The sequence below is a fragment of the Bradyrhizobium sp. OAE829 genome, from assembly GCF_040546575.1.
In the GTDB taxonomy this organism is placed as follows: Bacteria; Pseudomonadota; Alphaproteobacteria; order Rhizobiales; family Xanthobacteraceae; genus Bradyrhizobium.
In genome coordinates this window covers 4,637,409-4,695,079 of sequence record NZ_JBEPOE010000001.1, presented here as the reverse complement: position 1 = coordinate 4,695,079, position 57,671 = coordinate 4,637,409, and the positions used below count along the sequence as shown (strand labels likewise).

The following is a 57,671-nucleotide window of genomic DNA, read 5'->3' as shown; positions in this document are numbered from 1 at the left end:
CGGGATGGTGCGTTAGCACCAGACCCGGAATCTCGAGATTCCGGGTTCACGCTTCGCGTGCCCCGGAATGACGACGACTCGATTTGATCATCCCACCATCCAATGGCAGAACTGCTCCCAAGCAATAACCAATGCAGCGGTCAGCTGCACCGGGAGGACATATGTCTATTTCACAGGCAGTGCCGGGCGTCGTCGGACCATTTGCAGGCCTCGACGTGCCGTGGCTGCTGCGGATGCGGGCCGAGAGCCGCCGCGACCATCCCTTTCTGATCTGGGCGCCGTTCGAGGCCCCGGCGCGGAGCTGGTCCTACAGCGAATTTCACGAACGCGTCGGCGCGCTGGCGGCGGGCCTGGTCAAGCGCGGCATCAAGCCCGGCGAGTACGTGCTTATCCATCTCGACAATTGCATCGAGGCGATGCTGGCGTGGTTCGCCTGCGTCGAACTCGGTGCCATCGCCGTCACCACCAACACCCGCTCGGCGGCCGCCGAAATGGAATATTTCGCCGGCCATTGCGGCGCGGTGGCTGCGATCACCCAGCCGGCCTATGCCGAATTGATTTCGGCCCATTGCCGCGACCTGCGCTGGATCGCCGTGATCTCGCATGACGCCGGCGCGGTGCCCGCGCAGGGCGCCGCACGCGGCGATAGTTTCGAATCGTTGTTCGCCGACAGCGCCGACCGGCCGCGCCGCGCCACCGACCCGCTCGCGCCCTGCAGCGTGCAATATACCTCCGGCACCACGTCGCGCCCGAAGGCGGTGCTGTGGACGCATGCCAACGCGCTGTGGGGCGGCAAGATCAACGCCGCCCATGAGGATCTGCATCAGGGCGACGTGCACCAGACCTATCTGCCGCTGTTCCACACCAACGCGCTGGCCTATTCGATGCTGGCTTCGCTGTGGGTCGGCGCAACCTGCGTGATCCAGCCGCGGTTTTCCGCAAGCCGGTTCTGGAACGTCGCGCTGGAACATGGCTGCACCTGGACCTCGACGATCCCGTTCTGCCTGAAGGCGCTGCTGGAGCACGAGATTCCGAAGCATCACAAATTCCGGCTCTGGGGCACGGCGGTGAACGATCCGCCGCCTTTCGCCGCCTTCGGCGTCAAGACCATCGGCTGGTGGGGCATGACCGAGACCATCACCCACGGCATCGTCGGCGAGGTCGATCAGCCCAACACGCCGATGTCGATCGGCCGTGCGGCGCCGGAGTACGAGATCCGCATTACCAATGACGACGGTTCACCAACGCAGGTCGGCGACACCGGCAATCTCCTGATCAAGGGCATTCCCGGCCTGTCGCTGTTCTCAGAATATCTGCACAACGACAAGGCCACCCGCGAGAGTTTTGACGAGCACGGCTATTTCATCACCGGCGACCGTGTCACGCTGCTGGAAGGCGGCTTCATCAAGTTCGGCGACCGCGCCAAGGACATGCTGAAGGTCGGCGGCGAGAACGTCGCGGCGTCCGAGATCGAACAGGTGGTCGCGCTAGTGCCCGGCGTGCGCGAGGCCGCGGTGGTGGCGAAAAAGCATCCGATGCTGGACGAGGTGCCGGTCGTGTTCATCATTCCGCTGGAGGGCGTCGCGGCCGCGCCGGCCGAACTGCTGCACGATGTGATGGCGGCCTGCCGCAATGCGCTGGCCGACTTCAAGGTGCCGCGCGAGGTCATCTTCGTCGACGAGATGCCGCGCTCGACGCTGGAGAAGGTGGCGAAGGCGGAATTGCGGAAGTTGCTGGAGTGACGTGCTCTCACCCGTACCCGAACGCGATCGGGCGGAAGGCCTGCAGCAGGTGCTGGTCGAGCTTGTCGCCCATCTCTTCCATCACCCCGAACGCCTTGACGTGGGTGAACTGCAGCCGGTAGGCGCGCTTCTCGACGAGTGCCGCGTAGATGTCCACGATCGTGGTCAGGCGCACGATGTCGCTGATCTCCTTGCCGGAGAGGCCGTCGGGATAGCCGGTGCCGTCGAGGAATTCATGGTGGTGTAGCACCACATCGAGCATTTCCGGCGGAAAACCGCCTTGCGCCGCCAGCGCCTCATAGCCGCGGCGCGGATGCTGGCGCATCTCGTGCATTTCCTCCGGCGTCAGCGGATCCGGCTTGTCGAGGATCGCGACCGGGATGAACGCCTTGCCGACGTCGTGCAGCAATGCAGCGCGGGCGAGACGGCGCTGGTCGTCCTCGCGCATGCCAAGGTGCTGCGCGAAGGCGACCGCAAAGCCGGTCACGAACAGGCAGTGCCGATAGCTGTCGGTGTGGTGGCAGCCGACCGTCGTCAGCCATTCACGCAGCGAGGTGTGCTTGATGGCTTTCAGTATCTTGTTTTCGGCCTGCACGATGTCGCTGTATTTCAGCGGCTCGCCGGCCCGCATGCCGTTGAAAATCCTGACCATGACGCCGTGCGCGGCTTCGACGCCGCGGTTCAGCGCCTTGCCGCGGTCGGTCTCGTTGTAGGAGCTGTCGTCGGGGAACGCGGCCCGGATGCGCTGCAGGATGCCCTGCGCGTCGAACGGGCGCGCGATGGTGTCGGTGGCGCCGAGCGCCCAGGCCTGCATCGATCCGTGATGCAGCGCGTCCGCCAGCACGAACAGCCGCGGCATTTCGCGATAGGCCTCGGTGCGCAGCTTGTTGCGCACCATCTGCACGCTCTCGGCCGAGCGCAAATTGATGTCGACCACGATGCCGGAGAGATCGCGCGCCGGCGCGTCGGGGATATCCGTGGTGGCGATCATGTCCACCTGGCCGACCGACTGCAGAATGCCGGCCAGTTCGCTGCTTTGATCGCTCCGATCCGACGCCAGCAGCAGCCGGCGCTTGGACGGAGTCTTGTTGGTTAATGCTGTCATAGGACCCCAGGGCCTTGCGGTGATGACCGTCCGCCAAGCTACCGGATAAGGAGTTCCCTGTGGCTTAAGACGTATCGTGAATGTTGATTGATCGGGATCGATAGAATTTTAGGGATCGTCGGACTCCGTCATCAGCGCGAGCGAGGCAAACCCTGATGATGCACGCTGGCTCGGCATCGGCAGTAAGTTCCCTCCCCCCTTGCGGGGGAGGGTTAGGGAGAGGGGTGGCGTCATCGGGACTGCCCGTGTGAACCCCTCTCCCCAGCCCTCCCCCGCAAGGGGGGAGGGAGCAGACCGTTCGTGTAGCGTGAGTGATGGCCCTCATAAGAAGCAAACACACCTTCGCATTCCCGCGGCAGGTTTCGCCCGGGTTGTTCAAATCTTCCCGCCCTCTCAATTCAGAGGGCGCAGGGAATGCCGGATGCGCGCTGCACCCGCGGTCTCGTGTGCGATTGTGCGAAGAAAGCTGCACACGAGCATACAGGGCAGCGGAGAACATCCGACATTCCCTGCGCAGTGGCTTTACGACTTATAGCGCGCTCTCCCCGGTGAGACGGCCTCTATTGCCACCGTCACCCCTCGGAAGCGTTAGCTTCTTCAGGGCTTGACGCCGTTACGGGCGCCAGGACCACACGCTTTCACCGTACGCCTCAGCCGCGACCGTCAATCGCAACATCAGCGTCCACCGCATCCCCGCCCCTCGTCGTGACGACGGCCGACGCCCCTCTGAGTGGGACGGGATGGCGATAGATACGCACTGATTTGGGCCCGACGACAACAGAATTATTTTTGATTTTCGGAAATTTTCTACTTGACGCAACTTCTGCAAAACGGAATTGATTTGCCCGTCGGGTTGATTTGTCGCAGGCGAAACCGCAAAATTGCGCCTACGTGCGATGCATCTCAATCGGGTTTTGCAATTCAGACAGAAGGAACTACGGTGGAGAATAATGCAATCAGCCGTGGTCGATTTGGATGAATGTTGTTGGTCGGGTCGAAAGTGTTTGGCGCTATCCTGTGAAGAGCATGCGCGGCGAAGTGCTGCCGGAAGCGTATGTCAGTTTCTCCGGAGTTTTGGGCGACCGCCTTTACGCGGTCCATAACTCGGCCGCTCCCACGGCATTTCCATATCTGACGGCACGGGCTCGCCCGGACATGCTGCGCTATCGTCCGTTTTTCCGCGAGCCGGCGCGTTCGGTGCTGCCGAGCAACCTTGCCGAGGCCGAGGCGCGCGGCCCTGGCATCACCCCGCTTTTTCCGGGCTTTGAGGATCTGGCTGTCGATGTCGAGACACCATCGGGAGAAGTTCTCGGGGTTGATGATGACAGGTTGCTCGGCGCGCTGGCCGACGAATCCTCGCCGGGCGAACTGACCATGCGACGATCGGATCGCGCCATCACGGATTGCCGACCGCTGTCGCTGCTTGCGACCCGGACGATCGACGGCATTGGCCGCGCGGTGGGCGTGAGGCTCGACAAGCGTCGCTTTCGCGAAAACCTCTATCTCGATCTCAACTCCGGTGAAAGCTTTGCCGAAGACGCCTTCGTCGGCCGGCGGCTGCGGATCGGTCCGAAACTGACAGTCCACATCCTGGAACGCGATATCCGTTGCCGCATGATCAACATCGACCCGGAGTCGCTCGAAGAGAATTCCGAGATCTTGCAGTATGTCGCCAAGAACCATGACAACAGAGCCGGCGTCTACGCCGCTGTGCTGGTGGAGGGACTGGTTCGCCCGGGTGACGAGATCGTTGTTGAGGATTAGTCACGGCGCCGGGCGGTTCTCTTTGGCCCGGAGATCCATACGAGATGGCGGATTAAAGCGAATCCGCCCTACGGCCCTCCGCTCGCGGCACAGAGCTTGGCTTCAACCCATATTCGTCTCAACCGCGAGAGCGGCGACGAAGCGGTCGAGTTCTTCCTCGGTCGTATAGAGCGCGGGGCTGACACGAATGCACTGCCCCCTGGCTACGCCATCGCGGCGCACGGTGAGAACCTTGTGCCTGTCGCGCAAGGCGACAACCAGCGCATTGTTGTCCTCGCGCGATCCCTTGTTCCTGACCCGGAATGAAGTGATCCCTGCGGCCAACCCCGGCTCGTCCGGCGTCAGCACCTCGATGTTCGGCAACGCCCGCGCCTTTGCCACCCAGCGGTCGCGCAGATAGCGCAGACGTGCGGCCTTGGCCGCCGTGCCGATGCTCTCGTGCAACGTCAACGCCAGCGGAAGCGTCAGGATGGTCGCAAAGTTCGCGGTTCCGGTATGGACGCGCGTGCGGATGTCGTTCGGATCGAAACTGCCATCGCCATAGTGCCGGTCGATCGCGTCCAGACGGCCTTTCCGAATATAGAGGAAGCCAATGCCGACCGGCGCCCCGATCCATTTGTGCAGATTGAAGCCGATGAAATCGACGCCGAGATCGGCGATCTGAAAATCGACCTGCCCCCATGAATGCGCGGCGTCGAGAATGACGTCGATGTTCTTCTCCCGCGCCATCGCGGCGATTTCCTTGACCGGGATAATCAATCCGGTGCGATGGCTCAGATGGGTAAGCAGGATCAGCTTCAGCTTCGGCGTTTCGCGGATGGCTTTGGCGTAGGCATCGAGAATGGCCTGCCTGGTGGCGGGTTCCGGCAGCGCGATCTTGAAAACGCCGACGCCGCGCCGCTCTTTCAGCCACTCCATTGCGAATTGCATCGAGTCGTAGTCGAGATCGGCGTAGAGAACTGAATCGCCGGCCTGGAGGCGGTTATAATTGACAATGAGATTCTGCAGCGCCTCGGTCGCCCCCCGGGTGATGGCGATCTCATCCTTGTCGACACCGGCCGTACGTGCGAGCGCGCTGACGACCGCGTCGGAATCCGCGCCGAATTTGGTGCGGGCGTAGGCGGTATTCTGTTGATTGATCCTCTCCGTCTGGCGAACGAATTCAGCAAGAACCGGCCTGGCCATGATGCCCCAATAGCCGTTCTCCAGATTGGCCATGCTGCGATCGACGTCATAGAGCGACGCGACTTGCTCCCAGAACGCCCGGTCCTGCGCGATGCTGTCGCCAGTCCGCGTGAACGACGGAAGTGACGATGCGCCATTTTGCGCGCTGGCGCTGCTGGCCGTGACGATGGCCGCCGCCGTGCCACCCAGCACGCCGCGCCTGGAAAACTGCGGGGTCCGGTTCATGATAGCCTCCCTCGGATCAGGGGCGCTTGATCTCAATTTGAGACGACAGCTTCATGACATGCACGTAGGGCGGGTTCGCTTTAACCCGCCGATCCATACGAGATTGCGGATTAAAGGGACGTCGCTCTACCAGCTTCAATTTAGCACAGTCAGCCGGCACGTGGTCTTGATTTCGGCGAAAGAGATGCCGAAGTTTCGCAGGCATCAACGTCAGGAATGAATCATATGGCCACCTTTATCCTCATCGCCGGAGGCTGGCAGGGCGGCTGGGTCTACCAACAGGTGGCCGAGATACTTGCCGCGCACGGGCACACAGCCTTGCCGATCACGCTTTCAGGGCTCGGCGATGCGCCCGCCCCGACGGCCAATCTTGAAACTCACATCGGTGAGGTGGTCAGTGCCGTGAAGTCGCAGCAGGGCGACGTGGTCCTTGTCGGACAATCCTACGGCGGAATGGTCGTGAGCGGCGCAGCGGATGCTGTGCCATCGCAAATCCGGGCGCTGGTCTATGTGGACGCCTATGTGCCTGATTCCGGCGACTCGGTCTGGTCGCTGACGACGCCGCGGTTTCGCGATATGTTCATCGCGGGCGCGAAGGCCGACGGACTAAACTGCGCGCCGCCTCCCACCCTTGACCCGCGATGCCGGCCGCATCCGATGGGGACGTTTCTGCAATCAATCAAGCTCAGCGGACGCTGGCGCGAGGTGCCGCGCAAGACCTTCGTCGGAGCGCATGGATGGCAAGGAAGTCCGTTCCTTGACCTCTATCAGCGCCTGAGCGGCGAGCCGGAGTGGACGACCTTTGCCTTCGATTGCGGGCACAATGTAGCACGGCTGCAGCCCGAGGCTTTGAGCGAGATACTGCTGGCTCAGGTCGCGTAGGGCGGGTTCGCTTTAACCCGCCGCTTTGTGCGAGATGGCGGATCAAAGGGAATCTGCCCCACGGCCCTCGGCTCGCTCGCGAAGGCGATCTATCCATTCGCCTTCGAAGCCAACCAATGCACGTTCAACCGGCCAACCCGGCGCTGTCTCGATCAGATGCAACAGGGTCCACGCAAGTCCGAAGCAACCGTCTGGACCGAAGAGTTTCACCAGCGCGCAAGCCTCTTCATCCGTGACAGGCGTTTGAACCTTCGACATCTGCTCCTCAAATGCTTGCATCGTTGGAACGGTAGCAACCGCAGAGCTCGGAAGCGGTCCAAGTACGAGAAGCGCGCTGATCGCTTGCTGCATTTTTCTCTCCGCTACCACCCATAGCTCGCGTAGGGCGGGCTCTCTTTAACATGCCATCTCGCAATCGTGCGGCGGATTAAAGAGAACCCGCCAACGGCGCTTCCCCCGTCATTGCGAGCGAAGCGAAGCAATCCACACTTGTTTTCTTGGCTGCTATGGATTGCTTCGCTACGCTCGCAATGACGGTTGCGGGAGCTTCGCGCCAACAATGCAAAAAAATCCGCCGGAGAAATCTCCGGCGGATCGTTGTTGTCGCGTAACCTGAGGCAGTCCTACGCCTTCATGTTCGCCTTTACCGCCTCCGCCGTGATCGGCAACGCGCGGATGCGGGCGCCGCAGGCGTTGAAGATGGCGTTGCCCAATGCAGGCGCGATCACCGTCACCGCCGGCTCGCCGACGCCGGTCGGCTTTTCGCCGTTGGCGATGACGTTGACGGCGACTTCCGGCACCTGGCTCATCCGCAAGGGCGTGTAGGTATCGAAGTTGGTCTGCTCGATACCGCCATCCTTCAGCGTCGCCTTTTCATACATCGCGAGCGAAAGGCCCCACAATGCTGCGCCCTCGACCTGGGCGCGTATGTTGTCGGGATGCACCTGCATGCCGACGTCGGTGGCCACGGTCAGTTTCTTGACCTTGACCTCGCCGCTCGGCGACACCGCGACATGGGCCACGCAGGCGGTCCAGCTGGCGGTGGCCCGTTCCTGCGACGACACGCAGGCCACGCCCATGCCTTCACCTTTCGGCAATTTGACAGTGCCGTAGCCGGCCATGCCCATCGCCGCGAGCAGGGTGCTGCGCAGACGCTGCGCCCCACCATCGTTCTTGCCTTTGCCGTCGAGCAGGGAGATCCGGTACTCGGCGGGATCCTTGCCGGCGGCGTGGGCGAGTTCGTCGATCATGCTTTCGACCGCCCAGAAGGTCCAGCCCGGTGCGACCGACCGCAGCTGTCCCGACGGGGTGGCGTTGTGCGCCATCTCGTTCTTGATGGCGCGCACATTGTGATTGGGCACGGAATAGAAGAAATCCGCGCCGTTCACGGTGAACGCATCCAGCGGCCCCTTCTTGTCGACCGAAGGCGACAGGAAATCCGGGATGCCCCAGCGCTGGGTCGGCCAGGCGCTGACCACGTCGTGATTGAGCGCGATCAGCTTGCCGTCGCCGTCGAGGCCCGCCTTGACCTTCTGGAAGGTCAGCGGCCGCGAATAGTCCATGGTCATGTCGTTTTCGCGGGAGTAGATCACCTTGACCGGCTTGCCGACGGCCTTCGCCGCCTGCACCGCGGGCACCATCATGTCGGCGTCGAGACGCCGGCCGAAGCCGCCGCCCAGCCACATCTGATGCATCACGACGTACTTTGGATCGATCCCGGCGGCGCCCGCCGCGATCGCGCCGGAGCGCGTCGCGAACTGGTTGCCGGAATAGATATTCAGGATGTCGCCCTTGAACTCCGCGGTGGCGTTCATCGGCTCGAGCGGCGCGTGGATGTTGATGCTGGTGGTGTACTCCGCCTCCAGCACCTTCGCCGCCGTGCCGAACGCGGCCGCGGTGTCGCCGTCCTTGACGAAGAACTGCCCGGAATCATCCAGTTTCTGCAGCCGCTTCGCCTCTTCGAGCAGCGACTCGCTCGACAATTTTGCGTTCGGACCACCGTCATAGGCGATCTTCAGCGCTCCCGCCGCTTTCTTCGCATTGGCATAGGTATTGGCTACCGCCACCACCCAGCCAGTCGTGCTGCCGGTCTTGTCGTCGAGCGTCACCGCCTTGATGAAGCCCGGCACTTTCTTGGCCGCGGAATCATCGACCGATTTCACCGTGGCGCCAAAGCGCACCGGCGGGGTCACCACAGCGCCGTAGACCATGCCCGGCACATTGACGTCGATGCCGTATTTGGCCGTGCCGTTGCTCTTCGGGGGAATGTCGAGCTGCGGCACGGAAACGCCGACCATGGTGTATTGATCCGGCGTCTTGAGCTTGATCGCCTTGAGCTCATCCGGCGTGAAGGTTTTTGTAATTTTGCCGCTCTTGACGATGTCGGCAAAACTCATCGACTTCTTCGACTTCGGATGCGACACGGTGGAATCGCGCACCACCAGTTCGCCGGCGGGAACGCCCATGATCGTGGCCGCCGCCTGCGTCAGCGCGATCCGCCCCGCGGCGCCCGCGCGGCTCATCGCATCGAAGTTCATCATCGTCGACCAGCTGCCGCCGGTGATCTGCGCGCCCAGGACGGGATCGTTGAACTTCGGATCGTTGGAGGCCAGCTGAACCCGCATGTCCTTCCAGGACGAGCCGAGCTCTTCGGAAACGATCTGCGCCATGGTCGAGGCGATGTGCTGGCCCATATCGGCCTTGCCGCACGTCACGGTGACCAGGCCATCCGGCCCGATCGAGTACCAGACGCTGGGATCGAATTTGGCCGGTGCCGCCAGCGCCTGATCGGCGCCGAGCAGGCCGGGAACGGCGGAGTAGCCGAGCGCAAGGCCTGCGGCGGCGGTGCCGACGAGGAAGGAGCGGCGGCTGAGGTCGGCGGGTTCGCCGGAGATCTTTTTCACGTGCGTATTCATGTGGGCCTCCGCTCGGTGCCGGCGTTGGACGCGGTGCGCATGTCGGCGGCGGCGCGCAGAATCGCCTTCTGGATGCGGGAATAGGTCATGCAGCGGCACAGATTGCCGTCCATATGCGCAACCACTTCTTCCTTGGTCGGATTGGAATTCTTGGACAGCAGCGAAGCCGCCTGCATGATCTGGCCGGACTGGCAGTAGCCGCATTGCGGTACCTGCTCGAGGATCCAGGCCTTCTGCAGCGGGTGATCGCTCTTGGGGCTGAGGCCTTCGATGGTGGTGATCTTCTTGCCGACGGCGTCGCTGACCAGGGTCTGGCAGGACCTGACGGCTTCGCCGTTGACGTGAATCGTGCAGGCGCCACACAGGCCGGCGCCGCATCCGAATTTCGTGCCGGTCATCTGCAATTGCTCGCGGATGACCCATAGCAGCGGCGTATCGCCCGCCGCTTCGACGGACATATTCCGCCCGTTGATATTCAGATTTGGCATTTGCGCTCCCCTTCCGGTGTTGGAAGCCGCTTACGGCGGCAACTCACTGTTGGGCCAACCCTTTGCTGGGCATTGGCTGACACCCACCGGGTCGATGTCAGTCGGCGCGCAGAATGATCCCGATCGGAATTAGAGGCAATGCAATTTGGAATCGTTCGAAGAGAATAAAATTTTGAAAAATCCGGTTGTGCGCTGCGGCAAGGTCTTGCGCGCGCCATTGATTTGGAATGCGCCGGCGTGGGCACGGTCCGCCATTTCCGCATTTCCCAACCGCTGACGGATCGCGCTAGGATGCCGAAATTACGCATGATTGTTTTGGGAAAATCGCAATGCCGAAGATCAACCGTGGCGACGTCAACATCTATTACGAGGTGCATGGCAGCGGCCCACCACTGCTGCTGACCCACGGTTATTCCTCGACATCCGGGATGTGGCAGGGCCAGATCGAGGCGCTGTCGAAACATCACAAACTTGTGTTGTGGGACATGCGCGGCCACGGCCAGTCGGATTATCCCGATGATCCGGCAGCCTATAGCGAAGCGTTGACGGTGGCCGACATGGCAGCATTGCTCGACGAGATCGGCGCGGACAAGGCCGTTGTCGGCGGGTTGTCGCTCGGCGGATACATGTCGCTGGCGTTCTATCGCAACCACCCCGAGCGCGTGCGGGCGCTCCTGATCATCGACACCGGACCCGGCTTCAAGAAGGACGATGCGCGCGAGGTCTGGAACAAGCGCGCCCATGGCACCGGCGACCGGTTCGAGCGCGAGGGACTGGACGTTCTGAAATCCGCCAGCCGCGAACGCTCCAGCGTCAGCCATCGCGACGCGTCGGGACTGGCGCGGGCCGCGCGCGGCATGCTGATCCAGCGCGACGCGCGCGTGATTGAATCGCTGCCCGACATCAAGGTGCCGTCGCTGGTGGTGGTCGGCGCCGACGACACGCCGTTCCTGGCCGCATCCGATTACATGGCCGCAAAAATTCCGGGTGCGAAGAAGGTGGTTGTTCCGGCCGCCGGCCACGCCGTCAACATCGATCAGCCGCAGGCTTTTATCGAAGCGGTGCTGCCGTTCCTCGATGGCCTCGATGCAAAGGCAAGCGCGAGGGCCGCGACATGAAGGCGATTGCCGCGGCTTCTCTGCTTCTCGTCGCCAGCGCCGCACCTGCGCTTGCGCAAAAGCTGCCGCCGTTCGGCGGCCCCTACCCGCCCCCGTTCACAGAAACCCTGTCGAACACCACGCCGCTCGCATTCGGCATGGATGCGATGGAAGCCGAACGCGCACTTGGAACGCCGCTCAATTACATCAAGGGACGGCCGGGCGATGAGGTGTTCCTCACGTTTCGCGATCTCGGCGGCAGTGGATTGTTTCCGAGCAAGCACCGGCTCTATCTGCAATTCCGCAAAGGCCGGCTGGCGGGCTGGAAGGGCGACTGGGGTCACAACTGGATGTGGCAGTAACCGCCGCCTTCCCTGCAACAGGCTCCGTGCAACCCTTCGACAAAAAGCAACTGTTCAACAAAAGCAACACCGCAACAAAAAGGATAACACGTGGGACAGGATATTACACTGACGGCTTCGGACGGTTTCAAGCTCGGCGGCTATCGCGCCGATCCGGCGGACGCGCCCAAGGCGGCCATCGTGGTGATCCAGGAGATCTTTGGCGTCAATCACCACATTCGTTCGGTGTGCGACCGGCTGGCGGGCGCCGGCTATGTCGCGATCGCGCCGTCGATCTTCGACCGCATCACCCCGAATTTCCAGAGCGGCTATTCGCCGGACGAAGTCGCGAACGCGCGCAAATTCGTCGCCAATCCGGATTGGGCGGCGATGCTGCTCGACACCCAGGCCGCGATCGATGCGGTCAAGAGCGTCGGTCCGGTCGGCATCATCGGCTTCTGCCTCGGCGGCAGTATCGCGTTCGCCGCCGCGACCAAACTGACTGATCTATCGGCCGCGGTCGGCTATTACGGCGGCGCCGTCGTCCGCTTCGCCGACGACAAGCCGAAAGTGCCGACGCAACTGCATTTCGGTGAAAAGGACGCCGGCATTCCCCTGACCGACGTCGAGACCATCAGGACCAAGCGACCCGACGTCGAAGTCCATGTCTATCCCGGCGCGCAGCACGGCTTTCACTGCGACGAGCGGGCCAGCTACGACAAGACCAGCGCCGACATCGCCTGGCCGCGCAGCCTCGATTTCTTTGCCAGGCATTTGAAGTGACGACGTAGTCGTCATTCACCGCCGTCGTCCCGGCCTTGGGCCGGGACGGCAATGACTACTCGCCCTTGACGCCGGTGGCTTTCACCACATCCGCCCAGCGCGCGGAGTCGCGGCGCAGGGTGGCTGCGAAGGTTTCCGCCGTGCCGCCGACCGGCATCAGGCTGACCGTCTCGAGCCCTGCTACGCCCTCGGGGGATGCGATGATGCGGGCCAGTTCCGCGGACAGTTTCGTGACGATGTCCTTGGGCGTTGCAGCGGGCACGAAGACACCGACCCAGCCTTCGGCCTCGAAGCCGGGGAAGCCGAGTTCGGCCATCGTCGGCACGTTCGGCAACTGGGTCCTGCGCTTTTCGCCGCCGACCGCCAGCGCCCGGACCTTGCCCGCCTGGATTTGCGGGCCGGCCGTGGTCAGATCGACGAAGCCTGCGGTCACCGTGTTGTTGAGCAGATCGTTCACCAGCGGCGCCGCGCCACGATAGGGAACATGGGTCATGTCGATGCCCGCGTTCTTCTTCAGGAGTTCGCCGTAGAGATGCGACGTCGTCGCGTTGCCGAACGAGCCGTACGGCACCTTGCCGGGGTTTGCCTTGGCGTGATCGATCAGTTCCTTGACCGTCTTGATCGGCTGCGCCTCGGGGACCGTCAGCACGATCGTCGACAGCCCGACCTGGGTCACCGGCGCGAGATCCTTGAAGACGTCGTAGGGCAGTTTCGCAATCAGGCTCGGCGCCTGGATGATCTGGGTGATGGCAACCAGCACGGTGTAGCCATCGGGCTGCGCCTTGGCGACGTAATCATTGCCGACCACACCGCCGCCGCCCGACTTGTTTTCGACGACGACGGGCTGCTTCCACGCTTCCGACAGTTTGTTGGCCAGGAGGCGTGCCGAAACGTCGGTGGCTCCGCCCGCGGGATAGGGCACCACGAAGGTTATTCGCCGCTCCGGATAGGACTGCGCCGCCGCCCGGTCGGCGGACACGCACACCGCCGTCATGGCGATGCCTGCGATCATTGCAGCTGAAATGGCGGTGCGCACGAGCTTGATTGGCAGCCGGATGCTCATCTTATCTCCAAGTGATTTTGATAGGTTGATTTCGCTGGATTGCTTTGACGGCGGCTTATGCCGCTGGCCTGTGAGAGGCAAGTTCCGATCCGGCGCTTCGCGCCGAATGCGCTGATTCACCACAGCCAGCCAATGACACTGATAACGGTAATGCCGCTGCACGGAATGATCGGACAGCGCCGCTAGAACCAGCGCTCGCCGACCAGCACCGTATCGCCCGGGCTGATCGAGGTACCGGGCGGAACGACGTAGCGCGCGGTTCCCGAACCATCGGTGTGCGTGACCGTGACCCGATCCCGCCGCGCGCGCGGCGAAAAACCGCCGGCGATCGCGACCGCGCTCTCGACGGTCATGTTGGGCACGTAAGGATATTGTCCGGGCGCCGCCACTTCGCCGAGGATGAAGAACGGCCGATAGGCTTCGATCTCGACCGCGACGGAGGGATCACGGATGAAGCCGGCGCGCAGTTTGGCTGCGATCTCGGCCGCGAGTCCGGCGGGCGTGCGGCCGCGCGCCGGCACCGAGCCGATCAGCGGTATCGTGATCGAGCCGCCGGCATCGATCGCGTAGGTATTGGTGAGGCCTTCCTGGCCGTAGACCACGACGCGCAGCCTGTCGCCGGCATCGAGATGATACGACGTGTCATATCGGACCGGTTCCGCATAGGCGACGGGCGCTGCGACAACGACGGGCGCGGGCGCGTAAACCTGACGCGGCGCTCTCGCAAAGGACGCGCGCATCGCGCTGATGGCGCCGCCGCCGCTATTGTCCACGACGGCAACCGGCGCCGCGCCATAGGTGATGGCGTCGAGATCGGCTTGCGGCGCGACCGCGACGGGTCCGGCCGTGCGCATGCACCCCGACAGAGCGAGCGCGGCCATCATCGCAGTGATCGAAAATCGAAACGCGCGCGCAACTCGCACCGGAGCATCCTCAAAGCGAGACAGCTCTAGTCTTGCACCGGTTATGGTTAACAAAGCGTTTTTTTGGGGTGCGGTGCCGTAACAGAACACAGCGAGCAGACCACCGTCATCGCCTGCGACAAACGCGAAGCGTTTGCGCAAGGGAGCGAAGCGACAAAGCAATCCATCCTATCCCGCACGGAGAGATGGATTGCTTCGCTTCGCTCGCAATGACGGCCTAGGCGGCGTTCACACCAACGCCGATCGGGCACGACACGCCGGTGCCGCCGAGCCCGCAATAGCCGGCCGGATTCTTGGCGAGATATTGCTGGTGATAGTCCTCGGCAAAATAGAATTCGCCTGACGGCGCGATCTCGGTGGTGATGGCGCCAAGACCCTTGGCTGCCAGCGCCTTCTGGTACATCGCCTTCGACAAGTCGGCGGCTTTGGCTTGCGCATCGCTGCGCGTGTAGACCGCGGAACGATATTGGGTGCCGACATCGTTGCCCTGGCGCATGCCCTGCGTCGGGTTGTGATTTTCCCAGAACGTCTTCAGCAGCGCCTCAAAGGAGATCTTCTTCGGATCGAACACGACCAGCACCACTTCGGTGTGACCGGTGCGGCCCGAGCAAACTTCTTCGTAGGTCGGATTGCGCGTGTGGCCGCCGGCGTAACCGACGGCGGTCGCAAAAATGCCCTCGCCGAGCTGCCAGAACTTGCGTTCGGCGCCCCAGAAACAGCCGAGCGCGAACACCGCCTGCTCGAGACCATCAGGATAAGGCGGCTGCAGCTTGCGGCCGTTGACGAGATGGGTTGACGCGGTCGGGATCGGCGTGGCGCGGCCCGGCAGCGCTTCGGCGGCACTCGGCAACGCGGTGGTCTTGCGCATGAACAACATGGATTGCCTCCAGGCGGAACATCGGCTGGCGCGCAAACGACGACAGCCGGCTGACTTCTATATAAGGCTTTACGCGGGTTACCGCAGCTCTGTTACGCAGGCCTCCATTACGCAAGCCTCCTACGCAAGCCTTTGCAACGCCGGCCTTTGCCGAACCAAAGCCTGTCAGTCCCGCGAATAGCCGATCAGCGGCTTGCGGGGCCGGAACAGGATCATCAAGAGAATGCCGAACACGCCCAGCACCGCGAAAACCGGCTGGTCCAGCAGGACCTTGATGACGCTATTCCAGAGCCAGGGCGCGGCCCCCTCGACCGACGTGCGAAACGCCAGCTGGCTGGACTGGTGGATGTCGTTCCAGAACTGCCCGAACCGGGTGAAACGCAGAGTCTGGTCGGCGACATACCGTGCGCCGTCATAGACCATGAAGATGAATCCGCCGGCCAGGAGCAGCAGGCCAATTAGCCGGAAGAAACCGCGGATCATGCGTCACCTTATACCTGTCGGGCCCGGAAGGCCGTCAGCCCAATACCGGGCTCCCCTAATAAATTCAACCTCGTCAGCACCTTATGCGCCATTTCCGGCCGCATTTTCCGATTTTTGGAGGGTCCAGAAAGCGTTGACGGTGCAGAACCAGCCCTCTATAAGACCCCCAATGGCGGCGGGCGCAATCCCGCCGCCGCTGTTCTTTGAGCCGCGCCGCGGTGGGAGCATTTTGGCTCCCGAGCATGGCGACCTCAAGGACACCCTGAAACACACCAGCGCAATTTGAACGGCCGGCGCGCTCAAGCCCGACCACCCGAGCGATGACAGCCGAAGGATAGTAGAGAACATGGCAAATACCACTTCCGCCAAAAAGGCGACCCGCAAGATTGCCCGCCGCACCATCATCAACAAGTCGCGCCGCACCCAGATGCGTGGTGCGGTTCGCACCGTCGAAGAAGCCATCAAGAGCGGCGACCGCGATGCAGCGTTGAAGGCGATGGCGCGCGCGGAACCGGAACTGATGCAAGCTGCGCAGCGCAACATCATTCACAAGAACAACGCGAGCCGGAAGGTGTCACGCCTGACGCACCAGATCGCCAAGCTCGCGAAATGAACTGACGAAAAAAAATATTCGTCAAAGAAGCCCGGCTTTGGCCGGGCTTTTTCTTTTTCTAGTTCGATTGTCCCGTTGCTGCACAGCAGAGCGCGTGTCATATTTCTTCGGCCCCGTAGTTTTACGCGGTGCAGTTTGTTGCAACGGCAATGCTGTGCGCAGACGCGAGATGCACAGCGAGTTTTGCTGCGCGAGATTCAAAAACACTCCCGCTGTTTGCTGAAAAAGCCACGCGAGAGTTACCCTAAAAAAGAATCGCGAAAAACTTCGTCTCGCTAATCACTTATCCACATAGCGACTTCAAGCGGTTTGAAAAATGGTCTGCGCAAGCGCGATTGTAACGGTTTCTTAAAATTTTTCTCGAGTGCGTCGAAAATTGTCACGATGAGCAAGCGCGCGCGAATCTGTTCACGAATCCAAAACGTTGCTTTCGAGTGTCACAATTGCAACCCGGCCACACAGCCGAGGACTCGGTCACACACGTCGATTCACGGATTGTCAGAATTTCCGCTTGGTGTACATCTAGTGTCGTTCGCGACGCCCGCGGCTCTCCAGACCAGCGCGGTTTGAGACCCAAGGGTGGACGTGCAAATCGGCGGCGGTGTGCGCGTTAGCGACGCTTTCCAAGCGATGCTAAGTAGGTAACTCATAGCAATATGAGAATGGTTGTTCTGTGTCTAAATTTCTCAGGCGTGGCGTGCATGTTCGCGTGTCGATGACTAGGGAGATAAGGCAAGTGTTGGCAACCGCATCGTTGGAACGCGTAGTGCGTGAACGTGTTGAAGACGACAGACTGAGGTTACGCGGCGGCGCAGCGCCGGGCATTCGATGTTCGGTAGCGGCAGACTGACTTTGAAAAACACTTTCGACATGACAACTCGCCGCGTTCTCGCGGCGAGAGGGGGAGGCACTATGCTTTACGGAATCGCGGCATTAGACGGACGCATTTCACAACAGACCGTATTGGTTGTTTCAGCCTTCTTTTCCAACCATTCCTCGGTGCGAACTCCGGACGGGCCGTCGAGTACGCGCTGACCTCACGGGAAACCTTCTTCTCCAACTGACAATCTGACCAGCGGCGGTTCGCGCCGAACGGTCGATCCATGTCCGGAGTTGAAGTCCCGTTTGAGGTCGCGCCTTGCAGCACCCCTGTTGGCAGGAACCCTGCAAGGCGATTCAGCAACGAACATTACTCTTTCAGAGAAGTTATCAGGCAATGACGAATATCGAACAGGATCGCTGGTCGCGGGTGAAGGGTCGGTTGCGGACGACGGTAGGCGAAGACGTCTATACGAGCTGGTTCGCGCGCATGGATCTGGAAGGCGTGCAGGACGAGAACGTCCATCTGTCGGTTCCGACCCGGTTCCTCAAGAGCTGGATCCAGGCGCATTACGCCGATCGCGTTCTCGCCTGCTGGCAGGCCGAGATGCCTGAAGTGCACCGGATCGACCTCACCGTGCGCACGGCGATGCGATGCGCCGCACCCGCAAAGGAAGCTCCCGCGCCGGCCGATCAGCGCCGCGTCGAGCATGCCAACGGTCGCCCCGCGCCCGAGTTGCGCGCCACCGCGACCGCGCCGGTGTCCGCGAGCCATGATGCGCTCGGCGGCTCGCCGCTCGATCCGCGTCTCACCTTTGCAAGCTTCGTGATCGGCCGCTCCAACACGCTGGCGCATGCGGCGGCACGCCAGGTCGCCGAAGGGCGCCGCGGCGATCCCGTGATGTTCAATCCTCTCTATATTCACGCCGGCGTCGGCCTCGGTAAAACCCATCTGCTGCAGGCCGTCACGTGGGCCGGCAATTCCGGCAACGAGCGCAAGGTGCTCTATCTCACCGCCGAGAAGTTCATGTACGGCTTCGTCGCGGCGCTGAAGACGCAGACGGCGCTGGCGTTCAAGGAAGCGCTGCGCGGCATCGATGTGCTCGTGATCGACGATCTGCAGTTCCTGCAGGGCAAGTCGACGCAGGCCGAGTTCTGCCATACGCTGAACGCGCTGATCGATGCCGGCCGACAGGTCGTGATCGCGGCCGACCGTCCGCCGTCCGATCTCGAAAGCCTCGATGATCGCGTGCGCTCGCGGCTGGCCGGCGGCCTCGTCGTGGAAATGGGTTCGCTCGGCGAAGAGCTTCGGCTCGGCATCCTCAAATCGCGCGTCGCCGCGGCCCGTGCCCATCATGCGAGCTTCGACGTGCCGGAACCGGTGCTGGACTATCTCGCGCGCACCATCACTCATAACGGCCGGGATCTCGAAGGCGCCATCAACCGGCTGCTCGCGCACTCCAAGCTCAACGCCCAGCCGGTGACGCTGGAAATGGCCGAGCGCGAGGTCCGCGACCTGATCCGTCCGCAGGAGCCGAAGCGGATCAAGATCGAGGACATCCAGCGCGTGGTGGCCCGGCAATATAATGTCAGCCGTTCGGACCTGTTGTCCTCCCGGCGTACCGCCAACGTGGTTCGCCCGCGCCAGGTCGCGATGTACCTGGCCAAGACGCTGACGCTGCGGTCGCTGCCCGAGATCGGCCGCCGGTTCGGCGGACGCGACCACACCACGGTGCTGCACGCCGTGCGCAAGATCGAGGCACTCGTGTCCCGGGATACCGCGCTGTCGGAAGAGGTGGAATCGCTGAAGCGCCAATTGCAGGAATGAATTCTTCTTCGCCCTGCCTCCTGAGGGGGCAGGGAGAAGGTTTTCCTACCGCAAAACGTGGGGAACGGCAGCGCGCTCCCTGCCACTTGCCCTTGCGCTTGGGCTCTATCCGCGCCACCTTGCGGTCCCCCCGAAGGTTTGATCAAGTCCCATCTTGATCCGGCTTTCGGGTTTCAATGGCCGCGGCGCGCCTTCAGGGCCGCCCGGCTTTTCCATCTAAGGGATCAGGCGGGTATTGCAATGAAGGTCACCGTCGAACGCGCGCAACTCCTGAAATCGCTGGGCCACGTCCATCGCGTGGTCGAGCGCCGCAACACCATCCCGATCCTCGGCAACGTGCTGATCCGTGCCGAAAACGCCAAGCTGTCGCTGAAGGCGACCGACCTCGACCTCGAGGTGACGGAAACCCTGGCGGCGGAAACCGGAACCGCCGGCTCGACCACCGTGCCGGCGCACATGTTCTACGACATCGTCCGCAAGCTGCCCGACGGCGCGCAGATCGTGCTGGAAGCCGACGGCGACCGTTCGGTGCTGGCGATCCGCGCCGGCCGCTCGCGCTTCACGCTGCAGACCCTCCCCGAAAGCGATTTCCCCGATCTGGCCGCCGGCGACATGACGCACTCGTTCTCGCTGGCCGCCGCCGACGTCAAGCGCCTGATCGACCGCACCCAATTTGCGATCTCGACCGAAGAGACCCGCTATTACCTCAACGGCATCTATCTGCACTCGGCCGGCAGCGCCAAGGCTGCGACCCTGCGCGGGGTAGCGACCGACGGACACCGGCTGGCGCAGATCGATCTGGTGCTCCCGAAGGGCGCTGTCGGCATGCCCGGCGTGATCGTGCCGCGCAAGACCGTCGGCGAGGTGCAGCGGCTGATCGAGGACAATGAAGCCGAAGTCTCGATCGAATTGTCGCAGGGCAAGATCCGCTTCACCCTCGGCAATGTGGTGCTGACCTCGAAACTGATCGACGGCACCTTCCCGGATTACGGCCGCGTCATTCCGCAGAACAACGACAAGGAACTGATCGTCGACAAAAAGGATTTCGAGGCCGCGGTCGACCGCGTCTCGACCATTTCGAGCGAGCGCGGCCGCGCGGTGAAACTGGCGTTGTCGGCCGGCAAGCTGGTGCTGTCGGTGACCAATCCGGATTCCGGCAGCGCCACCGAAGAACTCGAAGTCGAATACGCCTCCGACGCGCTCGATATCGGATTCAACTCGCGCTATCTGCTTGATATCGCCGCCCAGATCGAAGGCGAAGTCGCGGTGCTGCGGCTGGCCGATCCCGGCTCCCCCACGCTGGTGCAGGACAAGGACAACAAAGGCGCGCTCTACGTGCTGATGCCGATGCGGGTGTGAGGGATTACTGTCATTGCCGGGCTTGACCCGGCAATCCATCAACTTCGAAAATGACCTATTGGGTGTACATTCTCGCAAGTAAGCCCGGTGGAACGCTATATATTGGCGTGACAAACATCTGGTGCGGCGCGTTTACGAGCATCGAGAGGGCTTGGCAGATGGCTTCACCAAGAAGTACGGCATCAAGACACTGGTTTATTTTGGGCCGCACGATGCAATAGCCCCTGCGCTGCAACGAGAAAAGAACATCAAGCATTGGTCGCGAGAGTGGAAAATCGACCTGATTATCGCGAGCAACCCCGACTGGCGAGATTTATACGAAGAGATTGTCCGCTAGCGCGGACGATGGATTGCCGGGTCAAGCCCGGCAATGACAGGTCACCATGACGCCCTCCCGCATCCACAAGCTGACGCTGACGCACTTTCGCAATTATCGGGCGGGGAGCGTGCAGACGCGCGGCGACGTCGTGGTGCTGGTGGGGCCGAACGGCGCGGGCAAGACCAATTGCCTCGAGGCGATCTCGTTTTTGTCGCCGGGGCGCGGATTGCGGCGCGCGACGCTGGAAGATGTCGCCGACAATCAGGGCGACGGTTCCTGGGCGGTCTCCGCCGAAGTCGAGGGCGCGCTTGGGCTTGCGACGCTGGGCACCGGCATCGATGCGCCCGGAAATGAAAACAGTTCTACCGGCCGGCGCTGCCGGATCGACCGTGAGCCGGTCGGCTCGGCCACCGCGTTCGGCGATCATCTGCGCATGGTGTGGCTGACGCCGGCGATGGACGGGTTGTTTCTTGGCGCCGCCTCGGAACGGCGGCGCTTCTTCGACCGGCTGGTGCTGGCGATCGACAGCGATCATTCCAGCCGCGTGTCGGCGCTGGAGCGTTCGCTGCGCTCGCGCAACCGGCTGCTCGAAGTGCGCAATTACGACGACCATTGGTGCGACGCGATCGAGCGCGAAACCGCCGAGCTTGCGGTCGCCGTCGCCGCCACCCGCGGCCAGACCGTCACAAGACTCGCAGCGATGCTGCGCGAGCGCGGTGCGGCTTCCGCGTTTCCGTCGGCGCAGATCATGCTCGACGGCTGGATGGAGAATGCGTTGGTGAACGAGCCCGCGACGGCCGTGGAAGATCGTTACCGCGAGATCCTGCGCGCGAGCCGCCCCCGCGACGCCGCGGCCGGCCGTACGCTGGACGGTCCGCATTTGACTGACCTGCAAGTGGTCTACGCGCCGAAGAACATGCCGGCGCGCGATGCCTCCACAGGAGAACAGAAGGCGCTGCTGATCGGGCTGGTGCTGGCCCATGCCACGCTGGTCGCCGAGATGACCGGCATCGTGCCGCTGTTGCTGCTCGACGAGGTCATCGCACATCTCGATCCGGGCAGGCGCAAGGCGCTGTTCAATGAGCTGGAAAAACTCGGCGCGCAGGTCTGGATGACAGGCGCCGATCCGGCTGCATTCGCCGATATCGGCACGTCCGGCGAGGTTTTCGACGTGGATTCCGGCCAAGTCTCCCGTCGCGCCTGAGCCCGGTTGAACCTCAACGCCCACCCGCGCGACTAGACTCCAGCAATCGCGCCACGCCGCGCGGCCATCGCTGCTGCGCCTGTCAGGCATCGGCAATATCCGGAGATACCCATGTTTGGAACGACGCGCGGGACGCTGGTCCCGGCACGAAAACATCTGTTTGCTTTCACCCTCGCGGTGATCGCCTGCGTGCCGGTTGCCGCCAGCGCCGACCCCGACATGCTCGATGTCCGCACCCTGCCGCGGCTCGAGGGCGCAGTGGAACAAACGGCCAGCACCAAAAGCCATCAAATAACCTACGACGTTCCGACCGCCGCCGTGGTCACGACCGCAGCGGTGAAGCAATTGTTGGTTGCCGACGGCTGGAAGCAATTTGTGCGCCCACTCGAAAACAGCAAGTCCTCGTCGAACTTCAAGAAGGGACGGCTAGGACTGCAGGTGTGGGTCTCGGCCAAGCCCGATCAATCCACCATCGGTTACAGCGCCACCAGAGCCTATATGGACTTGCCGTTCCCGCCAGGTGCTGCCGACATCATGTTTGACGAGTGGCGACCCTATCTCGGCTGCATCGTCCCGACTTCGTTCGACGCAACGCTCGACTTCTTCCGCAAGGAGATGGAAGCGAGCGGCTGGAAGCCGCTCGAAGCTGCGGAGGCGGCCGCGCGCTGGCCGAACGCGCAGCTCAGCGCGACGATCGAGAATGGCGTGCGCGCCTATTACGCCCATGATGACCGCTACGACCGGCAGCTGCCGGTCATGCTGACATTACAGCGCCGCGACGACGGACGGACCGGCGTGGAGATACGGGTCGCGCCATTTGCGTTGCCCGACACGCTGGAAGCCTATTCCGAAATAGCGGGCCTGCCGAGGCCTAAATCAACCAACACCGAGCGGAGCTCCGGCGATTCCAATTCGGCCCGGCGCACGGTGGAGCTGGCGGTCATTGCCGAAATTCCCGCAACACTGGCCTTCTATCGTCGCGAACTCGCGGCACGAGGCTGGACCGAAGAAGCCAGCGGCGCTGTCGTCACGGCTGATAAAGTCACGTTGAATTTTTCCTCGGCCGAGCAAACCGCCACGCTGGAGCTCAGCCGCCGATATGATCTGACGATGATCAATATTGTCACTCAAATGAAGGAAGCGGTCCTCGCGGCGGCCAGGGCCAAGAAGGAAGCCGACGCGGCCCAGGCCGCCAAGCTGGCGGATGCGCCGCTGCGCGCCCTTGCCGACAATTCGAAGCCCGTGCCGCTGCCGGAGAATGCCGAAGAGGTGCAGTTCGAAGGCGCCAAAGGCCGGATCGATTTCTATTCCCCCTCGAGCGTGAGAGCGGTCGCGGCGTTTTATCGTGAGGCGCTGCAGGCCCAAGGCTGGAAGGAAAAGCCCTCGGTCATCAACGATCCCCGCATGGTCGTGATGGAGTTTTCCAAAAGCGGCAACGCGATGTCGTTCACCGTCATGCAAATGGGTCCGAGGGCGAAGATCATGGCCTCTGGATCGGGTCTGGTGACGGCCGATGCCAGGATGGCCGCCAAGCCCGTTGCGGCAGCACCCGCTCAGGCCTCTAACGCTGCCGGCGCCAAAGCGGCGGCGGTGCAGGTTCTCGAAGCCGACGCCGATCCCGACGCGCCCTTTCCGGTGCCAAAACAGCATAGCGCGATGAGCACGTCGGCGAGCGGAAATCTGCCTGGCAGCGACGCCCGGTTCCGCAGGCAACTTGACGCCAGCATTCCCGCAGAACTCGATGCCGTGCTCGCCTTCTATCGTCGCGAACTCGGCAAACGCCGCTGGAAGGAATCGGCCGAGCGCGCCGTCGTGCAGGCGGACCGCGTGCAACTGGCATTTACCTCTCCCGACGGCCCGGCGATGCTGAAGCTTGGCCGCAGCCAGGATGAGACGTCGGTCATCCTCTCGCAGAAATATCCTGATGTCGCCGCGAAAGCGGACCTCGTACCGAAACCGGGTCAGGCCAAGCTGATGTTCGGCAACATCGGTGGAAGCGAAGCGGCCGTCACCATCAACAAGCAGACGATCAAGGTCGCCGCTGGCGCAGGCGGGCTGCAATCGCCGAAGCCCCCGATTCTCGAATTGCCGCCGGGCAAGTACCGATATTCGGTGAAGGTCGCGGGCCGGCCCGCCCGAAACGATACAATCGAGGTGACCGCCGACGACGGCTGGAGTCTGATCATTCCCCCGAGCGGAGAGGCATTGTCGCTGCAGATGTATTGATACGAACGGAATGGAGCAATCCTCGCGCGGCTTGCTCCATTCCGGCCAAATCGCCCGACGCGCCTGAGCCGGCGGGCGTCCGGTTGAACCTCGACGTCCACCCGCGCGACTAGACTTCAGCAACCGCGCCATCGATGCGCGGCCATCACTGCTGCGCGTCAGGCGTCGGCAAATACCGGAGATACCCATGGTTGGAACGACGCGCGGGATGCTGGTCCCGGCACGGAAACATCTGTTTGCCGTCACCCTCGCGGTGATCGCCAGCGTACCGGTTGCCGCCAGGGCCGATTACACCGCTGACACCATGGTCGATGTCCGCACCCTGCCGCGGCCCGAAGGCGCCGTGGAAAAAACGGCCGAGACCAAAACCCATCACGACAAAACCTATCGATTGACCTACGACATTCCGGCTTCCGTCGCGGTCACGGCCGCGGCCGCGGCGACGAAGAAATCGCTGGCCGCCGACGGCTGGGTGGAATATGTGCGCCCGCTCGAAAACACCTCCTCGTCGGCCTTCAAGAGAGGACGGCAAGGACTGAATATGAGCGTCTGGCAGGGCAAGCAATCCACCCTGTCCTATAATAGCTACATCCCGATTTACGCGAACGTGCCGTTCCCGCCGGGTGCTGTCGACATCCTCTACGACGAGCGGCGGCCCTATCTTGGCTGCATCGCCCCGACCGGGTTCGACGCAACGCTCGACTTCTTCCGCAAGGAGATGGAAGCGATCGGCTGGAGGCCGCTCGAAGCCGCGGAGGCGGCCGCGCGCTGGCCGAACGCGCAGCTCAGCGAGACGGTCGAGAACGGCGTGCGCGCCTATTACAGCCATGATGCCAAGAATGGCCCTCATCAGCAGCGGCCGGTGATGCTGACGCTGCAGCGCCGCGACGACGGACGGACCGGCGTGGAGATCCGGGTTGCGCCATTTGCGATGCCGGAAAAGCTCGAAGCCGCTGACGACGTGTCCGGCCTGCCGATACCGAAGACAACCCAGAGCCTGCGCGGTTCCGGTGATTCCAATTCGGTCGACCGCAGCCTGGACATTGGCGTCGTTGCCGAGCTTCCCGCAACGCTGGCGTTTTATCGCCGCGCGTTTGCGGCGCGGAGCTGGACGGAAGAGACGCGCGGCGCCGTCGTCACCCCGGACAACGTCACGCTGAATTTTTCCTCGGCCGAGCAAACCGCCACGCTGAAGCTCAGCCGCCGATATGACATGACGATGGTCAATGTCGCGACTCACATGAAGGAAGCCGCCCTCGCCGCGCGCGCCAAGGCCAAGAAGGAAGCCGACGCGAAGTTTCTCAGCGATGCGGCGACAATGGCAAAGGAGATCATCGCGGCGGACGAAGTGCGGCGGGTGGCCCAGGCTGCCAAGCTGTCGGACGCGCCGCTGCGCGCCCTTGCGGACAATTCGAAACCCGTACCGCTGCCCGAGAACGCCGAAGAGGTGAAGTTCGAAGCTGCAGATGGCCGCCTCGATTTCTATTCCCCCTCGACCGTGAGAGCGGTCGCGGCGTTCTATAGCGGCGCGCTGAAGGCTCAGGGCTGGAAAGAGAAGCCCTCGCCCATCAACCATGCCGCTATGGCCGTGATGGAGTTCTCCAAAGGCGGCAAGTCGATGTCGTTCACTGTCATGCAGATGGGTCCGAGGGCGAAGATCAGCGGCTACGGGTCGGCGCTGGTGGTGGCCGACGCCAAGATGGCCGCCAAACCCGGTGCAGCAGACGCCGCTCAGGCGTCCAGCGGCGCCAAGGCGGCGGTGCAGGTTCTCGAAGTTGACCCCGAAACCGATGCCGACGCGCCGTTTCCGATGCCCAAGCAGCGTGGTTCGACTGTCTCCCGCGGAAGCGGAAAGCTGCCGGGCACCAACGTTCCATTCCGCAGGGAGCTCGAAATCAGCGTTCCCGCGGATCTCGCCTCCGTGCTCGCCTTCTATCGTACCGAGCTTGGCAAACGCGGCTGGAAGGAATCGGCGGAGCGCGCCGTCATGCAGGCAGACCGCGTGCAATTGGCATTTGCTTCGCCCGATGGGCCTGCACAGCTGAAACTCGGCCGAGCCAAGGACGAGACCACGGTCAGCCTCGCACAGAAATATACCGAAGTCGCCGCGAAGGCCGGCGTGATCCCGAAACCGGGTCAGGCCAGGCTGGTGTTCGGCAACATGGGCGGCGGTGAAGCCGCGGTCACGATCAACAAGCAGACCATCAAGCTCGCAGCCGGCGCCGGCGGGCCGCAATCGCAGAGGCCCCCGATGCTCGACCTGCCGCCGGGCAAATACGCCTATTCGGTGAAGGTCGCAGGCCGTCCGGCACGCAACGATACGGTGGAGGTCACTGCTGATGACGCCTGGGGCCTGATCATCGCCCCGAGCGGCGAGGCATTGTCGCTGCAGATGTATTGATACCTATCGCGGCGTGCTCGCGGGGGCTTGCACCCCGGCACGCCGCGGCAGGTCCGTTGCAACCTGCCATTTTCTGCCGCGACTACGTCTCAAAAACAGGCACTTCGAGGCCCGGAATCATCCTTCGAATCGTCCTTTTCGGAGGCCGCCGAATCGCCCTTCGAGCGCCTTGAAAGAGCGCCAAAAAACACTATTTATTCAATAGCTTGTTGATGGAGACTTTGCGCTAGGCGCATCGCCTCTTTCATGGCACAAATAGAGCAATCAGCGCCTCATATTGCGCAGCTGATTCGGGACACCTCGAAGGCCTTACATGACAGAACCTGCCCGGCAGACACCTGCCGACACTGAGCATCCCATTCCGATTGAATATGGCGCGGAATCGATCCGGGTGTTGAAGGGCCTCGACGCCGTGCGCAAGCGGCCAGGCATGTATATCGGCGACACCGATGACGGATCCGGCCTGCACCACATGGTGTACGAGGTCGTCGACAATGCGATCGACGAAGCGCTTGCCGGTCATGCCAGCGCGGTCGAAGTCGTGCTCAATGCCGACGGCTCGGTGACGGTGCGCGACGACGGCCGCGGCATTCCGGTCGACATCCACAAGGGCGAAGGCATTTCCGCGGCCGAGGTCATCATGACCCAGCTGCACGCCGGCGGAAAATTCGACCAGAACTCCTACAAGGTCTCCGGCGGCCTGCACGGCGTCGGCGTCTCCGTCGTCAACGCGCTGTCGAGCAAGCTGCAGCTTCGGGTCTGGCGCGACGGCAAGGAGCATTACATCGAATTCGCCCACGGCGATTCCGTTGCCCCGCTCAAGGTGGTGGGTGAAGCCAATGGCAAGCGCGGCACCGAGGTGACGTTCTTTGCGTCGTCCGAAACCTTCACCAATGTCGAGTATGATTTCGCGACGCTGGAGCATCGCCTGCGCGAGCTCGCGTTCCTGAATTCCGGCGTCAATATCGTGCTGTCCGACATGCGCCACGCGGTCGAAAAGCGCGAGGTGATGCAATATGCCGGCGGCGTCGAGGAATTCGTCAAATATCTCGACCGCAACAAGAAGGCGATCGTGCCCGCCGCGATCATGGTGCGCGCGGAATTGAACGACATCGGCGTCGAGGCCGCGCTGTGGTGGAACGACAGCTACCACGAGAACGTGCTGTGCTTCACCAACAACATCCCGCAGCGTGACGGCGGCACCCATCTGGCCGGCTTCCGCGGCGCGCTGACGCGCCAGGTCAACGGCTATGCCGAGGCCAACGCCAAAAAGGAAAAGATCGCGCTGACCGGCGACGATTGCCGCGAAGGCCTCACCGCGGTGCTTTCGGTGAAAGTGCCGGACCCGAAATTCTCGTCGCAGACCAAGGACAAGCTGGTCTCCTCGGAAGTGCGTCCGGTGGTCGAAAACGTCCTCAACGAAGCGCTGGCGGCGTGGTTCGAGGAACATCCGTCCGAGGCCAAGGTCATTGTCGGCAAGGTGATCCAGGCCGCCGCCGCGCGCGAAGCCGCCCGCAAGGCGCGCGAACTGACCCGGAAGAGTCCGCTTGGCGGCACCTCGCTGCCCGGCAAGCTTTCCGACTGCCAGGAAAAGGACCCCGCCAAGTCAGAACTGTTCATCGTCGAGGGTGACTCCGCAGGCGGCAGCGCCAAGATGGGCCGCAACCGCGAATTCCAGGCGGTGTTGCCGCTGCGGGGCAAGATTCTCAACGTCGAGCGCGTTCGCATGGACAAAATGCTGTCCAGCGAGCAGATCGGCATTCTGATCGCAGCACTCGGCACCGGTATCAGCGACGATTTCAGCGCCGACAAGCTGCGCTACCACAAGATCATCCTGATGACGGACGCCGACGTCGACGGCTCGCATATCCGTACGCTGCTGCTGACGTTCTTCTACCGGCAGATGCGCGAGGTGATCGACCGCGGCCACCTTTATATCGCGCAGCCGCCGCTCTACAAGGTGGCGCGCGGCAAGTCCGAGCAGTACCTGAAGGACGAGCGCGCGCTGGAGGATTACCTGATCGCAACCGGCCTCGACGATTGCGTCTTCAAGCCGGCCACCGGATCGGAGCGTGCCGGCCGCGACCTGCTGTCGCTGGTCGAGGACGCCCGCATCATCCGCGGCATCCTGCATAATCTGCACAGCCGCTATAACCGCATGGTGGTCGAGCAGGCCGCGATCGCCGGCGTCTTGAGCCCGAAGATCACCAGCGACATCGGCACCGCCAACGCCGCCGCCGATTACATCGCCAAGCGGCTCGATGCACTGACCGACGAAGTCGAGCGCGGCTGGATTGGACGCTTCACGGAGGGTGAAGGCTTCCTGTTCGAACGCACCGTCCGCGGCGTCAAGGATGCCGCCATCATCGACGACGCGCTGCTCGGCTCCGCCGACGCCCGCAAGCTCGACGATTATGCAGCGAAACTGCAGGAGGCTTATCCGAAGCCGGGCGTGTTGCGCCGCAAGGATGCCGAGATCGCCATCCACGGGCCGGTCAGCCTGTTCGAAGCGGTGACCGATGCCGGCCGCAAGGGCGTCACGCTGCAGCGCTACAAAGGCCTCGGCGAGATGAATCCGGAGCAGCTCTGGGAAACCACGCTCGATACCAACGAGCGCTCGCTGCTGCAGGTGAAGATCAAGGAGGTCGACGAGGCCGACGACATCTTCACCAAGCTGATGGGCGACGTGGTCGAGCCGCGCCGCGAATTCATCCAGGACAACTCGCTCAGCGCCAATGTCGACGTGTGATGCACGGAGTTCCAGTGGCGCCCATCCAATACATCGTTGAAGGCGGCCACCGGCTTGCGGGCACGATCGAGCCGTCGGGCAACAAAAATGCGGCGCTGCCGATCATCGCGGCGGCGCTGCTGACCGACCATCCGGTCACGCTGGAGAACGTTCCCCGGATTCGCGATACCGAGACGCTGGTCGAACTGATCCGCTCGGTCGGCGCCTCGGCCGAATGGGTACAGCGCAACACGCTGAAGATCCACGCCAAGGAAATTCGCGCCGCCGATCTCGATCCTGAACTGTGCGCGCGGATCCGCGCCTCGATCCTGCTGGCGGGCCCGCTGCTGGCCCGTTGCGGTGAGGTGGCGCTGCCGCCGCCCGGCGGCGACGTGATCGGCCGCCGCCGCCTCGATACGCATTTTCTGGCCTTCGAACAGCTTGGCGCCACCGTCACGGCGACGCACCGGCTGGAGTTTCGCGCCTCGCGGCTGAAGGGCGCCGACGTCTTCCTCGACGAGCCCAGCGTCACCGCCACCGAAAACGCGCTGGTCGCCGCGGTCGCCGCCCACGGCACCACGCACCTGCGCAACGCCGCCTCCGAGCCGCATGTGCAGGACCTCGCGAACTTCCTGGTCGCGCTCGGCGCCAAGATCGAGGGCATCGGCACCAACACCATCATCATCCACGGGCCGGCGACGCTGGGCGGAACCAGCTACGCGATCCAGCCCGACCATATCGAGGTGGGCTCGCTGATCGGCCTCGCCGCCGTGACGCGCTCACCGCTGCGCATCGCCCGCGCCGGCGTCGAGCATCTGCGCTCGGTCCGGATGGGCTTTGAGCGGCTCGGTATCGTCTGCGGCGTCGAAGGCGACGATCTCGTGGTGCCGTCCGGCCAGACCATGAAGATCCAGGACGATTTCGGCGGCCATGTGCCGAAGCTCGAAGATCAGCCATGGCCGGCGTTTCCCGCCGACCTGATGTCGATCGCCATCGTCACCGCGACGCAATGCGACGGCGTCATCCTGATGTTCGAGAAGATGTTCGAATCGCGGATGTTCTTCGTCGACAAGCTGATCTCGATGGGCGCCCGTATCGTGCTGTGCGACCCGCACCGGGCCATCGTGGCGGGCCCGAGCCGGCTGCGCGGGGCGTTGATGACGTCGCCCGATATCCGCGCCGGCATGGCGATGCTGCTGGCGGCGGTGGCCGCGGAAGGCACCTCGACCATCAACAATGCCGACCAGATCGAACGCGGCTATGAGCGGATCGAGGAACGGCTCAACGCACTCGGCGCCAGGATTACGCGGGTGCCGGCGCGAGATGGTGGATAGAGCGTTTTCAAGCGAAGTGGACGCCGGTTCGCATAGCAATCAAGTTTGCGCAGATTGCGTAGACTTATCTGCGTAGAGAACGCGTCAAAACCAAAATCTACCGCAGCCACCGTCACTTTTTCGACCCGCCGCCGTGTTAGTCCTGATCCATGACCTCGCTCGACAAAATCGACGCACACGCACTCGCGCCTGCCCCGGCGGCGCGGACGCGCGGCCGTGTCGCTGAGGAGTTCGCCGAAACACTGAAGCTTGCAGTGCCGCTGGCGCTGACGCAGCTTGGGCAGATCGCGATGATGACGACCGATCTGGCGTTCATCGGCCGGCTCGGCGGTGAAGCGGTCGCTGCGGCGGCCCTCGCGCATACGGTCTTCTTCGTGATCTTCACGTTCGGCCTTGGCTTGGTGTCCGCCGTGGCCCCGCTGGCGGCGCAGGCTTTCGGCGCGCGCGACCCGCGCATGGTGCGGCGCGCGCTGCGCGTCGGCCTGTGGGCGGCGGTGTTGATCTCGGTGCCGCTGATGATCCTGCCGTTCCGCGGCGAGGCGATCCTGATCGCGCTCGGCCAGGCGCCGGCTGCCGCAAAGCTCGCGCAACAATATCTGTTCGGCCTCGCCTGGGGCATTCTGCCGGCGCTGTGGTTCATCGCGATACGCGGCTTCATGAGCGCCGTGAACCGGCCCGAGCCGGTGCTGTGGATCACGCTGGCCGCGATCCCGGCCAATGCGCTGCTGGTCTATCCGCTGCTCTACGGCAAATGGGGCCTGCCTGAGCTTGGGCTGTTCGGCGCAGGCCTTGCGACCAGCATCGTCAATCTCGGAACGTTCCTCGCCGGGCTGTGGTTCACCGCGCGCCGCCGGCCGTTCCGCAAATATCACGTGCTCGGCCGCATCTGGCGGATCGACTGGCCGTTGATGGGCAAGCTCGTCGTCATCGGCGCACCGATCTCGATGGCGTTCATGCTCGAATACGGATTGTTCGGCGCGGCCGGCCTGCTGATGGGCCTGATCTCAACCACCGCGCTCGCGGCACACCAGATCGCCCTGCAGATCGCGGCCATCCTCTACATGGTGCCGTTCGGGATCAGCATGGCGGCGACGGTCCGGGTCGGGCATGCGGTCGGGCGCCGCGACCGCGACGCCGTCAGGCGCGCTGGCTATGTCGCGATCCTGCTCGGGACGGCGTTCATGGCGACGATGACGCTCGCCGTGATGCTGGGACGGTTCACGATCGCCGAACTTTTCCTCGGCGAAGCCGTCGACGCCACGGCGACGCTGACGGCAACGCTGCTGCTGGTCGGAACCACCTTTTTCATCACCGACGGTATTCAGACCGTCGCCAACGGCGCCCTGCGCGGGATGAACGACACGCGTATACCCCTGTTATTCGCAACCCTCAGCTATTGGGGGATCGGCTTTACCTGCGCCTGGGCGCTCGGATTTCGGACGTCGCTTGGCGCCGGTGGCGTCTGGGTCGGATTGTCTGTCGGCACCGTCGTGTTTGCTATTCTGCTGATCTTGCGCTTCCGCCTGCTGTCGAACAGATTGGCGCTGCAATGACCGTTCGTGAAGTCACACCCACCATCGACCCGAACACACTGCCCGGCGCACAGTTCGCGGATGCTTTCCGTATCGAAATCGGCGATCGCGCCCTCAATGCGCGACAGGCGGCCGAGCGCATGATGGCGCGGCAGCCGCGATGGGCCGAAGCGCTGCTGACCCTGCGCAACATTCTGGTGGCGCCGTTTGGCCTCAAGACGTCAGGCGCCAGTTCGACTCCCAGAGAAATGGTCGGAATATTCCCGATCGTGAGCGAGCGGCCTGACCGGCTGGTCGCCGGCTTCAACGACAAACACCTGGATTTCCGCATCGTCGTGGACGTCGCGACATCAGGCGCCGCCCGGCAGGTCACCGCGACCACGCTGGTGCTGACGCACAACTGGCTGGGGCGGACCTATCTGGCCGTCATCATGCCGTTTCACCGGCTGATCGTCCGGAGCCTGCTGCGTCAGGTTGCGGCCTGAAGCGGGCACATAAGCGGGCCTCACGGACCTGTTGTCCGGCGTGAACCTGTTGTTCCGAACCTGCGACTGAAACCGGGAGACCGCGGCTGACGGCCGTGGTCTCACGACCCTTTGCGTCGGCGGCAGCTTCTGCCTGCAGCCACTTGCGCCCCCGCGTTCGGAGACCCTCATGCGTCTGGCAAAGTTCTTTCACCGCCCGCCGGGCGATGATGATCGCGGTCTGGTGTTCCACCCCGGCGGCAAGCCCACAGTCGTCGGCAAGTATATGAACGAGGCGCCGGGCGCGCGGAAAAAAGACGAGTTCCTGCGCAAGGAATATTCCAAACCCAAGACCGCCGTCGCCACGTTCCGCCGGCAAGTCGCCGAACTCACCGCAGCCGGCTATATCGAAACCACCCACACGGATTACATGCTGCGCAATCTGCTGCCGGATCCGCAGCCCAAGCCCGACTGGCAAAGAGGCCTCGACGATCTGATGCTGGCCGCGCTGGGCGAACCGCTCGACGTGCAGGCCAAATATTTTGCCGCGCTTCAGGATACGCCGGCGGCAAGCCAGCCGCTCTATCTCTGGCTCGCCGCCCACCACGGCTATGCCGACGATCAGGACAACAACCAGATCATTGCGCTTGCCGAACGCGGCCGCGACACCATCGCCGCCCACCGCGCCGCCAGGACGCCGCACTATTTCTGGTCGATGGAGGATCGCGACCTCGAGGCCCGAATATTGGAGGTTCTGAGCTGGGCGCATCTGCGCGCCGATAATCCAAAGGCCGCGCTGGAGGCGATCGAAGAGGCCTGCCGGGTCGACGCAAGCCAGGACCGCGGCGTGCAGCTCGCGACCATTCTGGTCGAGCATTTTCCGGAGCGGCAGGACGAGGCTTTCGATGACGCCTACAAATATCACGAGTTTGGCGGCTACGAAGACATCATCGCGCTGCCGGCCTATGCCGACTATGTCGCACGGAGAAAACGCAAATCGAAATCCGACAAGGGTTGGCGTTGGCACACGAAGGAGCCGGCAAGCGAAAGCGACCTGTTGCAGGCCGAGCAAGCGCTCGGCGCCAGCCTGCCGAAGGACTATCGGGAGTTCCTCACGACATACGGCTCGACCGAATTGCAGGTCCGGCTGCCGGAAGAATCAGCCGAACTGTGCTTCTACCGGCCGACCGAACTGGCGACCCAGCGCGACAATCTGTTCAACTACATCACGCGCTTCGAGAAGGATCCGGAAAAGGTCGACGCGTACTTCCGCGAGCAGTACGGCGTGGCCGCGCGCGACCTGCTGCCGGTCGCCGCGCCCTCGCAGCACAGCCGCTGCCTGGTGATCAATCTTGGAGAGGGCGAACGCTTTGGCTGGTGTTTTGAGTGGGACCATGACGGCTCGTGGGAGCTGGAGCAGGCCGCACCCAGCTTTGATGTTGCGCTCAAAGCGCTGACCTCCGGCATCGAGAAGCGCGATGCCGCCATGCTCGCTTTTCTCGGCATCTATCTCGACTGACCATAGCGTTTTCCTACCAGCGGCGTTGCGCTCGCGCGTTCGGAGATTCCCATGTATCTGGCAAAATTCTTTCACCGCCCCCCGGGGGACGACGACAGGGAACTGCTGTTAATTCCCGGCGGCGATCCGATCATTCTGGGCATCCTCATGCGTGAGGACCTGGAACCCGGGGAAGACCAGTATTTGCGCGAGGAATTTTCCGACATGGAAACCGCCGTCGCGGCGTTCCGCCGGCTTGCCGCCGAACTCGTCGCGGCCGGCTACATGGAAATCACGCACACGGATTACACGCTGCGCAATCTGCTGCCGGACCCGCAAGCCAAGCCCGACTGGCAAAAGGGGCTCGACGACCTGATGCTGGCGGCGCTGGGCGAATCCCTCGAAGCGCAGGCGAAACATCTTGCCGCGCTTCGGGACACGCCGGCGGCAGATGAACCGCTCTATCTCCTGCTCGCCGCCAACCACGGTTACTTCGACGACCAGGACGATGAAGGGATCATCAAGCTTGCCGAACGTGGACGCGACACCATCGTGGCCCGCCGTGCGGCCAGGACTCCGTATTACGCCTGGTCCATCAGGGAAAGCGACCTCGAGGCCCGCACGCTGGAAGTCCAGAGCTGGGCGCATCTGAGCGCCGATGATCCAAAGGCCGCGCTGGAGGCAATCGAAGAGGCCTGCAGGGTCGATGCAAGCGTGGACCGCGGCGCGCAGCGCGCGATGATTCTGGTCGACCACTTTCCGGAACGGCAGGAGGAAGCTTTCGATTACGCCTATAAGTATCGCGGGTTTGGCGGTTACGAAGAGATTATCGAGCTGCCGGCCTATGCCGATTATGTCGCGCGGCGCAAGAGCATATCGGAATCCGACAAGGGCTGGCGCTGGCACAGCAAGAAGGCCGTGAGCGAAAGCGACCTGCTTCAGGCCGAAGAGGAACTCGGCGCCAGGCTGCCGAAAGAATACCGCGAATTCCTCGCGCAGCATGGCGAGAGCGAATTGCAGGTCCGGCTGCCGGACGCTTCGGCCGAATTGTGCTTCTACCGCCCGACGGAACTGGCGACCCAGCGCAGCAATCTGTTCAACTTCATCGCGCTCACCGAGGACGATCCGAAAAATATCGATGCCTACTTCCGCGAGGAGTACGGCGTGGCCGCGCGCGACCTGCTGCCGGTCGCCGAACCCGCCCATCACAGCCGCTGCCTGGTGATCAATCTCGGGCAGGGCGAGCGCTTCGGCTGGTGCTTCCTGTGGGACCATGACGGCGCCTTCGAACTGGAACAGGCGGCGCCCAGCTTCGACGCCGCATTGAAGGCGCTGACCGACGGCATCGCAAAGCGCGATGCCACCACGCTCAATTTTCTGGGCGTTTACTTGGACTGACCACGGGCGGCGGCTTTGCCGACCACTCCGCGACGCAGCGATCGAGATCGCCGATGTTCTGGCGCATCTGCTCCAGCGAAAATCCGAGCGCGAAGAAGCGCTCGGCGGCATCGCCCGGCAGGCCGCGGATCAGGCCATCGCGGCGGACAGAGGCTACCTCCTCCGCGTAGCCTTGCAGCGCGAATTGCACGGGGTCGATCACCGGCGGGCTGACGCCGCTGCGCAATGCGGCCGCCGACGCGCGCAGATGCGCGTCAATCGCCTCGCGCACGCCGGACAATGGCGTATCCAGCCGCGCCTGCACGTTCGCAGGCAATGCCACCAAACACTCCCGTCCGATCATCACGACGTCATGACGCAGCCGCAGGATGGTCCGCAGCAGCGGGCCGGTGTCCGGCCCCGAGGACAGGCGCGCCGCACGCTCGCGCTCGGCTTCCTGCCCCATCGCATGCAAGGCCGTCACCGCAGCACCGATGCCGTCCTGGATCCGGTGCGCCGCGTCGTTGTCGAGGCCATGCGTCAGGCCAACCAGCAGTTCAGAGAATGCGCCCGCGATCAGTTCGATCAGGCGCGCCGCATTGGCGCGGATCTGACGATGCGCCCGCGACGGCAATACCAAAAAGGAAGCGGCTAGCCCGGTGGACGCGCCGACGGTGACCTCGATCAGGCGATCGATCACGGAATCCAGCGGACTGGTGTGGTGCATCTCCGGAATCAGCAATACGATGACACCTGTCACCGTGGCCGCGGTCAGGCTGGGGTTGAGCGATCCGAGATAGGCCAGCGGAGCTACCGTGAGCACCAACAAGGCCAGCAGGGCCGCTTCGCTCGAATGCGGAATCAGCACCGCAAGCGCTCCGCCGTAGATCGCGCCGCCGATCGTCCCCAGCATGTAGTCCGTGGTCGCCTTCAGCGACCGCCCGACGCTCATCTGGGTGACGATGAGGGAGGTCAGAACAGCCCATAGCGGCAGCGTCAGATGCAGGGCGTTCGCGATGGTGTAGGCCACAACCGCCGCCACCGTCACCCGGATAGCCAGCGCCAGTTGCGTCCGCCGCGACCGAACGCGGGCCGCCACGCGCTTCAGAAAGCCAGCCATGCGCTCCATTCCGCAATCTGCAGGCGATCCTGCCTGTAAATGAGCTTTAGCATAGCTGGTGCCCGCGACCCGGAGACGGCTTGAAAGGTGGATTCAGCCCGCCTACCCTGCGGGCCAAAACGAGGAAACACGATGGCCAACGAAACCGCAACGCTCGCCTCCTATGTCGCCAATCTGAAATTCGAGGATATTCCGCCGGAGGTATTGGCGCGCGCCAAGGTGCTGACGCTCGATTTCCTCGGCAGCACGATCCGGGCGCGGCGCGACGCGGAATCCACCGCCTCGCTGCTGAAGATGCTGGAAGCCCTGGCGCTGGACGGCAAGGGCGAATCCACCGTGTTCGGCGACAGCAAAACCTGGACCCCTGCGGTTGCCGCCCTGCTCAACGGCGCACTCGGCCATTCGCTTGACTTCGACGATACCCATGCGGATTCCTCGCTGCATCCGAGCGCGCCCGTCGTGCCGGCAGCATTCGCGGTCGGCGAGATGGTCGGCGCGTCGGGCCGCGACGTGCTCACCGCCATCGTCGCCGGCTATGAAGTGTGCTGCCGGCTTGGCAACGCGCTCGACCCCACCTCGCATTATGCGCGTGGCTTCCATCCGACCGCGACCGCAGGAACCTATGGCGCGGCCGCTGCCGCCGGAAAGCTGTTCGGCCTGTCGAAGGACCAGATCGTCTCGGCGTTCGGTGTTTCCGGCAGCCAGGCCGCCGGCTCGCTGCAGTTCCTGGTGAACGGCGCCTGGAACAAGCGCTATCAGGTCGGCGCCGCCGCGATGAACGGCGTGATCGCGGCTACCCTGGCACGAAACGATTTCGTCGGTTCGAGCGAGTCGGTCGAAGGCAAACATGGCCTGCTCGTCGGCTACAGCGACAACGCGCATCCGGACAAGGCGACCGCCGGCCTCGGCAAGACCTATGAGACGCTTCGAATTGGCGTAAAGCCCTATCCGAGCTGCCGCTACACCCATGCCGCGCTGGATGCGCTGATCGCGATGCGCCGGGAGCACAATCTGACGCCGGACCAGATCAAGCGCGTCGAGATCGGCCTGCACCGCAACGGCATCACGCTGACCGGCGACGCCGCCACCAAGCGTCACCCGACCTCGATCGTCGGCGGGCAATTCTCGATGTTCTTCACCGGCGCGCTGGCGCTCGACCAGGGCCGCTTCGGCTGGGACGATTACGAGCGGCTCGGCGACGCCGCGGTCAATGCGCTCGCCGACAAGTTCGACGTGGTGCAGGACGATCGCCTCGAGATCGGCCGCACCCATCCCTTTGGCGCGCGCGTCTCCATCACCACCGACGATGCCGTACATGAGCGGCTCTATGCCGACCCCTCCGGCGAGCCGGATTCATTTCCAGACGCGCAGGCGATGCAGCAGAAGTTCCTCACGCTCGCCCGCCCGGTGCTGAACGGCCGCGCCGACCAGCTTGCGGATGCGATCCTCTCGCTCGAGCGATTCGATCGCGTCGCGAAGGCCACGCAGTTGGGAAGGCAGTAAGCAGAGCTAGCGCCATGTCCGCGGACTTCCCTCTCCCCTTGTGGGATCGAGACGAGCGAAGCTCGCTCTTGGGGTGGCTTCGCGAAGCGAAGACGGGTGAGGGGTTCTCTCCTCACCGCACAGCTCGCGTTGAGGATAGAGACCCCTCATCCGGCGCTTCGCGCCCACCTTCTCCCACAAGGGGAGAAGGAAGAATCTCGGCACCGCTCAATTCGTTCCTGCAAGCTTTCCCTTGTCGCCGGTCGCCGCGACGACGTCCGTCACCAGCCTGAACACACCATCCGCCTCCGGCGGCCCGTTCGGCGAACGACCGAGTCGCACGATGACGAGCTTTTCGCTGGGGATGATGATCACATATTGTCCCATCGTGCCCTTGGCGAAAAAGGCGTCGCGCGGCCAGCCGTGCCCGGTGCGATAGCTGGCGCCAAAGCTGTCGCCGAGATTGGTCCAGAAGCCGGCGCCGATGCCGACCCAGGCTTTCGGCGTCGGCGAGGCCGAATACTTCACCCATCCCTCGGGCAGGATGCGCTTGCCGCCAGCCACACCGTCATTGAGATAGAGCTGGCCGAAGCGTGCCCAGTCGCGCGCGGTCGCCAGCATCTGGCTCGATCCCTCCGCATTGCCTGCGGCATCGAACTCGATGGTCACGTTGCGCATGCCGAGTGGTGCGAACAATTCGGTCTGCGCGAACCGCAGCATGTCCGCCGCTTTCCCGCCCGCCGCGTCGCGGATCAAATGCGAGAGAATGACGGTATTGCCGTCATTGTAATTCCAATGGCTGCCGGGCAGCGTTTCGAGTTGAACGCTCTCGGCATATGCAGCCATGTCTGATTCCATGAACTTCATCCGGTTGACCGGCTCGAACACTGAGCTGAGCGAAGCCTGCAGCGAACTGCCGAGCGCCAGCCCCGCCGTGTGACGCAACAGATGATCCACCGTAATCGCACGCCTGGGATCGCCGGCGCCTTGCCATGCCGCAACCGGCGCGGACTGATCGAGCGTCATCGCGCCCTTGCGCACGAGAATGCCCGTCAGCGCCGATATCACCGACTTGGTCGCGGAGAAGCCGAGGATCGGCGTGTCGATGCCGTAACCTTCGGCATATCGCTCGGCGACGACGCGGCCATCCCTAAGCACCACAATCGCCTTGGTCGCACGCTTCGGCGGCTGCTCGGGCTCGGCAAAGGCGCGATCGAGCGCGGCGGCCAGTTGGGGATTGGCTGGCGTGACGACCGAAGGCCCCGCGATATCGGGCAACAGCGCCTGTGATGATTTGGCATCGATCGATGGCACAGCGATTTCGGCGACCGCACCGCCGTGATCGAGATAGCAGCCAAGACCTTCGCGGTAGACCGCGTGGCTGCGGCCGAGGCCGAGCAACGTCACGGTGGTTTCCTTCCGCGCCCGATCGACACGATAATCCATCGCCCAGGTGATCAGGCTGACGCCGGGCATCGCGGCGGTGGTTTCGCGAAGAATCCGGTCCGGCTGCTGGCCGGACACGAAGGTCTCCGTGCACAGTATGTTGGCGACAAAGCCGGTGGCAATTTTGGGAACATCGCGTGCCCTCGCCGCGGAGAGCGCCAGCGCGCCGAGCGCGGTGGTGGTCGCGAGGATGAGCAGCAGGTTTCGTCGGATCATATTGGCCTCCGGCATGACGCATGAGCGCGTGCCGGCGATGTTGACGAAGGGGCTGCTGGCTGCTCGCCGGATTTGAAAATCGGGCTGGCCGAAACTGACGGGCGTCTCGCCGATTTCGGAATTATGTAGAACTTACAACAATTTATGGATCAAGCCGCCGAAGCGTTCTGCCGCCTATACTCGGTCGGGGTCACGCCGGTGATGGCCTTGAAGGCGCGGTTAAACGGGCCGAGCGACTGGAAGCCGGCATCCATCGCAATGGTGATGACGGGGACTTCGGCCTGCGTCGGGTCTGACAGCGCTGCCTTGGCTTCCTCGATCCGATGGTTGTTGAGGAAGACATTGAAATTACGGTAGCCGAGCCGCTGGTTGATCAGCCGTCGCAATCTGTATTCGGGTATTCCAAGTTTGGTCGCGAGCGTGCCGATCGTGATGTTGTCGTGGCGGTAGATGCGCTCATCGGCCATCAAGCGCATCAGCGCATCGACCAGCTTTTGGTCGTGCGCATCCTCCGCCGCGACCGTCTGAACCGGTGCAATCGTTACCGGCGCGACTTGAGATGCCACGGGAAACAGCTCGGCACCATCCACGCGCATCATCGCGTAGCAGATCGCCGCCACCACGCCGGCCAGAACGGCTGAATTCACCGTGTTGACGACCTCACTACCGGGCATGAATATCTGCAGCACCGCGTTCATGCCGCCATACAGCGCGGATGCGCCGACGATGAAGCCGCGAACGCCACGCCGGCGCTCGACCAGATCCGCCGGCCATGAGGCGATCGTCTGCGCCACCGCCAGTGCGATGAATCCGAGCGCCACCAGATTGACCGCGACGATGGCAATCCGCGCGCTGAATGTCGGTCCGGTCCACATGCAATTGACAAAACTGAACGCGGTAACTCCAGCCCATATCAGCGCATGCCACCAGCGCAACCTGAACGCCTCGTCGAACAGCGCACGCGTGAACAGCCAGAACACCACGACATTGCCGGTCGACAATGCGATCAACGGCGCATACGGAAGGGAGACCGGCGACGACCAGCCAATCGAATAGCTCACGGCGTGCGCGGCCGATCCCAGGGCAAACGCCGCGGCCAGCCGCCCCGCGAGCACGGTGCCGAACCCGCGAAACAGCGATGCCGCGAGCACCAGCAGCAGCGCCACGATGGCGCCGCGCAAGGCGATGTCGATTGTAGAAAGCAGCATCGATCGGCCCAGAAGCGCGGTCAGCCGCGCAAGCTGCTTTTAATGCAGATCGGCGCACGATTCAATTTTTGCAAGAGTGTCGGCTTACCGCCGTTTCCTCGATGCGTTCAAGCCGGGACCGACGATAGTGTGTTTGGACGACGCGGGACAAGTGCTGCTATGATCGCCGCAAATGCAAAGGAGCTTCTCATGAGCTGGCAGCCTTCCAACGATCCCGTGCTCGGCGATCCCAAAACCTGCGACGCGCTTGACCTCATCATCGTGCCGCGCACCCGCGATCTCGGCGATGGATTCGTGGTGCGGCGCGCGCTGCCGCATGGCAAGCGGCAGATGGTCGGTCCCTTCATCTTCTTCGATCATTTCGGCCCGATGCAATTCATCGCCGGCAACGGCATGGACGTGCGGCCGCATCCGCATATCGGGCTCGCCACCGTCACCTATCTGTTCGACGGCAGCATCATGCACCGCGACAGCGAGGGCAACATCCAGGAGATCCAGCCCGGCGCGATGAATTTGATGACCGCCGGCCGCGGCATCGCACATTCCGAACGCACGCCCGACGTGCAGCGCCGCGACGGCCAGAAGATGCTGGGCCTGCAAAGCTGGATCGCGCTGCCGGCGGGCTCGGAGGAAATCGCGCCGTCGTTCCAGCACTACGCCGCCGACAGCCTGCCGACAGTCAAGGACGGCGGCTTCACCGCGCGCATCATCGCCGGCAGCGGCTTTGGCGTGAAATCGCCGGTCACGATGGTATCGCCGTGGTTCTATACCGAGGTGACGGCCACCGCCGGCACCAGCGTGCCGCTCGACCCCGACCACGAGGAGCGCGCGATCTATCTCGTCGACGGCGAAGTCGAGATCGCCAACGAGCGCTACGAGGCGCCGCGCTTGCTGATCTTCCGGCCCGGCGACCGCATCACGGTGAAGGCGATCAAGCCGACGCGGATGATGTTCCTCGGCGGCGACGCGCTGGAGGGCCCGCGCCATATCTGGTGGAATTTCGTTTCTTCCAGCAAGGAGCGGATCGAACAGGCCAAACAGGACTGGAAAACCGGCCGTTTTGCCCATGTTCCCCAGGAACACGAGTTCATTCCGCTGCCGGAGTGAGCTATCCCTCCGCTAACAACTCCACCGCCCGCGCCTTGCCCGCGCGGACGCTTTTGAAAGCATGACACCATGAACGCGATGCTCGCCAGCGATTTGCCCCTGCCACGGATCGGGCGCGGCAAGGTCCGCGATATCTATGCCGTCGGCGACGACCGCGTGCTGCTGCTGACCACCGACCGCATCAGCGCGTTCGACGTCGTGATGGCCGAAACCATCCCGATGAAGGGCGCGGTGCTGACCCAGATCAGCGCCTGGTGGTTCCGCCAGCTCGCAGACGTCGTGCCGCATCACATGATCAGCGCCGATGCCGACGAGATCATCGCACAGGTGCCGGCGTTGAAGGCGCACCGCGCCGACATCGCCGGACGCGCGATGCTCTGCCGGCGCACCACCGTGTTCCCGGTTGAGTGCGTGATCCGCGGCTACATCTCGGGATCTGCCTGGAAGGAATATGCCGCATCGGGCACGCTGGCCGGCGAGAAGCTCGCGGCGGGGCTGGTCGAGAGCGAGAAGCTGGAACCCTCGATCTTCAGTCCGGCGACCAAGGCCGAGACCGGGCATGACGAGAACATCACGGTCGCGCGCGTGCGCGAGATCCTGGGCGCCGACGTTGCGCAGACGCTGGAGGGCATGGCCCGCACCGTCTATGATTTCGGCGAGAAGGTCAGCCGCAAGCAGGGCATCATCATCGCCGACACCAAGTTCGAGTTCGGCCGCGACGGCGACGGCCGCATCATCCTGATCGACGAGGTGATGACTCCAGACAGTTCGCGGTTCTGGGCGGTCGATGTCTACAAACCCGGTCAGCCGCAACCGAGCTTCGACAAGCAGCCGCTGCGCGATTACCTCGACGCCGAGCGCCGCGCCGGCCGCTGGAACGGCGACGCGCCGCCTCCACCACTGCCCGCTAGCGTGGTCGATGCCACCAGCAAGCGCTATCTGGAAGCGTATCGGCGTGTGACGGGGGCGGAGCTGAAGATTTGAGGCCGCCGCACGGTGAGATTGCCACAGCACCGCGCCTCTCAAACGGTGTCGTCCCGGCGAACGCTCAGATGCGCAATTGCGCATCGGGGGACCCATAACCACAGGGCGTTGTTGTTTGACTCGCTGTGGCTCCAGCCAATGCAAAACCACGTCCTGTGGTTATGGGTCCCGGATCGCGCTCGCTTTGCTCGCTTGTCCGGGACGACGGTGGTGATGGCGTTGCTCACAGCCTCACGCTAGGCTCCTCCCAAAATCGACAATTGGGAGGCACGCATGTCCGAAGAAAATTCAGTCTTGGTCGAACGCGATGGACCGGCGACCATCGTTTCCATCAACCGTCCGCATTGCCGCAACGCCGTCGACGGCGCGACTGCGCGCAAGCTCTACGATGCGTTTCTGGCGTTTGACGCCGATGAAGCGGCATCGGTTGCGGTGTTCACCGGCACCGGCGGTTATTTCTGCGCCGGCGCCGACCTCAAGGCGGTGGCGGCGGGCGATCCCAACAAGAAGCGCGAGATCGGCGGCCATGACTCGATTGCGCCGATGGGGCCGAGCCGGTTGCGGCTGTCAAAACCCGTGATCGCCGCGGTCGAGGGATTTGCGGTCGCCGGCGGCATGGAACTCGCGCTGTGGGCGGACATGAGGGTCGTTGCCGAGGACGCCACCTTCGGCATCTTCTGCCGCAGGTTCGGCGTGCCGCTGATCGATCTCGGCACCATCCGCCTGCCGCGGCTGATCGGCCATTCCCAGGCCATCGACCTGATCCTGACCGGGCGCCCGGTCGGCGGGCCGGAGGCGTTGCGCATGGGCCTTGCCAATCGCCTGGTGCGAAGAGGCGAAGCCGTTGCACAGGCGATCGCGCTGGCCAGGGAAATCGCGGCCTTCCCGCAGACCTGCATGCGCGCCGACCGGCTCTCGGCGCTGCGGCAATGGGACCTCGCGGAGGAAGACGCCATCGCCAATGAAATGCGGGGCGGGCTGAAGGTGATCGCCTCGGGCGAGACACTCTCAGGCGCTGCACGATTTGCGTCCGGCGCCGGCCGGCATGGCGCGTTCGGCGGAGACGCAGCGAACGACTGACGGCGCCGTCACACGTCCCCTGTCACAAGAATAACGTTGTGATCTGTGTCTGCGGTCTCTACCACTGGCAGGGGTGCCGGGGGCAAGCGGGGCGTGGTCAGTCGATCTCTCAAAGGCGAGCCGGAGTTCATTCGGAAGGCCTTCAACGACATTCTCGGCGGCAGCGCCGCCAGTGTCCTCACGATTACATTTGGCCTGTCGTATTCGCTTCTGATTTTTACAGGCCCGCTGGCGCCATATCTGTCCTACGGACTTGCCGCGACCTTCATCTCCTCGGCGATTCTCGCCGCTGTCATCGCCTGGGGAAGCACCTTTCCGTTCGCGATTGCGGCTCCCGAGAGTTCCACCGCGGCGATGACCGGAATATTGGCGGCGTCGCTGGTCGAGCACGTTGTCGCCAGCGATCCCTCGGCATCGCTGCTGGCCCCGGCGCTGATGACGCTTGGGCTTTCGGCCATTGTCACCGGCATCGTGCTGTGCGGCTTCGGGGTGACGCGGATGGGCCGCGCGATCCGTTATGTGCCCTATCCCGTCGTGGGCGGGTTCCTCGGCGCCACCGCCTGCCTGATCATCCTGGGGGCGATCCGCGTCATCACCGGCCATCGCCTTCAGCTGACGACGCTCGATCAGTTCGCCAACATCCTGACCCTGTCCGAACTGGCGGCGGCCTGCGCCATGGCGCTGGCGTTGTATCTGACCTGGCATCGCACCCGCACATCGTTTGGCCTGCCGGCCATGCTGGTCGGGGGCGTGGTCGTTGGGCATATCGCCTTCTGGCTGGCGGGATTTACCTCGGCAGAAGCGCAGACCTCGGGATGGACATTTCAACCACCCCCGACCGTCAGCATCATGCTGCCGTGGAGCACGGCCGAAATGGCCCGCTATCCCTGGCATGCCGTGCCGGATCTGCTCGGCAATCTCGTCGCCGTCATTTTCGTCACGGCGTCGAGCACGCTGTTCAACACCGCGGGCATCGAAGTTGCGGCGCACCGTGAAGCCAACCTCGAGCGGGAATTGAACGTCACGGGCCTTGCCAACATCCTGTCGGGCGCATTCGGCGGCTACACCGGCTGTATCTCGGTCAGCCGCACCATCCTCAACTTCAGCAGCGGCGGGACCGGCCGGCTCGCCGGCCTGACGGTGGCCGCGATCTCGGTGCTGATGCTGGCGGTTGCTCCGGTTCTGCTCGGCTACATGCCGAAATTCGTGCTCGGCGGTCTGCTGATCTATCTGGGCGCCGATCAGCTGCACAAATGGATCATCGAATCGCGGCGGCGCCTGACCAAGACCGAGTATGTCTCGCTGCTCGCGATCATCGTCATCATCCTGCAGTGGGGCTTTGTCGCCGGCGTGCTGATCGGCGTCGTGATCGGCTGCGCGACATTCGCGTTCACGGCCGCGCGGATCGATCCGATCAAATTCAGTTTTGACGGCTCCGAATATCGCAGTTCGCTGGACCGTTCGCGCGACGATCAGACGGTTCTGACGGCCCATGGCGGACAAATCCAGGGCCTTAACCTGCAAAGCTATCTGTTCTTCGGTTCCGCCAACCGGCTCTACCAGCACGTCAAGGCGCTGCTCGGGCAACGTCCGGAATGCCGCTATCTGGTGTTCGACTTCAAGCTGGTTACAGGGTTCGATTCATCGGCGGCCTACAGCTTTGCCCAGATCAAGCGCAGCGCCGACGAGCGTCACATCGAACTGGTGCTGGTTCATTTGCCAAAACTCGCCGAGAAGGCGCTGCGGTCCAGCGGATTCATCGCCGGCCGGGTTCGTATCGTACCTGAGCTCGATCGTGCACTGGAGCAATGCGAGAACGAGATCATCGCGAAGCATCAAGGGCACGAGCAGGAGGAAGCCAATCTGCGTGACTGGTTCACGCAGATTCTCGGAACCCCGCGCGACGCCGTGGCGCTGATGCATCGCTGCGAGCGTGTCGAGATCGATGCCGGAGAGATCATTGTCAGCGCCGGCGACGCCGCCGATTCCATGCATTTCATTCTGGACGGCCGCGTTGGCGTCATGGTTCCGGTGAACGAAGGAACCACGCGGGTACGCAGCCTCGGCCGCTACACGACGATCGGCGAGATGGGCCTGGTGTCGCAGGCGCAACGCAGCGCGACGATTCAAGCCGAGGTCGCGAGTGTCCTGTACGTCCTCAGTGCGCATCAGTTTGAAGCGCTCAAGATCGACGATCCCTCGCTCAGCCAGAAGCTGCTGACCTATTTCGTATCTGTCATGGCCGAACGGCTTACTTTTGCCAATCGCACCATTGCAGTGTTACGGCGATAGAACGCTGCGTTTAAGCTTCCTCCACCCGGATTGGCGCATATGACGGCACTGGCTGACGCGAAGACCTTCTCCACCATCAACTATCGCCTGCAAAGTGGCACCGTGATGCCGGAGGTGACCATCGCCTATGCCACGCTCGGCACGCTGGCGCCCGATCGCAGCAATGCCGTGCTGGTCACACATGGCAACACCAGCGGCCCGCACATCATCGACCCCGGCGGCACGACGGGCGAAGGCAGCTGGAGTGAGATCGTCGGCCCCGGCAAGGCCGTCGATACCAACCGCTATTTTGCGATCTGCCCGAACATGCTGGGCTCCTCCTACGGATCGACCAATGCCGGGAGTATCGACCCCGCAACCGGCAAGCCTTACGGGCCGCGATTTCCTGACATCAATGTCAGCGACATCGTCGGCACGCAGCGGCTGCTGCTCGATCATCTCGGCATCGACAAAGTGGTTGCGATCGTCGGCCCGTCCTATGGCGGCTTCCAGGCGCTGCAATGGGCCGTCAACTATCCCGACGCGATGAAGGGAATCGCCGCCGTCGTCACCTCGCCACTGGTGCCGCGCGAGCGATCCGAGGGCAATGTCGCGCGCCTGCTCGGGGCGCTGTCGAAGGACCCGAACTGGAACGGCGGCGATTATTACGACCGCGGCGGCGTCGTGGAGACCATGACGCAGATCCGCATGGCGACGTTGAAGACCTATGGCATCGAGGCCCGCCTGAAAGCGACGATGTCCGATCCCGCGGAGATCGAGGCCGCGATCCGCGACGAGGCGGCGCGCTGGGCCGAGGGATTTGACGCCAATTCGCTGATCATCCTGGCCAAAGCGCTCCGCGGCTTCGACGTGACGGCGCAGTTCGCCCAGATCAAATCGAAGGTTCTGTTCGTGCTGTCGCGGACGGACAAATTGTTTCCGCCTGACATCGCGCCCGGCGTGATGCAGGGACTGAAGGCCGCCGGTGTCGATGCCGATTATTTCCTGCTCGACAGCGAACTCGGCCATTCGGCTTCAGGCCTCGACGCCCATAAATGGGCGCCGCGGCTGAAGCAGTTTATGGAGAGTCTGTAGCCCGGATGCAGCGAAGCGAAATCCGGGCTTACTCGCAAGCGAACCTAACTCTCCCGGATTGCGCTACGCTCCATCCGGGCTACGGACCCTAAATCCCCGCCATCATCACGTATTTGATCTCGACATATTCTTCCATGCCGTGATGCGAGCCTTCGCGGCCGAGGCCAGACTCCTTGACGCCGCCGAAGGGGGCGACTTCGGTGGTGATCAGTCCGGTGTTGACGCCGACCATGCCGGACTCCAGCGCTTCGGCGACGCGCCAGACCCGGCCGAGATCGCGCGAATAGAAGTATGAGGCGAGACCGAACGGTGAGGCATTGCACAACGCGATCACGTCTGCCTCGTCCTTGAAGCGGAACACCGGCGCCAGCGGCCCGAAGGTCTCTTCGTGCGCAACCAGCGCGTCGGGCTTGACGTTGGCGAGCACGGTCGGCTCGAAAAAGCTGCCGCCGAGCGCATGGCGCTTGCCGCCGGTGACGATTTTCGCGCCGCCCTTGACCGCGTCCGCGATGTGTTTCTCGACCTTGTCGACCGCTTCCATGTTGATCAGCGGGCCCTGCACCACGCCGGCTTCCGTGCCGTCGCCGATCTTCATCGCCGCGACCTTGGCCGAGAGCTTTTCGACGAACTGGTCGTAGATCTTGTCCTGGGCGTAGATGCGGTTGGCGCAGACGCAGGTCTGGCCCATGTTGCGGTACTTCGAGACGATGGCGCCTTCGACGGCGGCATCGATATCGGCGTCGTCGAACACCACGAACGGCGCGTTGCCGCCGAGTTCGAGGCCGAGCTTCTTCACGCCGACGGCGGCCTGCTGGTACAGGATCTTGCCGACTTCGGTCGAGCCGGTGAAGCCGACGAAGCGCACCGCCGGGTGCTCGCAGAGCACCTTGCCGATCGCCGAGGAATTGCCGGTCAGGATGTTGAACACGCCCTTCGGCACGCCGGCTTTTTCGGCGAGCGCCACCAGCGCCAGCGCCGTCAGCGGCGTTTCGTTGGCGGGCTTGAGCACCACCGTGCAGCCCGCGGCCAGCGCCGGCGAGACCTTGCGGGTGATCATCGAGCAGGGGAAATTCCACGGCGTGATCGCGCCGCAGACGCCGATCGGCTGCTTGATCGCAAGCAGCCGGGCATCCGCACGCTGGGTCGGGATGGTTTCGCCATAGACGCGGCGGGCTTCCTCGGCGAAAAATTCGACATAGGCGCCGCCGATATCGACTTCGCCGAGCGCCTCCGTCAGCGGCTTGCCCTGCTCCGAAGTCAGGATCAGCGCGATGTCTTCGCGGTTGGCGATGATCAGGTCGAACCATTTGCGCAGGATGTTGGAGCGTGCCTTGGCGGTCAGCTTGGCCCAGGCCGGGAACGCGCGCTCGGCGGCTTCGACGGCCTGCGTCGTCTCCGCAGTGCTCATGACCGGAATTTTTGCCAGTTCAACGCCGTTGACCGGATTAGTCACCGGCTTTGACGCCTTCCCGGTCCAGGCGCCGTCGATATAGCACTGCTCACGCAGCAGCGAGGGATCCTTCAGGCGGTCGCGCAGGGAGGGGGCGGATTGCGAAGCGCGTGCGGCGACGGGCGGGTTCATGGCGTAACTCCTCGGAGTTTTCTTGGGATTTTTTGGGGTACTGATCCGAGTATAGGCCTATTCAGCAGGCATTGCATCGGCCGCAAAGGCAGGGCTGATGCTCGTCATTCCGGGGCGCATCGAAGATGCGAACCCGGAATCTCGAGATTCCCCGAGGCGCAATTGCGCCCCTGAGGTCTGGTCCTTCGGACCATCCCGGAATGACGGTCTCAAATTCAGACCGCGCCCATATAGGTTTCGCGGCGGCCGATCATGCGTTCCGCGGCGGCCTTGGCGTCGGCGCGCGAGGACGTCGCACAGGTGCGGTATTCCAGATCGGGCAACTTGGCGGCGCGGCGCGAGAACCAGGATTTGGAACCGACCTGCAATTGCGCCAGAGCGACGGCGACATTGTCGACCGCCTCGAACGAGTGCAGCGCGCCGGTACCGGCAATACGGACCTCATAGATACCGGGGCTGATCGGGGCTTCGATGTTCTCAGCGCGTCCGGGGCGCGGATATCGTTTCCATTCACTCCAGGTCGAGATCATCGCGGCATCCTCGCAATGGGAAAAACTACAACCATTTTCATCAAATCATTCAGTTCGGGGGCAGCGTTTCCGCTGGAATCTGAATGTCTTACTGCAAAGAATCAGCACCGGGAATCATTATGGAATCAACTTATCGTTTGCGCCCGGACCGGTCACCGACATTGCCGCTGATCCACCGCGAATTGTGGCGGAGTGTTGCAGTTTTGTGCCGCTCTCCTCCCTCTCCCTGCGCAAGCCATCAACCCATCACGAGATCGCGACATCAACGGCAAGGCGCCGCGAGCGCTTGCGGGATTGCAACGCCGGGGGGAAGATCGCGGCACTCCATAACAACAAACGGGAGGTGACCCATGCAAAGCAAAGCTCAGATCGACCAGGTTCTGCGTCAGAAATCCGAGGCCAAGGAGATTCCCGGCGTGGTCGCCATGGCGGCGACCGGCAGCGAGGTGATCTATCAGGGCGCGTTCGGCAAACGCGACCTCTCCAAGGACGATCCGATGACCGCCGACAGCGTGTTCTGGATCGCCTCGATGACCAAGGCGATCACGTGCGCCGCCGGCATGCAGCTCGTCGAGCAGGGCAAGCTCTCGCTGGACGAGCCGATCGGCAAGCTGCTGCCTGATCTGGCCTCCCCGCAGGTGCTGGAAGGCTTTGACGCCAAGGGCGAGCCGAAACTGCGCGCGGCAAAAAAGCCGATCACGCTGCGCCATCTCATGACCCACACCGCCGGCTACTGCTACGACGTGTGGAACGGCGACATGGGGAAGTATCAGGAGAAGACCGGAACCCCGAATATCTTCAGCTGCCTGAATGCCGCGCTGAAGGGGCCGATCATGTCCGATCCCGGTACGCGCTGGGAATATGGCATCAACATCGATTTCGTCGGCAAGGCGGTGGAAGCCGCGAGCGGCAAGCGTCTCGACGCCTACCTGCGCGACCATATGTTCGCACCGCTCGGCATGAGCGACACCAGTTTCAAGATTACGGACTCCCAGCGCCAGCGCCTGGTCGGCATGCATGCGCGCGGCGAGGACGGCTCGCTGGCGCCGATCCCGTTCGAGCTCGAACAGAATCCGGAATTTCACATGGGCGGCGGCGGCCTCTACAGCACGGCGGCTGACTACATCAAGTTCACCCAGATGATTCTGGGCAAGGGCAAGGGCAACGGCAACCAGTTGCTGAAGCCGGAGACCGTCGCGTTGATGGGCCAGAACCACATCGGCGATCTCACCATAGGCAAGATGCCCACCATGGCGCCGATGTATACCAACGACGTCGATCTCTATCCGGACATGGTGAAGAAGTGGGGGCTGAGCTTCCTGATCAACACTGCCAAGACCGCGGAGGGCCGCAGCGCGGGCAGCCTCGCCTGGGCCGGCCTTGCCAACACTTATTTCTGGATCGATCCGGCGCGTAACGTCTCGGGCGTGATCCTGATGCAGTTGTTGCCGTTCGTGGACGCGAAGTGCCTGGAAGCCTTTGCGGGCTTCGAGCGCGGCATCTATGCCGGGCTCGATGCAGGGAGTGGCCAGAGGGCGGCTTGAACGCGAACTGTCGGGACGCAGTCCGACCCCGCCCCACCCACAAATCGTCATCCCCCGCCTTGTGCGCAATTGCGCACTGGAGCGGGGGAGCCAGTACGCCGCGGCCTCTCGGTGCTATAATTGACGCCTCTGGGATACTGGATCCCCCGCATGCGCGGGGGATGACAACCACGGGTGTGAAACGATGACCGAACCAACCGCCAGCTACGTTTGCGGCACCGCCGATGCGCCGTTGCTCGGCGACACCATCGGGCAAAGCCTCGATCATGCGGTGCGGCGCTGGGGCGACCGCGAGGCGCTGGTTTCGCCAAGCCACAATGTCCGCTGGACCTGGAAGGAATTCGCCGAACGCGTCGATGCGCTGGCGGCCGGCTTTCTCGCGCTCGGGCTCGAACGCGGCGCGCGGATCGGCGTCTGGTCGCTCAACCGGCCGGAATGGACGCTGACGCAATTTGCAGCCGCCAAGGCGGGCATCATCCTCGTCACCATCAACCCGGCCTATCGCCTGAGCGAACTCGAATTCGCCTTGGCGAAGGTCGGCTGCGCCGCGATCGTGACCGCGACCGCGTTCAAGACCTCGAACTACATGGAGATGCTGAACGCGCTGCTGCCCGAGCTTGCCAAGTCGACGCCCGGCGAGTTGCAGGCGGCGCGGCTGCCCAAGCTGCGCGCGGTGATCCAGATCGGCGGACCATCCGCGCCCGGCACGATCGCGTTCGAGGACGTGACGCGGATGGGCAGCGCGCGGCACCGCGAGACGCTGGCGGAGCTGGCCAAAACGCTGCAGTTCGATGATCCCGTCAATATCCAGTTCACCAGCGGCACCACAGGCTCGCCGAAGGGCGTCACGCTGACGCACCACAATATTCTCAACAACGGCTATTTCGTCGGCCGCGCCATGCGCCTGACCGAAGCGGACCGCATCTGCATTCCGGTGCCGCTGTATCATTGCTTCGGCATGGTGATGGGTAATCTCGCCGCGGTGACGCTCGGCGCCACCATGGTCTATCCCGGTGAGGGTTTTGATCCGCTGGCGACGTTGCAGACCATCGAGAAGGAGAGATGCACCGCGCTCTATGGCGTGCCGACCATGTTCATCGCCGAACTCGATCATCCCGAATTCTCGCGCTTCGATCTGAAATCGCTGCGCACCGGCATCATGGCCGGCGCGCCCTGCCCGGTCGAGGTGATGAAGCGCGTCAACAATGAGATGAACATGGGCGAGGTAACGATCGCCTATGGCATGACCGAAACCAGCCCTGTCTCGTTCCAGAGTTCGACGGATGAGCCGCTGGAACGCCGTGTCTCCACGGTCGGGCGGATTCATCCCCATGTCGAGGTCAAGGTCGTCGATCTCGAAGGCCGCATCGTGCCGCGCGGCCAACGCGGCGAACTCTGCACCCGCGGCTACAGCATCATGCTGGGTTACTGGGACGAGGCCGAGAAGACATCGGACGTGCTCGACGCCAATGGCTGGATGCACACCGGCGACATCGCGATCATCGACGCCGAGGGCTATTGCAACATCGTCGGCCGCATCAAGGACATGGTGATCCGCGGCGGCGAGAACCTTTATCCGCGCGAGATCGAGGAATTCCTCTATCGCCATCCCAAGATCCAGGACGTGCAGATTTTTGGCGTCGCCGACGAGCGCTATGGCGAGGAGCTCTGCGCCTGGGTTCGCGTCAGACCCGGCGAAACGCTGACGGCCGACGAGGTCCGCGCCTTCTGTCACGGCCAGATCGCACACAACAAGATCCCGCGCTATGTCGAGTTCGTCGATGAATTTCCGATGACGGTGACGGGGAAGATCCAGAAATTCCTGATGCGCGATGCGGTCGAGGCGCGGCTGGGATTGAAGGCGGCCAAGACGGCGTGAATTGGAGATCGCGTCGTCCCGGCGAAGGCCGGGAGGTGGATATAGCTTCACGTTCCCGCGGCGCCATGCGCCCGAGTTGTACATGTCGTTTCACGCCCTGGAAAATAGAGGGCGCAGGGAATGCCGGATGCGCGCTGCACCCGCGATCTCGTGTGCGAATTGTGCAAAAGAAGCTGCACACGAGCATACAGGGCAGCGGAGAACATCCGACATTCCCTGCGCAGTGGCTTTACGACTTATGACGCGCTCTCCCCGGTGAGACGGCCTCTATTGCCACCGTCGTCCCTCGGAAACGTTAGCTCCCGCAGGACTTGACGCCGTTACGGGCGCCAGGACCACACGCTTTCGCCGTACGCCTTTGCCGCGACCGTCAATCGCAACGTCAACGTCCACCGCATCCCCGTCCCTCGTTGTGACGATGGCCAACGCCCCTCTGAGTGGGACGGGATGCGGCGGATGTAACCGGTGATTTGGGGTTGGCGTCAAGGGGTATTTCCGAAAAACGGAAATTAATATCGGCGGCAGCGCAGTATGGACGTTCTCATCATTCGTCATGGCCGGGCTTGTCCCGGCCATCCACGAATTGCTTCATCGCCGCAAATAAAGACGTGGATGCCCGGGTCATCTAGCGCGAAGACGCGCTTCGCGCTTTAGCCCGGGCATGACGGGCTGAGAGGTCACGTCCCCCCAAGAAACTCTAAACCGGAAGCCCGTTCTTCTTCGCCAGTTCCTTCAACGACACCTGCGGCCGCGCCCCGATGTGCTGGATCACTTCGGCCGCCGCGAGCGCGCCGAGGCGGCCGGCGTTTTCATGGCCGGCGTTGCGGACGAGGCCGAACAGGAAGCCGGCGGCGAACAAATCGCCGGCGCCGGTCGTATCGACGAGTTTCGTGATCGGGAAGGCCGGCACGGCGACGACACCGTCGCTGGAGGCCACGACGCAGCCCTTCTCGCTGCGGGTTACGATGCCGAGTTTGGTGTCGGCGCGCAGCTGTTTTAGCGCGGCATCGAAATCCGGAGTTTCGTACAGGGATTGCAGCTCAGCCTCGTTGGCGAACACGAGATCGACGGTGCCCTTGCGCATCAGGTCGAGAAACTCGTCGCGGTAGCGGCCGACGCAGAACGAATCCGACAGGGTCAGCGCGACCTGGCGGCCGGCGCCGTGCGCGATGGTCGCCGCCTTGACGAAGGCGTCCTTGGCGTTTTTGGGATCCCAGAGATAGCCTTCGAGATAGATGATGCTGGAGGCTTCGATTTGCGCCGCGTCGATATCATCAGGCATCAATTCCTGCGCCGCGCCGAGATAGGTGTTCATGGTGCGCTCGCCGTCCGGCGTCACCAGGATGTAGGAGCAGCCGGTGGCGGGGCCGCCGCTTGCCGCTTTGGTTTCGAATGCGACGCCGGCGGCGCGGATGTCATGGGTGTAGAGGCCGCCGATCTGGTCGTTGCGCACCTTGCCGACATAGGCGGCGCGCGCGCCGAGATTGGCGATGCCGACGATGGTGTTGGCAGCGGAGCCTCCGGACATTTCGGTGGCCGGGCCCATATCGGCGTAGATCGCCGTGGCGCGCGCCTCGTCGATCAGCGCCATGCCGCCCTTGGTCATGCCATGGCGGCCGAGAAAGGCCTCGTCGGTCTGCACCAGCACGTCGAAAATCGCATTGCCGATCCCGAGAACGTCATATTTTGCGTCGGCCATCTCACCGTCCTGTTGCAGCCATCATGAAGGGCGGGGCCTATCACGGCCGGCGCAAGGCGTGAACCCATAAATGGCGTGAATCGATAGATTCAGATTGGCCGGCCGATGTCCGCCTCGCGCGCAGGACCGACACAGGCCGGGCATCGCGCCAGGTCCGCTTTGCCACCATAAGGGCGCTATCGCAGCGGCATGACAAAGGTGAAGCGGGTTTCCTCAGCCGTCGACGTCACCGTCAGCGAACCCTCGTGCGCCTTTGCGATCTGCGACGCGATGTGGAGCCCGAGGCCAAGCCCCTGCCGGCTGGCGCGAACCTCGCCGCGGAAGAACGGCTCAAACAGCTTCTCCATCGCGGCCTCGGGTATCGGCTCGCCGCCGTTGGCGACCGACAATTTGAACAGCCCGTCCTCCGTCACGGCGCGGACGCGCACAGGTTCGTTGGTCGCGCCGTGGCTGAGCGCGTTTCCGACCAGATTGGAAACCAGCTGTCCAATCCGGATTCGATCGCAATTCACGGGTGCGTCGATGGCATACTCGACTTCGATCTGGCGTCCCGGCGACGACAGCCGCAGTTCGTCGATCACCTGATGCAGCATCTGTTCCACAGGCGCGTTGGCATTGCGGTCCAGAATAATGCCGCCACCGAGCCGGCCTCGCGCAAAATCGAGCACGTTGTCGATCAGCCCGGCCATCCGCATCACGGTGGTCTCCAGCATCGCCAGGATCTGGTGCTGCTTTTCCGTCGTCGCGTCCCGTCCCAGAATGCGCGCGCCGGCGCTGATCGATGCCAGCGGGTTGCGCAGGTCATGTCCCAGCACCGCGATGAACTGCTCGCGCAATTCGGAATTCTCGCGCTCGCGCGCAAGGCCCATAGCGGCCGTGTCGCGCGCTTCCAGAAGTCCCCGCTCATATAGCCTTCGATCGACGGCCTTGATCAGGGCAATCCGCGTGAACAGAGTTTTTCCGCCGGCGTCCCGGCCATCGGTGGCGCTCGCAATCATCTGCAGATGCTCGCCGCTTGCTGTCACCATGTCGATGGCGAAGCCATCGAAGAAGCCCTGCATCCGCAACAGCGGCGCGATGTGGGTTTCGTAGTAGATGCGGCCCGCCATGTTGAGGAAGCCAGAGAACGGCTTGCCGATCATTTGATCTGATGTGTGGCCGGTCCAGCCGATGAGCGTCCGGTTCACACGCGCGATACGGCCGTTGGCCAGCAGCGTGACATAGCCGCAAGGGGCGTTGTCGAACATGTCCTCGAAATCGTCGATGCGGGGACTGTCCACCGCGCCGCTCAGACGAACGTCTTCATGGCGGCGATCACTTCATCGGGCGCGCTCAAATTGGGACAATGCCCGGTCGCCTCCAATATGATGAGTTCGCTGCCCGGAATTCCGCGGTGAACAAACTCTCCGACCTCCTTTGAGGCGATGATGTCCTCGCTGCATTGTAATATCAGCGTTGGAATATCGATTTTGGCCAGATCGGCGCGATTGTCCGATTTGAAGGTGACGCGGGCGAACGCCTTGGCGATTTCGGGATCGGTTCGGCAAAAGCTGTTGGTCAGCTCTTCGCCGAGTTCAGGGCGATCGGGATTGCCCATGATCGCCGGCGCCATCTGGGCCGACCATCCCATGTGGTTGGAATCAAGAAACTGGAGAAGCTCCTCGATCTGCTGTTCGCTGAATCCGCCAATGTAATTGTCGTCGTCGATGTACCGGGCGGAAGGCCCGACCATGACAAGCTTGCCAAACATGCCGGGCGCCTTCTGCACCGCCAGCGCGCCGATCATGCTGCTCACGGAATGCCCGACGAAAATGGCTTCCTTCAGGCCGAGTTCGCGGCCGATCTCGACGACGTCGTCGGCATAACCGGCAAGCGTGGCATATTTCGACTTGTCGTAGGCCGTGAGGTCGGAGCCGCCGGCGCCGACGTGATCGAACAGCACGGTCTTGAAGTCCCCGGCGAAGGCCGGTTCCACGAACCGCCACATGTTCTGGTCGCAGCCAAAACCGTGGGCGAAGACCATCGCCTTCTCACCCGTCCCGCGGACGCGGACGTTATTTCGCGCAACGACGCTCATATCCTGCACCGGTCTGAGCCATTTTCGCCGCGAGGCTATCACCATTGCTTCCGCGCGCGCCACTCACGCCGGCGGACAGCCATCGAATGAGTTAGCGCTGGATTGCATGGAACCCGAGACTCAAGGCGGTCTGTTGGACACCGGTGTCCGGATCGCTCATCAGGTCAGTCATCCAGTCGCGAACGATACAACTTCAGATGGGCCGACCGACGTCCGCCTTGGAGCGCCGAACGGACTCAAAGCCGGACCCCAGCGCCATCGCCGCCGGCTTTCTCATCCCGCCCTGACTTGCACATGCACACCCCATTTGGTCCAGTATAGCGAGCGCATCGAACCAGCGCAGGGAGCAATGAGTGGCGGCGCAGTTCAACATCGATGCCTATAGCGACGCGCTCGTCCTGCTGGGGACGGCCGGCATTGTCGTCCCCATGGTGCGGCGCTTTGGGCTTAGCCCCGTGCTCGGCTTTCTGGCCGCGGGCGCGCTGCTCGGCCCGCTCGGACTGGGCTCGCTGATCCACGCGTTCCCGTTCTTGTACTGGCTCACCGTCGTCGATGCCAAGAACGTGGCCGGCATCGCCGAACTCGGCGTTGTCTTCCTGCTCTTCCTCATTGGCCTCGAGCTGTCCTACGAACGCTTGAAGGCGCTGCGCCGCCTGGTGTTCGGCCTCGGCAGCCTGCAGTTCATCCTGACGACCGCCGTGCTCGCCGGAATCGCGGCCCTGTTCGGCAACCCGTCCGCCGTATCGATCATCCTCGGCGCCTGCCTTGCGTTATCC

At 63.3% G+C, this 57,671-nt stretch carries 44 protein-coding genes and 1 pseudogene (1 of these 45 only partly in view); 28 read left to right on the top strand and 17 right to left on the bottom strand.

Features of this window, described 5'->3' with window-relative positions; genetic code table 11:
- Positions 1 to 161 precede the first annotated feature (161 nt).
- Entirely contained in the window at positions 162 to 1,742 is a 1,581-nt protein-coding gene (locus ABIE49_RS22635; protein ID WP_192736331.1) for an AMP-binding protein, read from the top strand.
- A 7-nt stretch (positions 1,743 to 1,749) separates the two neighbouring features.
- On the opposite strand, the gene ABIE49_RS22630 is transcribed toward ABIE49_RS22635, so the two are convergent.
- Positions 1,750 to 2,847 carry an HD-GYP domain-containing protein gene (locus ABIE49_RS22630; protein WP_192736330.1) on the bottom strand — a complete coding sequence of 366 codons (1,098 nt, stop codon included), beginning with the start codon at positions 2,845 to 2,847 and terminating at the stop codon, positions 1,750 to 1,752.
- Between the two features lie 975 nt (positions 2,848 to 3,822).
- Here ABIE49_RS22630 and ABIE49_RS22625 point away from each other — a divergent pair.
- Complete coding sequence (locus ABIE49_RS22625) at positions 3,823 to 4,611, top strand: MOSC domain-containing protein (protein ID WP_192736329.1); 789 nt, start codon at positions 3,823 to 3,825, stop codon at positions 4,609 to 4,611.
- A 102-nt stretch (positions 4,612 to 4,713) separates the two neighbouring features.
- On the opposite strand, the gene ABIE49_RS22620 is transcribed toward ABIE49_RS22625, so the two are convergent.
- A complete protein-coding gene (locus tag ABIE49_RS22620; RefSeq protein WP_192736328.1) occupies positions 4,714 to 6,021 on the bottom strand; it encodes an aminotransferase class V-fold PLP-dependent enzyme in 1,308 nt (435 codons plus the stop codon).
- 225 nt (positions 6,022 to 6,246) lie between these two features.
- Here ABIE49_RS22620 and ABIE49_RS22615 point away from each other — a divergent pair, with 225 nt between their 5' ends.
- The gene (locus ABIE49_RS22615; protein WP_192736327.1) at positions 6,247 to 6,903 is read left to right on the top strand and encodes an alpha/beta fold hydrolase; all 657 of its coding nucleotides are present in this window, start codon (positions 6,247 to 6,249) and stop codon (positions 6,901 to 6,903) included.
- A gap of 42 nt (positions 6,904 to 6,945) precedes the next feature.
- Here ABIE49_RS22615 and ABIE49_RS22610 read toward each other — a convergent pair whose 3' ends face one another.
- The 3 genes from ABIE49_RS22610 to ABIE49_RS22600 form a co-directional block, all read right to left on the bottom strand.
- Positions 6,946 to 7,254: a hypothetical protein gene (locus ABIE49_RS22610; RefSeq protein WP_192736326.1), complete on the bottom strand. Its 309-nt coding sequence runs from the start codon at positions 7,252 to 7,254 to the stop codon at positions 6,946 to 6,948.
- Positions 7,255 to 7,526: 272 nt separating this feature from the next.
- On the bottom strand, positions 7,527 to 9,818 hold the full coding sequence (locus ABIE49_RS22605; RefSeq protein WP_192736325.1) for a xanthine dehydrogenase family protein molybdopterin-binding subunit: 2,292 nt from the start codon (positions 9,816 to 9,818) through the stop codon (positions 7,527 to 7,529).
- Positions 9,815 to 10,306, bottom strand: coding sequence for a (2Fe-2S)-binding protein (locus tag ABIE49_RS22600; protein ID WP_192736324.1), 492 nt, complete (start codon positions 10,304 to 10,306; stop codon positions 9,815 to 9,817). The genes ABIE49_RS22605 and ABIE49_RS22600 overlap by 4 nt, the downstream gene beginning before the upstream one ends.
- A gap of 329 nt (positions 10,307 to 10,635) precedes the next feature.
- Between ABIE49_RS22600 and ABIE49_RS22595 the strand changes: the two genes are divergently transcribed.
- From ABIE49_RS22595 to ABIE49_RS22585, 3 genes are all read left to right on the top strand, one after another.
- Entirely contained in the window at positions 10,636 to 11,424 is a 789-nt protein-coding gene (locus ABIE49_RS22595) for an alpha/beta fold hydrolase (RefSeq protein ID WP_192736323.1), read from the top strand.
- On the top strand, positions 11,421 to 11,765 hold the full coding sequence (locus ABIE49_RS22590) for a hypothetical protein (protein ID WP_192736322.1): 345 nt from the start codon (positions 11,421 to 11,423) through the stop codon (positions 11,763 to 11,765). The genes ABIE49_RS22595 and ABIE49_RS22590 overlap by 4 nt, the downstream gene beginning before the upstream one ends.
- A 90-nt stretch (positions 11,766 to 11,855) precedes the next feature.
- Complete coding sequence (locus ABIE49_RS22585) at positions 11,856 to 12,527, top strand: dienelactone hydrolase family protein (RefSeq protein ID WP_192736321.1); 672 nt, start codon at positions 11,856 to 11,858, stop codon at positions 12,525 to 12,527.
- A 55-nt stretch (positions 12,528 to 12,582) separates the two neighbouring features.
- On the opposite strand, the gene ABIE49_RS22580 is transcribed toward ABIE49_RS22585, so the two are convergent.
- The 4 genes from ABIE49_RS22580 to ABIE49_RS22565 form a co-directional block, all read right to left on the bottom strand.
- Complete coding sequence (locus tag ABIE49_RS22580) at positions 12,583 to 13,590, bottom strand: Bug family tripartite tricarboxylate transporter substrate binding protein (protein ID WP_192736320.1); 1,008 nt, start codon at positions 13,588 to 13,590, stop codon at positions 12,583 to 12,585.
- 182 nt (positions 13,591 to 13,772) lie between these two features.
- Positions 13,773 to 14,471 (bottom strand): polysaccharide biosynthesis/export family protein, encoded by a 699-nt coding sequence (locus tag ABIE49_RS22575; protein ID WP_354067574.1) that lies wholly within the window; start codon positions 14,469 to 14,471, stop codon positions 13,773 to 13,775.
- A gap of 259 nt (positions 14,472 to 14,730) precedes the next feature.
- On the bottom strand, positions 14,731 to 15,390 hold the full coding sequence (gene msrA, locus ABIE49_RS22570; RefSeq protein ID WP_192736319.1) for a peptide-methionine (S)-S-oxide reductase MsrA: 660 nt from the start codon (positions 15,388 to 15,390) through the stop codon (positions 14,731 to 14,733).
- 165 nt (positions 15,391 to 15,555) lie between these two features.
- Complete coding sequence (locus ABIE49_RS22565; protein ID WP_192736318.1) at positions 15,556 to 15,873, bottom strand: hypothetical protein; 318 nt, start codon at positions 15,871 to 15,873, stop codon at positions 15,556 to 15,558.
- Between the two features lie 346 nt (positions 15,874 to 16,219).
- On the opposite strand from ABIE49_RS22565, the gene rpsT reads away from it, so the two are divergent.
- The 13 genes and pseudogenes from rpsT (at position 16,220) to ABIE49_RS22500 (ending at position 35,596) form a co-directional block, all read left to right on the top strand.
- Entirely contained in the window at positions 16,220 to 16,486 is a 267-nt protein-coding gene (rpsT, locus tag ABIE49_RS22560) for a 30S ribosomal protein S20 (protein ID WP_192736317.1), read from the top strand.
- 1,216 nt (positions 16,487 to 17,702) lie between these two features.
- Positions 17,703 to 19,133, top strand: a complete 1,431-nt coding sequence (gene dnaA / locus ABIE49_RS22555) for a chromosomal replication initiator protein DnaA (RefSeq protein WP_192736316.1) — start codon at positions 17,703 to 17,705, stop codon at positions 19,131 to 19,133.
- A gap of 240 nt (positions 19,134 to 19,373) precedes the next feature.
- Positions 19,374 to 20,492 carry a DNA polymerase III subunit beta gene (dnaN, locus tag ABIE49_RS22550; RefSeq protein WP_192736315.1) on the top strand — a complete coding sequence of 373 codons (1,119 nt, stop codon included), beginning with the start codon at positions 19,374 to 19,376 and terminating at the stop codon, positions 20,490 to 20,492.
- 50 nt (positions 20,493 to 20,542) lie between these two features.
- Positions 20,543 to 20,829, top strand: a pseudogene (locus ABIE49_RS22545) (GIY-YIG nuclease family protein).
- A gap of 46 nt (positions 20,830 to 20,875) precedes the next feature.
- Complete coding sequence (gene recF, locus ABIE49_RS22540; RefSeq protein ID WP_192736314.1) at positions 20,876 to 22,015, top strand: DNA replication/repair protein RecF; 1,140 nt, start codon at positions 20,876 to 20,878, stop codon at positions 22,013 to 22,015.
- A gap of 111 nt (positions 22,016 to 22,126) precedes the next feature.
- Complete coding sequence (locus ABIE49_RS22535) at positions 22,127 to 24,241, top strand: hypothetical protein (RefSeq protein WP_192736313.1); 2,115 nt, start codon at positions 22,127 to 22,129, stop codon at positions 24,239 to 24,241.
- A gap of 187 nt (positions 24,242 to 24,428) precedes the next feature.
- Positions 24,429 to 26,642 (top strand): hypothetical protein, encoded by a 2,214-nt coding sequence (locus ABIE49_RS22530; RefSeq protein WP_192736312.1) that lies wholly within the window; start codon positions 24,429 to 24,431, stop codon positions 26,640 to 26,642.
- A gap of 313 nt (positions 26,643 to 26,955) precedes the next feature.
- Positions 26,956 to 29,391: a DNA topoisomerase (ATP-hydrolyzing) subunit B gene (gene gyrB, locus ABIE49_RS22525; RefSeq protein ID WP_192736311.1), complete on the top strand. Its 2,436-nt coding sequence runs from the start codon at positions 26,956 to 26,958 to the stop codon at positions 29,389 to 29,391.
- Between the two features lie 14 nt (positions 29,392 to 29,405).
- Positions 29,406 to 30,704, top strand: coding sequence for a UDP-N-acetylglucosamine 1-carboxyvinyltransferase (murA, locus tag ABIE49_RS22520; RefSeq protein ID WP_192736310.1), 1,299 nt, complete (start codon positions 29,406 to 29,408; stop codon positions 30,702 to 30,704).
- 149 nt (positions 30,705 to 30,853) lie between these two features.
- Entirely contained in the window at positions 30,854 to 32,257 is a 1,404-nt protein-coding gene (locus ABIE49_RS22515) for an MATE family efflux transporter (protein ID WP_192736309.1), read from the top strand.
- Complete coding sequence (locus tag ABIE49_RS22510; RefSeq protein WP_192736308.1) at positions 32,254 to 32,721, top strand: DUF2867 domain-containing protein; 468 nt, start codon at positions 32,254 to 32,256, stop codon at positions 32,719 to 32,721. The genes ABIE49_RS22515 and ABIE49_RS22510 overlap by 4 nt, the downstream gene beginning before the upstream one ends.
- A 169-nt stretch (positions 32,722 to 32,890) precedes the next feature.
- Positions 32,891 to 34,219: an SMI1/KNR4 family protein gene (locus tag ABIE49_RS22505; RefSeq protein ID WP_192736307.1), complete on the top strand. Its 1,329-nt coding sequence runs from the start codon at positions 32,891 to 32,893 to the stop codon at positions 34,217 to 34,219.
- A 51-nt stretch (positions 34,220 to 34,270) separates the two neighbouring features.
- Positions 34,271 to 35,596, top strand: a complete 1,326-nt coding sequence (locus tag ABIE49_RS22500) for an SMI1/KNR4 family protein (RefSeq protein ID WP_192736306.1) — start codon at positions 34,271 to 34,273, stop codon at positions 35,594 to 35,596.
- Here ABIE49_RS22500 and ABIE49_RS22495 read toward each other — a convergent pair.
- Positions 35,568 to 36,695 carry an FUSC family protein gene (locus tag ABIE49_RS22495; protein ID WP_192736305.1) on the bottom strand — a complete coding sequence of 376 codons (1,128 nt, stop codon included), beginning with the start codon at positions 36,693 to 36,695 and terminating at the stop codon, positions 35,568 to 35,570. The two genes, ABIE49_RS22500 and ABIE49_RS22495, sit on opposite strands and share 29 nt — an antisense overlap.
- A 132-nt stretch (positions 36,696 to 36,827) precedes the next feature.
- Here ABIE49_RS22495 and ABIE49_RS22490 point away from each other — a divergent pair, with 132 nt between their 5' ends.
- Positions 36,828 to 38,198, top strand: a complete 1,371-nt coding sequence (locus ABIE49_RS22490) for an MmgE/PrpD family protein (protein ID WP_192736304.1) — start codon at positions 36,828 to 36,830, stop codon at positions 38,196 to 38,198.
- A 207-nt stretch (positions 38,199 to 38,405) separates the two neighbouring features.
- Here ABIE49_RS22490 and ABIE49_RS22485 read toward each other — a convergent pair whose 3' ends face one another.
- Positions 38,406 to 39,839, bottom strand: a complete 1,434-nt coding sequence (locus ABIE49_RS22485) for a serine hydrolase domain-containing protein (RefSeq protein WP_192736303.1) — start codon at positions 39,837 to 39,839, stop codon at positions 38,406 to 38,408.
- A gap of 149 nt (positions 39,840 to 39,988) precedes the next feature.
- Positions 39,989 to 41,047, bottom strand: a complete 1,059-nt coding sequence (locus ABIE49_RS22480) for an AraC family transcriptional regulator (RefSeq protein ID WP_192736302.1) — start codon at positions 41,045 to 41,047, stop codon at positions 39,989 to 39,991.
- Between the two features lie 189 nt (positions 41,048 to 41,236).
- Here ABIE49_RS22480 and ABIE49_RS22475 point away from each other — a divergent pair, with 189 nt between their 5' ends.
- From ABIE49_RS22475 to ABIE49_RS22455, 5 genes are all read left to right on the top strand, one after another.
- The gene (locus tag ABIE49_RS22475) at positions 41,237 to 42,154 is read left to right on the top strand and encodes a pirin family protein (RefSeq protein ID WP_192736301.1); all 918 of its coding nucleotides are present in this window, start codon (positions 41,237 to 41,239) and stop codon (positions 42,152 to 42,154) included.
- Positions 42,155 to 42,223: 69 nt separating this feature from the next.
- Positions 42,224 to 43,138 (top strand): phosphoribosylaminoimidazolesuccinocarboxamide synthase, encoded by a 915-nt coding sequence (locus ABIE49_RS22470; RefSeq protein ID WP_192736300.1) that lies wholly within the window; start codon positions 42,224 to 42,226, stop codon positions 43,136 to 43,138.
- A 273-nt stretch (positions 43,139 to 43,411) separates the two neighbouring features.
- Positions 43,412 to 44,218 carry a crotonase/enoyl-CoA hydratase family protein gene (locus ABIE49_RS22465; protein WP_192736299.1) on the top strand — a complete coding sequence of 269 codons (807 nt, stop codon included), beginning with the start codon at positions 43,412 to 43,414 and terminating at the stop codon, positions 44,216 to 44,218.
- Positions 44,219 to 44,311: 93 nt separating this feature from the next.
- Complete coding sequence (locus ABIE49_RS22460) at positions 44,312 to 46,510, top strand: SulP family inorganic anion transporter (protein WP_192736298.1); 2,199 nt, start codon at positions 44,312 to 44,314, stop codon at positions 46,508 to 46,510.
- 39 nt (positions 46,511 to 46,549) lie between these two features.
- Positions 46,550 to 47,584, top strand: coding sequence for an alpha/beta fold hydrolase (locus ABIE49_RS22455; RefSeq protein ID WP_192736297.1), 1,035 nt, complete (start codon positions 46,550 to 46,552; stop codon positions 47,582 to 47,584).
- Positions 47,585 to 47,672: 88 nt separating this feature from the next.
- Here ABIE49_RS22455 and ABIE49_RS22450 read toward each other — a convergent pair whose 3' ends face one another.
- A complete protein-coding gene (locus ABIE49_RS22450; RefSeq protein ID WP_192736296.1) occupies positions 47,673 to 49,166 on the bottom strand; it encodes an NAD-dependent succinate-semialdehyde dehydrogenase in 1,494 nt (497 codons plus the stop codon).
- A 215-nt stretch (positions 49,167 to 49,381) separates the two neighbouring features.
- Positions 49,382 to 49,696: a hypothetical protein gene (locus ABIE49_RS22445; RefSeq protein ID WP_192736295.1), complete on the bottom strand. Its 315-nt coding sequence runs from the start codon at positions 49,694 to 49,696 to the stop codon at positions 49,382 to 49,384.
- A gap of 350 nt (positions 49,697 to 50,046) precedes the next feature.
- Here ABIE49_RS22445 and ABIE49_RS22440 point away from each other — a divergent pair, with 350 nt between their 5' ends.
- Both ABIE49_RS22440 and ABIE49_RS22435 read left to right on the top strand, forming a co-directional pair.
- Positions 50,047 to 51,240: a serine hydrolase domain-containing protein gene (locus tag ABIE49_RS22440; protein WP_192736294.1), complete on the top strand. Its 1,194-nt coding sequence runs from the start codon at positions 50,047 to 50,049 to the stop codon at positions 51,238 to 51,240.
- Between the two features lie 184 nt (positions 51,241 to 51,424).
- The gene (locus ABIE49_RS22435; RefSeq protein WP_192736293.1) at positions 51,425 to 53,119 is read left to right on the top strand and encodes an AMP-binding protein; all 1,695 of its coding nucleotides are present in this window, start codon (positions 51,425 to 51,427) and stop codon (positions 53,117 to 53,119) included.
- A gap of 697 nt (positions 53,120 to 53,816) precedes the next feature.
- Here the strand turns inward: ABIE49_RS22435 and ABIE49_RS22430 are convergent.
- The 3 genes from ABIE49_RS22430 to ABIE49_RS22420 all read right to left on the bottom strand — a co-directional run bounded on the left by ABIE49_RS22430 (position 53,817) and on the right by ABIE49_RS22420 (position 56,895).
- Positions 53,817 to 54,818: an adenosine kinase gene (locus ABIE49_RS22430; protein ID WP_192736292.1), complete on the bottom strand. Its 1,002-nt coding sequence runs from the start codon at positions 54,816 to 54,818 to the stop codon at positions 53,817 to 53,819.
- 176 nt (positions 54,819 to 54,994) lie between these two features.
- The gene (locus tag ABIE49_RS22425; protein WP_192736537.1) at positions 54,995 to 56,065 is read right to left on the bottom strand and encodes a PAS domain-containing sensor histidine kinase; all 1,071 of its coding nucleotides are present in this window, start codon (positions 56,063 to 56,065) and stop codon (positions 54,995 to 54,997) included.
- 41 nt (positions 56,066 to 56,106) lie between these two features.
- Positions 56,107 to 56,895: an alpha/beta fold hydrolase gene (locus ABIE49_RS22420; RefSeq protein ID WP_192736291.1), complete on the bottom strand. Its 789-nt coding sequence runs from the start codon at positions 56,893 to 56,895 to the stop codon at positions 56,107 to 56,109.
- Between the two features lie 353 nt (positions 56,896 to 57,248).
- Between ABIE49_RS22420 and ABIE49_RS22415 the strand changes: the two genes are divergently transcribed.
- A protein-coding gene (locus tag ABIE49_RS22415) for a cation:proton antiporter domain-containing protein (protein WP_192736290.1) crosses the window boundary here: on the top strand, positions 57,249 to 57,671 show its 5' end (the start). Its footprint extends 1,386 nt past the window's final position; only the first 423 of its 1,809 coding nucleotides appear in the window; its start codon is at positions 57,249 to 57,251; the stop codon falls past the right edge of the window.

Bases quoted from the DNA above. Each gene is read 5' to 3' on its own strand.
- ABIE49_RS22590 (WP_192736322.1), top strand. From the start codon at position 11,421: ATGAAGGCGATTGCCGCGGCTTCTCTGCTTCTCGTCGCCAGCGCCGCA.
- dnaN (WP_192736315.1), top strand. From the start codon at position 19,374: ATGAAGGTCACCGTCGAACGCGCGCAACTCCTGAAATCGCTGGGCCAC.
- ABIE49_RS22610 (WP_192736326.1), bottom strand. From the start codon at position 7,254: ATGCAGCAAGCGATCAGCGCGCTTCTCGTACTTGGACCGCTTCCGAGC.
- ABIE49_RS22535 (WP_192736313.1), top strand. From the start codon at position 22,127: ATGTTTGGAACGACGCGCGGGACGCTGGTCCCGGCACGAAAACATCTG.
- ABIE49_RS22510 (WP_192736308.1), top strand. From the start codon at position 32,254: ATGACCGTTCGTGAAGTCACACCCACCATCGACCCGAACACACTGCCC.
- ABIE49_RS22450 (WP_192736296.1), bottom strand. From the start codon at position 49,166: ATGAACCCGCCCGTCGCCGCACGCGCTTCGCAATCCGCCCCCTCCCTG.
- ABIE49_RS22425 (WP_192736537.1), bottom strand. From the start codon at position 56,065: ATGTTCGACAACGCCCCTTGCGGCTATGTCACGCTGCTGGCCAACGGC.
- ABIE49_RS22435 (WP_192736293.1), top strand. From the start codon at position 51,425: ATGACCGAACCAACCGCCAGCTACGTTTGCGGCACCGCCGATGCGCCG.
- ABIE49_RS22440 (WP_192736294.1), top strand. From the start codon at position 50,047: ATGCAAAGCAAAGCTCAGATCGACCAGGTTCTGCGTCAGAAATCCGAG.
- ABIE49_RS22565 (WP_192736318.1), bottom strand. From the start codon at position 15,873: ATGATCCGCGGTTTCTTCCGGCTAATTGGCCTGCTGCTCCTGGCCGGC.
- ABIE49_RS22530 (WP_192736312.1), top strand. From the start codon at position 24,429: ATGGTTGGAACGACGCGCGGGATGCTGGTCCCGGCACGGAAACATCTG.
- ABIE49_RS22445 (WP_192736295.1), bottom strand. From the start codon at position 49,696: ATGATCTCGACCTGGAGTGAATGGAAACGATATCCGCGCCCCGGACGC.
- ABIE49_RS22630 (WP_192736330.1), bottom strand. From the start codon at position 2,847: ATGACAGCATTAACCAACAAGACTCCGTCCAAGCGCCGGCTGCTGCTG.
- ABIE49_RS22495 (WP_192736305.1), bottom strand. From the start codon at position 36,695: ATGGCTGGCTTTCTGAAGCGCGTGGCGGCCCGCGTTCGGTCGCGGCGG.
- ABIE49_RS22605 (WP_192736325.1), bottom strand. From the start codon at position 9,818: ATGAATACGCACGTGAAAAAGATCTCCGGCGAACCCGCCGACCTCAGC.
- ABIE49_RS22575 (WP_354067574.1), bottom strand. From the start codon at position 14,471: ATGGCCGCGCTCGCTCTGTCGGGGTGCATGCGCACGGCCGGACCCGTC.
- ABIE49_RS22595 (WP_192736323.1), top strand. From the start codon at position 10,636: ATGCCGAAGATCAACCGTGGCGACGTCAACATCTATTACGAGGTGCAT.
- ABIE49_RS22485 (WP_192736303.1), bottom strand. From the start codon at position 39,839: ATGATCCGACGAAACCTGCTGCTCATCCTCGCGACCACCACCGCGCTC.
- dnaA (WP_192736316.1), top strand. From the start codon at position 17,703: ATGACGAATATCGAACAGGATCGCTGGTCGCGGGTGAAGGGTCGGTTG.
- ABIE49_RS22470 (WP_192736300.1), top strand. From the start codon at position 42,224: ATGAACGCGATGCTCGCCAGCGATTTGCCCCTGCCACGGATCGGGCGC.
- ABIE49_RS22615 (WP_192736327.1), top strand. From the start codon at position 6,247: ATGGCCACCTTTATCCTCATCGCCGGAGGCTGGCAGGGCGGCTGGGTC.
- ABIE49_RS22480 (WP_192736302.1), bottom strand. From the start codon at position 41,047: ATGCTGCTTTCTACAATCGACATCGCCTTGCGCGGCGCCATCGTGGCG.
- ABIE49_RS22420 (WP_192736291.1), bottom strand. From the start codon at position 56,895: ATGAGCGTCGTTGCGCGAAATAACGTCCGCGTCCGCGGGACGGGTGAG.
- msrA (WP_192736319.1), bottom strand. From the start codon at position 15,390: ATGTTGTTCATGCGCAAGACCACCGCGTTGCCGAGTGCCGCCGAAGCG.
- ABIE49_RS22620 (WP_192736328.1), bottom strand. From the start codon at position 6,021: ATGAACCGGACCCCGCAGTTTTCCAGGCGCGGCGTGCTGGGTGGCACG.
- ABIE49_RS22455 (WP_192736297.1), top strand. From the start codon at position 46,550: ATGACGGCACTGGCTGACGCGAAGACCTTCTCCACCATCAACTATCGC.
- ABIE49_RS22625 (WP_192736329.1), top strand. From the start codon at position 3,823: ATGAATGTTGTTGGTCGGGTCGAAAGTGTTTGGCGCTATCCTGTGAAG.
- ABIE49_RS22430 (WP_192736292.1), bottom strand. From the start codon at position 54,818: ATGGCCGACGCAAAATATGACGTTCTCGGGATCGGCAATGCGATTTTC.
- ABIE49_RS22490 (WP_192736304.1), top strand. From the start codon at position 36,828: ATGGCCAACGAAACCGCAACGCTCGCCTCCTATGTCGCCAATCTGAAA.
- ABIE49_RS22515 (WP_192736309.1), top strand. From the start codon at position 30,854: ATGACCTCGCTCGACAAAATCGACGCACACGCACTCGCGCCTGCCCCG.
- ABIE49_RS22580 (WP_192736320.1), bottom strand. From the start codon at position 13,590: ATGAGCATCCGGCTGCCAATCAAGCTCGTGCGCACCGCCATTTCAGCT.
- ABIE49_RS22505 (WP_192736307.1), top strand. From the start codon at position 32,891: ATGCGTCTGGCAAAGTTCTTTCACCGCCCGCCGGGCGATGATGATCGC.
- ABIE49_RS22600 (WP_192736324.1), bottom strand. From the start codon at position 10,306: ATGCCAAATCTGAATATCAACGGGCGGAATATGTCCGTCGAAGCGGCG.
- ABIE49_RS22635 (WP_192736331.1), top strand. From the start codon at position 162: ATGTCTATTTCACAGGCAGTGCCGGGCGTCGTCGGACCATTTGCAGGC.
- ABIE49_RS22465 (WP_192736299.1), top strand. From the start codon at position 43,412: ATGTCCGAAGAAAATTCAGTCTTGGTCGAACGCGATGGACCGGCGACC.
- ABIE49_RS22500 (WP_192736306.1), top strand. From the start codon at position 34,271: ATGTATCTGGCAAAATTCTTTCACCGCCCCCCGGGGGACGACGACAGG.
- recF (WP_192736314.1), top strand. From the start codon at position 20,876: ATGACGCCCTCCCGCATCCACAAGCTGACGCTGACGCACTTTCGCAAT.
- gyrB (WP_192736311.1), top strand. From the start codon at position 26,956: ATGACAGAACCTGCCCGGCAGACACCTGCCGACACTGAGCATCCCATT.
- ABIE49_RS22475 (WP_192736301.1), top strand. From the start codon at position 41,237: ATGAGCTGGCAGCCTTCCAACGATCCCGTGCTCGGCGATCCCAAAACC.
- rpsT (WP_192736317.1), top strand. From the start codon at position 16,220: ATGGCAAATACCACTTCCGCCAAAAAGGCGACCCGCAAGATTGCCCGC.